At 66.7% G+C, this 57,671-nt stretch carries 39 protein-coding genes and 1 pseudogene (1 of these 40 running past the window's edge); 11 read left to right on the top strand and 29 right to left on the bottom strand.

The window, feature by feature from the left end:
* The 5 genes from C5O79_RS15290 to C5O79_RS15270 all read right to left on the bottom strand — a co-directional run.
* Positions 1–1,267 carry the 5' portion of a methyl-accepting chemotaxis protein gene (locus C5O79_RS15290; protein ID WP_131931447.1) on the bottom strand. It extends 596 nt beyond the left edge of the window, so only the first 1,267 of its 1,863 coding nucleotides appear in the window; its start codon is at positions 1,265–1,267; its stop codon lies off the left edge, out of view.
* A gap of 169 nt (positions 1,268–1,436) precedes the next feature.
* Positions 1,437–2,117 (bottom strand): OmpA family protein, encoded by a 681-nt coding sequence (locus tag C5O79_RS15285; RefSeq protein ID WP_122475116.1) that lies wholly within the window; start codon positions 2,115–2,117, stop codon positions 1,437–1,439.
* Positions 2,118–2,156: 39 nt separating this feature from the next.
* A complete protein-coding gene (locus C5O79_RS15280) occupies positions 2,157–2,921 on the bottom strand; it encodes a flagellar motor protein (RefSeq protein ID WP_046549576.1) in 765 nt (254 codons plus the stop codon).
* Positions 2,922–2,934: 13 nt separating this feature from the next.
* Entirely contained in the window at positions 2,935–4,176 is a 1,242-nt protein-coding gene (locus C5O79_RS15275) for a cyclic nucleotide-binding domain-containing protein (protein ID WP_047851688.1), read from the bottom strand.
* Between the two features lie 236 nt (positions 4,177–4,412).
* Entirely contained in the window at positions 4,413–5,078 is a 666-nt protein-coding gene (locus C5O79_RS15270; RefSeq protein WP_122477344.1) for a glutathione S-transferase family protein, read from the bottom strand.
* A 287-nt stretch (positions 5,079–5,365) separates the two neighbouring features.
* On the opposite strand from C5O79_RS15270, the gene phaZ reads away from it, so the two are divergent.
* The gene (phaZ, locus tag C5O79_RS15265) at positions 5,366–6,721 is read left to right on the top strand and encodes a polyhydroxyalkanoate depolymerase (RefSeq protein ID WP_122475113.1); all 1,356 of its coding nucleotides are present in this window, start codon (positions 5,366–5,368) and stop codon (positions 6,719–6,721) included.
* Between the two features lie 105 nt (positions 6,722–6,826).
* Here phaZ and C5O79_RS15260 read toward each other — a convergent pair whose 3' ends face one another.
* The 12 genes from C5O79_RS15260 to kdpA all read right to left on the bottom strand — a co-directional run bounded on the left by C5O79_RS15260 (position 6,827) and on the right by kdpA (position 18,822).
* A complete protein-coding gene (locus C5O79_RS15260; protein WP_039344907.1) occupies positions 6,827–7,297 on the bottom strand; it encodes a DUF3761 domain-containing protein in 471 nt (156 codons plus the stop codon).
* Positions 7,298–7,358: 61 nt separating this feature from the next.
* A complete protein-coding gene (locus C5O79_RS38565; RefSeq protein ID WP_167347852.1) occupies positions 7,359–7,496 on the bottom strand; it encodes an HHHH-motif protein in 138 nt (45 codons plus the stop codon).
* Positions 7,497–7,809: 313 nt separating this feature from the next.
* Entirely contained in the window at positions 7,810–8,244 is a 435-nt protein-coding gene (locus tag C5O79_RS15255; protein WP_105817172.1) for a cupin domain-containing protein, read from the bottom strand.
* A 93-nt stretch (positions 8,245–8,337) separates the two neighbouring features.
* Positions 8,338–9,105 (bottom strand): ATP-binding cassette domain-containing protein, encoded by a 768-nt coding sequence (locus C5O79_RS15250; RefSeq protein WP_041493635.1) that lies wholly within the window; start codon positions 9,103–9,105, stop codon positions 8,338–8,340.
* 33 nt (positions 9,106–9,138) lie between these two features.
* Positions 9,139–9,852: an ABC transporter permease gene (locus tag C5O79_RS15245; RefSeq protein ID WP_046549412.1), complete on the bottom strand. Its 714-nt coding sequence runs from the start codon at positions 9,850–9,852 to the stop codon at positions 9,139–9,141.
* On the bottom strand, positions 9,849–10,538 hold the full coding sequence (locus C5O79_RS15240) for an ABC transporter permease (RefSeq protein ID WP_041493367.1): 690 nt from the start codon (positions 10,536–10,538) through the stop codon (positions 9,849–9,851). The genes C5O79_RS15245 and C5O79_RS15240 overlap by 4 nt, the downstream gene beginning before the upstream one ends.
* Before the next feature lie 174 nt (positions 10,539–10,712).
* Entirely contained in the window at positions 10,713–11,486 is a 774-nt protein-coding gene (locus tag C5O79_RS15235; RefSeq protein WP_046549411.1) for an ABC transporter substrate-binding protein, read from the bottom strand.
* A gap of 273 nt (positions 11,487–11,759) precedes the next feature.
* On the bottom strand, positions 11,760–12,512 hold the full coding sequence (locus C5O79_RS15230; protein WP_047851694.1) for a response regulator: 753 nt from the start codon (positions 12,510–12,512) through the stop codon (positions 11,760–11,762).
* Positions 12,509–14,221, bottom strand: coding sequence for a DUF4118 domain-containing protein (locus tag C5O79_RS15225; protein WP_122477341.1), 1,713 nt, complete (start codon positions 14,219–14,221; stop codon positions 12,509–12,511). Before C5O79_RS15225 ends, C5O79_RS15230 begins: the two co-directional genes overlap by 4 nt.
* 80 nt (positions 14,222–14,301) lie before the next feature.
* On the bottom strand, positions 14,302–16,326 hold the full coding sequence (kdpB, locus tag C5O79_RS15220) for a potassium-transporting ATPase subunit KdpB (protein ID WP_205746232.1): 2,025 nt from the start codon (positions 16,324–16,326) through the stop codon (positions 14,302–14,304).
* Between the two features lie 80 nt (positions 16,327–16,406).
* Positions 16,407–17,108 (bottom strand): potassium-transporting ATPase subunit KdpC, encoded by a 702-nt coding sequence (kdpC, locus tag C5O79_RS15215; RefSeq protein WP_205746231.1) that lies wholly within the window; start codon positions 17,106–17,108, stop codon positions 16,407–16,409.
* 10 nt (positions 17,109–17,118) lie between these two features.
* Positions 17,119–18,822 (bottom strand): potassium-transporting ATPase subunit KdpA, encoded by a 1,704-nt coding sequence (gene kdpA, locus C5O79_RS15210; RefSeq protein ID WP_122475108.1) that lies wholly within the window; start codon positions 18,820–18,822, stop codon positions 17,119–17,121.
* Between kdpA and C5O79_RS38560 the strand changes: the two genes are divergently transcribed.
* From C5O79_RS38560 to hutC, 4 genes are all read left to right on the top strand, one after another.
* Positions 18,802–19,224, top strand: a complete 423-nt coding sequence (locus C5O79_RS38560; protein WP_236862374.1) for a hypothetical protein — start codon at positions 18,802–18,804, stop codon at positions 19,222–19,224. The two genes, kdpA and C5O79_RS38560, sit on opposite strands and share 21 nt — an antisense overlap.
* Before the next feature lie 154 nt (positions 19,225–19,378).
* The gene (locus tag C5O79_RS15200; RefSeq protein WP_081421184.1) at positions 19,379–19,693 is read left to right on the top strand and encodes a hypothetical protein; all 315 of its coding nucleotides are present in this window, start codon (positions 19,379–19,381) and stop codon (positions 19,691–19,693) included.
* 179 nt (positions 19,694–19,872) lie between these two features.
* Positions 19,873–21,000, top strand: a complete 1,128-nt coding sequence (locus C5O79_RS15195) for a porin (protein ID WP_122475106.1) — start codon at positions 19,873–19,875, stop codon at positions 20,998–21,000.
* A gap of 182 nt (positions 21,001–21,182) precedes the next feature.
* Positions 21,183–21,878: a histidine utilization repressor gene (gene hutC, locus C5O79_RS15190; RefSeq protein ID WP_047851697.1), complete on the top strand. Its 696-nt coding sequence runs from the start codon at positions 21,183–21,185 to the stop codon at positions 21,876–21,878.
* Between the two features lie 15 nt (positions 21,879–21,893).
* Here the strand turns inward: hutC and C5O79_RS15185 are convergent, their stop codons facing one another.
* Positions 21,894–23,135, bottom strand: a complete 1,242-nt coding sequence (locus C5O79_RS15185; RefSeq protein WP_122475103.1) for a glycosyltransferase — start codon at positions 23,133–23,135, stop codon at positions 21,894–21,896.
* A 94-nt stretch (positions 23,136–23,229) separates the two neighbouring features.
* On the opposite strand from C5O79_RS15185, the gene C5O79_RS15180 reads away from it, so the two are divergent.
* Both C5O79_RS15180 and C5O79_RS15175 read left to right on the top strand, forming a co-directional pair.
* Positions 23,230–23,850: a TetR/AcrR family transcriptional regulator gene (locus C5O79_RS15180; RefSeq protein WP_122475101.1), complete on the top strand. Its 621-nt coding sequence runs from the start codon at positions 23,230–23,232 to the stop codon at positions 23,848–23,850.
* 308 nt (positions 23,851–24,158) lie between these two features.
* The gene (locus C5O79_RS15175; RefSeq protein ID WP_039349247.1) at positions 24,159–24,512 is read left to right on the top strand and encodes a hypothetical protein; all 354 of its coding nucleotides are present in this window, start codon (positions 24,159–24,161) and stop codon (positions 24,510–24,512) included.
* Positions 24,513–24,552: 40 nt separating this feature from the next.
* On the opposite strand, the gene C5O79_RS15170 is transcribed toward C5O79_RS15175, so the two are convergent.
* The 4 genes from C5O79_RS15170 to C5O79_RS15155 form a co-directional block, all read right to left on the bottom strand.
* Positions 24,553–25,398 carry an alpha/beta hydrolase gene (locus C5O79_RS15170; RefSeq protein WP_131931445.1) on the bottom strand — a complete coding sequence of 282 codons (846 nt, stop codon included), beginning with the start codon at positions 25,396–25,398 and terminating at the stop codon, positions 24,553–24,555.
* A gap of 109 nt (positions 25,399–25,507) precedes the next feature.
* Complete coding sequence (locus C5O79_RS15165) at positions 25,508–26,425, bottom strand: LysR family transcriptional regulator (protein WP_011355987.1); 918 nt, start codon at positions 26,423–26,425, stop codon at positions 25,508–25,510.
* Between the two features lie 257 nt (positions 26,426–26,682).
* On the bottom strand, positions 26,683–26,928 hold the full coding sequence (locus tag C5O79_RS15160; RefSeq protein ID WP_131931443.1) for a DUF3717 domain-containing protein: 246 nt from the start codon (positions 26,926–26,928) through the stop codon (positions 26,683–26,685).
* Positions 26,929–27,192: 264 nt separating this feature from the next.
* Positions 27,193–28,728: an amino acid permease gene (locus tag C5O79_RS15155; RefSeq protein ID WP_131931441.1), complete on the bottom strand. Its 1,536-nt coding sequence runs from the start codon at positions 28,726–28,728 to the stop codon at positions 27,193–27,195.
* Between the two features lie 591 nt (positions 28,729–29,319).
* On the opposite strand from C5O79_RS15155, the gene C5O79_RS15150 reads away from it, so the two are divergent.
* The 3 genes from C5O79_RS15150 (at position 29,320) to argG (ending at position 33,755) form a co-directional block, all read left to right on the top strand.
* A complete protein-coding gene (locus tag C5O79_RS15150; RefSeq protein ID WP_131931439.1) occupies positions 29,320–30,852 on the top strand; it encodes a sensor domain-containing diguanylate cyclase in 1,533 nt (510 codons plus the stop codon).
* Positions 30,853–31,016: 164 nt separating this feature from the next.
* Entirely contained in the window at positions 31,017–32,087 is a 1,071-nt protein-coding gene (locus C5O79_RS15145) for an FUSC family protein (protein WP_131931437.1), read from the top strand.
* Positions 32,088–32,417: 330 nt separating this feature from the next.
* Positions 32,418–33,755: an argininosuccinate synthase gene (gene argG / locus C5O79_RS15140; protein ID WP_050018060.1), complete on the top strand. Its 1,338-nt coding sequence runs from the start codon at positions 32,418–32,420 to the stop codon at positions 33,753–33,755.
* A gap of 134 nt (positions 33,756–33,889) precedes the next feature.
* On the opposite strand, the gene C5O79_RS15135 is transcribed toward argG, so the two are convergent.
* Both C5O79_RS15135 and C5O79_RS15130 read right to left on the bottom strand, forming a co-directional pair.
* Positions 33,890–34,696, bottom strand: a complete 807-nt coding sequence (locus C5O79_RS15135) for a hypothetical protein (protein ID WP_131931435.1) — start codon at positions 34,694–34,696, stop codon at positions 33,890–33,892.
* 94 nt (positions 34,697–34,790) lie between these two features.
* Positions 34,791–35,723: a hypothetical protein gene (locus C5O79_RS15130; RefSeq protein ID WP_240687912.1), complete on the bottom strand. Its 933-nt coding sequence runs from the start codon at positions 35,721–35,723 to the stop codon at positions 34,791–34,793.
* A gap of 628 nt (positions 35,724–36,351) precedes the next feature.
* On the opposite strand from C5O79_RS15130, the pseudogene C5O79_RS15125 reads away from it, so the two are divergent.
* Positions 36,352–36,510, top strand: a pseudogene (locus C5O79_RS15125) (integrase core domain-containing protein); the annotation flags it as partial.
* An 86-nt stretch (positions 36,511–36,596) separates the two neighbouring features.
* Here C5O79_RS15125 and C5O79_RS15120 read toward each other — a convergent pair.
* The 5 genes from C5O79_RS15120 to C5O79_RS15100 all read right to left on the bottom strand — a co-directional run bounded on the left by C5O79_RS15120 (position 36,597) and on the right by C5O79_RS15100 (position 57,345).
* Complete coding sequence (locus C5O79_RS15120; protein WP_163009014.1) at positions 36,597–36,980, bottom strand: hypothetical protein; 384 nt, start codon at positions 36,978–36,980, stop codon at positions 36,597–36,599.
* The gene (locus C5O79_RS15115) at positions 36,977–52,279 is read right to left on the bottom strand and encodes a filamentous hemagglutinin N-terminal domain-containing protein (RefSeq protein ID WP_236862372.1); all 15,303 of its coding nucleotides are present in this window, start codon (positions 52,277–52,279) and stop codon (positions 36,977–36,979) included. The genes C5O79_RS15120 and C5O79_RS15115 overlap by 4 nt, the downstream gene beginning before the upstream one ends.
* A 147-nt stretch (positions 52,280–52,426) precedes the next feature.
* The gene (locus C5O79_RS15110) at positions 52,427–53,347 is read right to left on the bottom strand and encodes a peptidyl-prolyl cis-trans isomerase (protein WP_122477333.1); all 921 of its coding nucleotides are present in this window, start codon (positions 53,345–53,347) and stop codon (positions 52,427–52,429) included.
* Positions 53,348–53,362: 15 nt separating this feature from the next.
* The gene (locus tag C5O79_RS15105; RefSeq protein ID WP_122477330.1) at positions 53,363–55,180 is read right to left on the bottom strand and encodes a ShlB/FhaC/HecB family hemolysin secretion/activation protein; all 1,818 of its coding nucleotides are present in this window, start codon (positions 55,178–55,180) and stop codon (positions 53,363–53,365) included.
* Positions 55,181–55,188: 8 nt separating this feature from the next.
* A complete protein-coding gene (locus C5O79_RS15100) occupies positions 55,189–57,345 on the bottom strand; it encodes a filamentous hemagglutinin N-terminal domain-containing protein (protein ID WP_131931431.1) in 2,157 nt (718 codons plus the stop codon).
* Between the last annotated feature and the right edge of the window lie 326 nt (positions 57,346–57,671).

Here is a 57,671-nt window from a genome sequence, read left to right as displayed (position 1 = left end):
TTTCGGTGTTGTTCCGCACCACGGCCGTGATCTCTTCCATCGACGAAGCCGTGCGCTCCAGGTTGCTCGACTGCCCTTCGGTGCGTTCACTGAGGTCCGCATTCCCGGTAGCAATCTGCGCCGATCCGGTCGCAATCGACGACGAAGCCGCGCGAATGCTGTGCACCAGCGTCGACAGCGACGACACGAACCGGTTGAACGCATCCGACAACTGCCCGATCTCGTCCTGGCTCTCGACCGTCATCCGGCGCGTCAGGTCGCCCTGACCGCTGGCGATCTCCGACAGCAGCGTCGCCGCGCGACGAATCGGCGCGGCGATCGCACGCCCCACGAGCCAGATCACGAGCAGCGCAACACCAAGGCCCACCACCGCCGCAACCAGCGCCGCGCTGCGAATCGCACGCGTCACCGGCCCGAGCAGTTCAGCCTGCGGCACCTCAACGACAACATACGCATTCAACTCCGGAATGAACGACGTCGCGATGAACCGCGCGCCGCCATCACCGTTGTAGCTCAGGTACGCATACGGCTGACCAGCCAGCAGCGTCGACGACGCATCCCCCGGCAACCCCTGTTGATCCTTCATGAAATGCTTGCCGTCGATCAGCGCCGTATCGCGATGCATCATGATCGCGCCGTCGGGACGCACGAGATACGCGAACCCGCTCTCGCCGATCCGGTAAGCGGCAATGCCCTTCGCGAGCGCATCGACGGACAGGCTCATGCACGCAGCACCAATCGGCACGCCATCGAGCTCGACACGGCTGTTGATGAACATCATGTAGCCGCCGACCGTCACCTCGCGGTCCATGTTCACGTCGAACGCCTTGCCGGACGACAGGAAGCCGATCAGCCACTGATCCTTGTCGGTCACCTTCCGCTGCAGGCCGGATTCGTTGTAGTAGTTGCCGCTCTTCACGGACACCCACTGCACCGACGCCGCCTTCTGCTCGTCCTTCACGTTCTTCGCGAGCTGGATCCAGTTGCGCGTGCCGGCGTCGGGTTCGCCTTCGGCTTCCCATTGCAGCAGGAACGCATCGCGCGCGAGAATCCGCGACGCGGCGATCGGCCCGGCCATCTGCCGCTGCACGTCGGCGCGGATGCCGTTCACGGCCGTCGGCAGCTCTTCGCGCACGACACGATCGCGCACCGCGTTGCCGATCAGGCGGATGCTGAGCCCGCTCGAGATCGCGACGAACACGAGCAGGCAACTCGTCATGCTGAGAATCAGCTTGTTCTGTATGGAAAGCTTGCGCCAGAAATGCATGGGGAACCCTCGATAACCGCTCGGTCTGAGCCAGTTTGGGTTATCGGCATGCACGCGCAGAACCGCATCGCTGATCTCACATGGTCATCATGCGAGATTCGTTATGTCGTTGTCAGGCGGACATATGCGGCCGCTTATAGATGCGCGAACAACGAAAATTCAGCGCCAATCAATATGCAACGAAGATCGTCACCCGCCGGTTGCGCGCCCGCGCAGCGGCATCGTCACCCGCCACGAGAGGCTGCGTATCGGCCCGCCCGATCGCCGCGAGCCTGTGCGGGGCGACGCCGCGCTCGGTCAGGTAGCGAACGACGCTCCCCGCGCGCGCTGACGACAGCTCCCAGTTCGATTCGTATTTCGCGTTCGCGATCGGCACGCTGTCGGTGTGGCCTTCGACGAGAATCTCGCCGGTCGCGTGATCGCTCAGTGCCTGCGCGATCTGGTTCAGCACGGGCGATGAATCGGGCAGCAGGCGCGCATCGCCTACGTTGAACAGGATCTTCGCGTCGATGCCGATCTCGACGCCATGCGGCGCTTTCACGAGCGAGATCCGGCCGTTCGACTTCAACGAATCGAGCAAGGCGAGCCACGGCGGTGCGTGCTCAGGCGTCACGGCAGCGGTAGCAGCAGTGGATGCGCTCGCCGCGCTTTCCGCATGCCGCGCAAGCGTCTGGTACCGCGCGTCGAGCGCGTTGTATTTCGCGAGCTGGAGCACGTACAACGCGAGAAACAGCACCATCAGCGTCGTGATGAGATCCGCGTACGAAATCAGCCAGCGGCCGGATTGCGCGCCTTCGAGTTCGTCGTCGTCGCGATCGGCGGCGGATGCGCCGTCAGTTCGAGCAGTCATGCGATTGGCATTCCGGGTTCGTCGTATGACACACGCGCCTCACGCGAGCGATTCGACCGCGCGCCCACGCACGTCGCCGGTCAGGCGCGTTTCGATCGTATGCGGCGATTCTTTGCGCGAGATCGCGAGCAAGCCGTCGAGATACAGCTTGCGAAACCGCAGCTCGCTGTCGATCTGCGCGCGCAGCTTGCCGTAAAGCGGCAGGAACACGAGGTTGGCGAACGCCAGCCCGTACAGCGTCGCGATGAACGCAACCGCGATGCCCGGCCCGAGTTGCGCCGGTTCGAGAATATGGCTCGTCACCTGCACGAGCCCGAGCACCGACCCGAGAATGCCGAACGTCGGCGCATAGCCGCCGGCTTGCTGCCACACACGCGCAGCGGCGAGGCGGCTGCGTTCATAGGCATCGAGTTCGCGCTGCAGCGCGTCTTCGAGCACGGCAGTCGATACGCCGTTCGCCAGCAGTTCGAGCCCGCGGCGCGCGAACGGATGGATGCCGCTCACGTCCATCGATTCGAATGCGAGCAGCCCGTCGAGCTTCGCGCGGTCGCCCCATTCGAGCACGTCGGACAGGTTCTTGCGATCGACCTCGCGCGCACGGACGAACGCGAGCCGCAGTTGCTTCACCGCGTCGAAGAAGCGCGCCCACGTGTTCTGGATCATCACCGCGCCGAGCGTGCCGCCGAGCACGATGACGAGCGCCTCGAACTGGAACAGCATCGAGAAATGCCCGCCTTCCAGCGCGAAACCGAACACGATCGCCGCACCGCCCAACAGCACACCGGCCAGGGTCAACAGGTCCATGCGCGTCTCCTCGTCATGCGTCCGATGCCGATGCGACAGGCACGGTGCCCACCGCCGGCGCCTTTGCCGCTCGAACGGCGTCCAGCACGCGCTGCTCGATATCCTCGATCTCGACCGGATCGAGCTTGAGCTCGCGACGCATCACCCACGACACCTCGTTGCGCCGAGCCTCGGTCATCACGGAGAACAGCTTGTCGGCCACCGCGCGATCGTCGAGATTCGCGATCAGCTTCGCGAGATCGTAGGTGTCGAACGTGCTGACGACGTCGAACAGCGTGCGCTGGTCGATCGACACGAGATCCTCCAGCGAGCGCACCTCTCCACGACGCGCGTTGCGCCGCGAGAAGTACGTCACGCCCTTCTGTTCGACGTAACTGAGGACCTTCGATTTGCGGAACGCGAACAACTCGTCGGCAATCTCGCCGTTCGACAGCTTGTTGAGCAGCATCGTCTTCTCGACGCCGATCAGCGCTTCGAGATCGGCCAGCTCGATGAGTTCGAGTTCGCTGTTGATCGACAGGTCGAGATCGTGATCGGCCACCTGCTGCGCGCGATCGATCACGCGCGCGGCGTCGAACGTGACGACCTGGCGCGCATCGGACGACGACGCATAGTCGACCGCCCCGCCCGCATGGTCCGCCTGCGCCGCTTCGATCGTGACGAGATTGAGCTTCTCCATGCGTCGCAGCATCGCGAGCACGTGCGGCCGCGAGTGGCCGGCGATCGCGCGGCATTTGCGGATCACTTCGGCGAGCGGCACCGAGGTTTCGGCCGCATGGGCCTGCATCGGCCGGCGCGCCCAAGTGTCGCCGCCATCGCGCGCTTCGGCGCCCGCCATCAGCGACAGCACATGCGCATACGACAGCACGCCCGGCATGAAGTCGGCATGCGTGTAGGTGGCGAGCTGGTCGTCCTTGCGCTTCACGCGGCGGATCATCGTTCGCACGATGTGGCGCAGCAGCGCCGACACGCGCTCGATTTCTTCGTCGAGCGTGCCGGCCGGCACGACCGTGAGCTGACAGAATGAAAGGGCCTTCGCGGTATGAGCGCGCGGCTCGGCCGCGAGCAACGCCGATTCACCGAAGAACTCGCCGCGGCCGAGTGTCGCGACGACGACGCGCTTGTCGTCGCATCGCGTGGACAGCTCGACCTTGCCGTCGGTGATCAAGAAGATGACGGGCTCACCCGCAAAGCCCTCGGAGTAAATGATTTCCCCGGGCGCCGCTGTACGCGTCCACGATTGCTGACGATTCACGTCGATTCCCCTGCTGCGCTGATTTTTTCGGACTGCGCGTCGCACGTCGAAAGCATGCGATCACGAGTCGTCCCCGTGACTCGTTTACGTCATCGGGCTCAACATCCTTTAGGGGATTCGTCCTCGTTTCTAACCGAAATCAAGGTAAAACGTTTGCGAGCCGCGCAGCCACAGCAGAAAGTTCATTTCGATGCCTGTGCGCGTAGTTCAATTGAAAGCGCGGGCAAACCCGCGCGTCAGAACTCCATGTCGAGTTCGTCGATGTCTTCGTGCTCCGCCTTCGCCGCATCGATCCATTCCGTCACGAACGGATGCGCGAGTACCTGCATGCAGTACTCGGCGATATCGGGCTCCAGCTTCACGTCGTAGGTCAGGAAGCGCGTGACGACCGGCGCATACATCGCATCGGCGATGCCGATCTCCGCGCCGAACAGCCAGGGGCCGCCGTATGCGGCCAGGCACTCGCGCCAGATCGTCACGATCCGCTCGATGTCGTGCTGCGCGCGCGACCAGATGCGGAAGCCGGGGAAATGCGCGCGCAGGTTCATCGGCAACGCGGAGCGCAATGCGCTGAAGCCGGAATGCATCTCGCCGCAGATCGACCGGCAATGCGCGCGGGCTCTCCGGTCTTCCGGCAGCAATCGCGCCTGCGGCCGGATTTCGTTCAGGTATTCGGCGATCGCGAGCGTGTCCCACACCGTGTTGCCGTCATGTGTGAGGCACGGCACGAGAATAGACGGCGACAGCAACAGCAGCTCCGCGCGCGACGCGGCATCGATCGGCACGCTGACCGTCTCGAACGTGAGCCCGCTCAGCTTCGCGAGCAGCCAGCCGCGCATCGACCACGACGAGTAATTGCGGCTGCTGATGGTCAGCGTCGTCTGTCTTCCGGTGACTTCCATGTCGCTCCCCTGTTCAAAACCGTTCGTGCCCCTGCACCGAAACAGACGCCAGCGGCGCCACCCGCACCATGCCGGTGCCGCGCATTCGCCGAACTGGCGCAGCACCGCACGCTGTCGCTGCACATGCCGCACGTCCGACCGGCTCGGCGACGCATCGCGCGCGGTTGCCGGGTGTCGCGTGCCGCCTGCGTCGCCGCGTTCCTGAACCGCGTGCAACGCGCGTGCCAGCCGCAAGCTGGCACATCGCTTGCCTCGCTCCTTGCAACGCGGCACAACGAGCGACAGCCATGAATCTGCTTGCCTATCCGTTTTATCAATGGTCTGCAGAATGCACGCGTCCGGCGCGCGCATGGGCCGCCGCTACCCGCGCGACGATGTCGCTGTGGCCGCCCGCCACCGCGACGCCGGCCGGCCGCATGCTCGACGCGCTGTGCGAACTGCTCGAATGCTGCGCGTTCTCGCATCGGCGTCCGCCGTTCGGCATCACGTCGATCGTCGTCGACGGCGAAACGGTGCCGATCGTCGAGGAAGCCGCTGCGGCCACACCGTTCGGCACGCTGCTGCATTTCCGCAAGGCGCGGCCGGTGGCTCGCCAGCCGCGCGTGCTGATCGTCGCGCCAATGTCCGGGCATTTCGCGACGCTGTTGCGCGGCACCGTGCATACGATGCTCGCCGACCACGACGTGTACATCACCGATTGGCACAACCCGCGCGACATCCCGCTGACGGCCGGACGGTTCGGCTTCGACGAATACGTCGCGCACGTGATCGACTTCATCCACCAGATCGGCCCGGATGCGCACGTGCTCGCGATCTGCCAGCCGACCGTTGCCGCGCTCGCGGCAGTCGCGCTGATGGCCGCCGGCGGCGATCCTGCGCAGCCCGCGAGCCTGACGCTGATGGCGGGCCCGATCGATTGCCGCGTGAATCCGACGAAGGTCAACGCGCTCGCGACGAGCCAGCCGATCGAATGGTTCGCGCGCAACCTGATCAGCGTCGTGCCGGCGGGCTTCGTCGGTGCGCAACGATGCGTGTATCCGGGTTTCGTGCAGGTCGGCGCGTTCATGTCGATGAATCCCGATCGCCATGCGGCATCGTTCGCCGACCTGTATTACCAGCGCGCGAAAGGCGACCCGGCAAAAGCCGACACGCTGCGGCACTTCTACGACGAATACTTCGCCACCGCCGATCTCACCGCGGAGTTCTATCTGGAAACGGTCGAAAAGGTGTTCCAGCAATACGCGCTCGCGCGCGGCGAGCTGACGGTAGGCGACCGGCTCGTCGAACCGGCGGCGATTCATCGCACCGCGCTGTTGACGATCGAAGGCGAGAAGGACGATATCTGCGCAGTGGGGCAGACGGTGGCCGCGCAGGAACTGTGTTCGGGGTTGCCGCCGTACCTGAAGACGCATCACGTACAGACGGGCGCAGGCCACTACGGCGTGTTCAACGGCAGCCGCTGGGAAACGCAGATCTATCCGATCGTGCGGGCGACGATTCATGACAACGAGCCGTACGATCGCACCGCGGGTGCAGACGGCAACGCGGACGGCACGCATTACGTGACGCTGCGCGCGCTGCTCGATGCGCGCGCAACCATGAACGAGGTGGCGACCGACACGCCGTCGCATCAAGCTCACTGAGGCCGGACGACGCTGAAAAAGAAACGCCCCGCCGTTGATGGCGGGGCGTGCGTTGCCGCAGCGTGCGGACGACGCGCGAGGGAGCGGCTCGCGCGTCAGCCTGCGTTACGAACAGGCCTTGCCGTGCGACGCGTGGTAGCCCTTCGCCTTCGCGTCGGCTTCCGACATGTAGCTGCCGTGCTTCGTCTTGCCGTAGTACTTGTCGGTCGAGCAGTGGTAGACCTTCGTGCTGTCGTTCGCCCACACCTTGCCCGCGCCGCCGCCCGGCGCTGCCGCGGCGGTCGTTGCTGCCGCGCTCTTCGCCGGCGCGGTGCCGGATGCAGGGGCTGCTGCGGAAGCTGCCGTCGCCGGCGCTGCGGCCGGTGCGCTCGCAGCGGCCGCCGACGATGCGCCGTACCAGGTCTTCACACCCTTGTGGCCCGCGCACGCGCCCTTCTTCGATGCGCCCGAGTAGAACGAGCCGTCCTTGCACAGACCGGTCGTGCCGGCCGGCGCGCTGGCCGGAACCTGCGCGAATGCACCGATCGACATACCCATGCCGGCGACCAGCGCGGCGATCAACATCGTCTTTTTCATAGTCCTCTCCTGATTTGCCTGAATGAAGCCTGCATTCCGGGTGTCCCCGGGAAAGTCGCGGTTACCGCACCCAGCGGCACACGCGATGGTGGTGGTGATCGAAATGACACACACGGTGCGAATGCGCTTCGGCCAGTGCCGGAGCGAGAACGGCACATGCCACTGCGGTGGCCGTCAGGATCTTCGCGATACGCTTCATGAAACTCTCCCGGGTAACTCAACCGGTGATCCGGCTGTACCTCCTTAACGCCGGTCGACGACAGGCCGTGCACCGCATCCCCCCGCAATTGACGATCTTTGACAACGTGGCGCCGTCGACGCATCGAAGCTGACGAATGTCTTTCTTTTCTTTCCGGATCTTCAGCATCGCGACCGTCAGGATCCGAAAGAATGTGACGAAGGGGAAAGCGGATCGCGGGTGCGCGCGGAGCCAGCGGAAGCGCCCGGTGCGCCATAACGAAAAAACCGCCCCGAAGGCGGTTCGTCGCAAGCGTGCACATCATGCGCGGCAGCTACGCCCCCGCCTCTCCCCACGGCGTCGGCGGCGGTACCGCGCATGGCCCCTCGACATCGATCGACGTGAAATCGGCGGGCCCGACGATCTCCAGGTACTCCATGTCCGGCGAGTAGTCGAACAGGTAGTGAACGATTCCCGGCGCCTGATGCACACAGTCGCCGGCGCTCACCAGCGTCTCCCGTTCGCCGTACATGAAGCGCGCCCAGCCCTTCAGCATGATCACGATATGGAACTCGGCTTCGTGACGGTGCCAGCCGGTGCCCGCCTCCGGTGCATGATTCGCCCGGACGAGTTGCGCGACGACCTTGCCGTTCGTCGCGGCCGCGATGCCAAGATCGCGATACAGGAAGAAGTCGCGCAGGCCTTCCCCGCGATACGCGGTGTCCTGCGGCTTCACATGGGAAAAGGCGGTGGTGGTCGGTGTGCTCATCGCGGTGCTCCTTCATCGAAAGGATCCCGCGTGACAAGCATTTAGCGTTCCAGTATGCGACGCCCCGGCCAGCCCGCGACGCCGCCTGCCGGCTTACTTCAACCGCCCCGACAGAAACTGCCCGAGCCGTTCGCTCTTCGGATTCACGAGAATCTCCTGCGGATTCCCTTCTTCCTCGATCTTCCCCTGGTGCAGGAAGATCACGTGGTTCGACACGTTGCGCGCGAAACCCATCTCGTGCGTGACGACGACCATCGTGCGGCCTTCCTCCGCGAGCTTCTGCATCACCTTCAGCACTTCGCCGACGAGCTCCGGATCGAGCGCCGACGTCGGCTCGTCGAACAGCATCACTTCCGGCTCCATCGCCAGCGCGCGCGCAATGGCGACGCGCTGCTGCTGGCCGCCCGACAGGTGCGACGGATACATGCCCTCGACGCGCGGCGCGAGGCCGACCTTCTCCAGGTACTTGCGCGCCCGCGCGATCGCTTCGTCCTTGCTGACGCCGAGCACGGCCATCGGCGCTTCGATGATGTTCTCGAGCACCGTCATGTGGGCCCACAGGTTGAAGTGCTGGAACACCATCGACAGCTTCGTGCGCATCCGCTGAAGCTGCTTCTGGTCGGCCACGCGCAGCGAGCCGTTGCGGTCGCGCGTGGTCTGGATCGGCTCGCTGCCGATCGTGATCTGCCCCGAGCACGGCTGCTCGAGGAAGTTGATGCAGCGCAGGAACGTGCTCTTGCCGGAGCCGCTCGAGCCGATGATGCTGATCACGTCGCCGGCCTTCGCCTTCATCGACACGCCCTTCAACACCTCGTTGTCGCCGAACTTCTTGTGCAGGTTGTCAACGGTAAGCTTGTACATGCTGGGTCCTTCCTTGCGAATCTTGCGAAAGCGTTAGTGGCCGCGCGGCGAGAGGTACGCGAGCCAGCGCGTCTCGAGCTTGCGGAACGCCCAGATGAGCGTGAACACGACGGCGGCGTACAGCACGGCCGCGATGCCATAGGCCTGGAACGACATGTAGGTCGCCGAATTGACGTCGCGCGTGACCTTCAGGATGTCGGGCACGGTCGCGGTGAACGCGAGCGTCGTCGCGTGCAGCATCAGGATCACTTCGTTGCTGTAGCTCGGCAGCGAGCGGCGCAGCGCGGAAGGCAGGATGATCCGCGTATAGAGCTTGAAGCGCGACATCCCGTAGGCCATGCCGGCCTCGATCTCGCCGGCCGACGTCGCCTTGATCGCCCCCGCGAAGATCTCGGTGGCATACGCGCATTCGTTCAGCACGAACGCGAGCAGCGTGCAGTTCATTGCGTTGCGGAAGAACGTGTCGAGCAGCACGTGGTTGTGCACGACCTGCAGGCTGTAGATGCCCGTGTAGCACATCAGCAGCTGCACGTAGAGCGGCGTGCCGCGGAACACGTACGTATAGAGCCACACCGGGCCGGAGATCCAGCGGTTCGACGATGCGCGCGCGATCGCGAGCGGCACGGCGAGCGCGAAGCCGAACGCGATCGACACCACCAGCAGCCACAGCGTGATCGCGAGGCCGCTGAAGCGGTAGCCGTCGGTGTAGAGATAGCTTTGCCAGTACTGGCTGACGAGTTCGATCACAGTGCGAGCCTCCGGACGCCGACGGAATAACGCTTCTCGAGGTGATGCAGCACGACGTTGGACACCGTCGTGATCGCGAGGTAGATCGCGCCTGCAGCCAGCGTGAAGAAGAAGAAATCGAGCGTGCTCTTGCCCGCGTCCTGCGACGCTTTCACCACGTCGGCGAGGCCGATGATCGACACGAGCGCGGTGGCCTTCACGAGCACCTGCCAGTTGTTGCCGATGCCGGGCAGCGCGAAGCGCATCATCTGCGGGAACAGGATGCGGCGGAACACGCGCCAGCCGCTCATCCCGTACGCGAAGCCCGCTTCGAGCTGGCCGCGCGGCACCGCGAGGAACGCGCCGCGGAACGTCTCGGTGAAGTACGCGCCGTAGATGAAGCCGAGCGTGATGACGCCGGCCACGAACGGATCGATGTCGATCTGGTCCCAGCCGAGCATGTCGGTGACGTTGTTCAGCAGGATCTGGATCCCGTAAAACAGCAGCAGCATCAGCACGAGGTCCGGCACCGCGCGGATCAGCGTCGTGTAGAAGGTGCCGATCGACTTGAGCATGCGGTTCGTCGACAGTTTCGCGCTTGCGCCGATGAGGCCCAGCACGAGCGACGCCGCGAGCGACAGCACCGCGAGCTTCACGGTTTCCACCGTGCCGGCCCACAACAGCGGGCCAAATCCTTGGAAGATCATATGAGGGATCCAGAACGATGTGGCTGGATTGTCAATAGCCATTACCCGCGCATCAAACGATATCTGCGCACTACCTGATGCAGCCTGCTCATCAAGTCGGACGCATCACGCGAAGCGGGTTGCACCCACGACAAACGCGGCGCGCACCGCAACCGATGCGCGCCGCGGGGAGAATCAACCGCCGTAGACGTCGAACGCGAAGTACTTCTTCTCGAGCTTCTTGTACGTGCCGTCCTTGATGATGTCGGCGATCGCGTGGTCGATCTTCGCCTTCAGGTCGGCGTCGTCCTTGCGCAGCCCGATGCCGGCGCCGTTGCCGAGCGTCTTCGGATCGTCGATGTCCTTGCCGGCGAATTCGAAGTTCGCGCCGCGCGGCGCCTTCAGGAAGCCGATATCGGCCTGCACCGCGTCCTGCAGCGCCGCGTCGAGGCGGCCCGACATCAGGTCCTGGTACACGCCGTCCTGGTTCTGGTAAGGCACGACCTGCACGCCCTTCGGCGCCCAGTAGGCCTTCGCGTAGGTTTCCTGGATGGTGCCCTGCTCGACGCCCACCGACTTGCCCTTCAGCGATTCGGCCGTCGGCTGCAGGTTCGTGCCCTTCTTCGCGACGAGGCGCGTCGGCGTGTTGAACAGCTTGTCGGAGAACGCGATCTGCTCGGCACGCGCCGGCGTCATCGACATCGACGACAGCACGCCGTCGAACTTCTTCGCCTTCAGCGCGGGAATCATCCCGTCGAAGTCGTTCTCGATCCACACGCATTTCGCCTTCAGGCGGGCGCAGATCTCGTTGCCGAGATCGACGTCGAAGCCGACGACCTTGCCGCTTGCGTCCTTCGATTCGAACGGCGGATAGCTGGCGTCGACGCCGAACCGGATCGTCGACCAATCCTTGGCGTGGGCACCGACCGCGATGCAGGCAAGGGCAATACTGAGCGCGAGTTTCTTCATGGCGTTCCTGTCAGAGGCGAACTGGGCTGGGTCCCGTCGGGCGGCGCCGCCGTGAACCCTTCCAACCCGGAGCCCGCCCCTTCCGGCGACACCCCAAGTTGTACATACAACTTTGCCTTTTCAGAAGGTGCGCCAGCAATCCGTGTTTATCTCTAATTGTCGGTTGAATAGGATCGTGAGTCGCAAATTTCCTTATATTTCAATTAATTGCGAATTACATCGAGCTAAACAACAGCTTTCTCCGCGCGCCGGCGCACGGCCGGACGCGCGATTTCAGTTGTCTAGACCTGCCGATGCCGCACCGCGCGGCCCGTCCGCCATGCCGACCGTTTCCAGGCCGACCAGCCGGTAGCCGAACTGCAGCTCCGTCAGCAGGTGCCGCGGGCGCGCCGGCACCGGTTCGAGCTTCTGCCGCAGGTTCGTCATGTACACGCGCACGTAGTGCGCGCGGTCCGCGTCGTGGATGCCCCAGACTTCCGCCAGCAATTGCCGCGCGGCAATCACGCCGCCGCGCGCGCGGATCAGCGCGGCGAGCAGCCGGAATTCGAGGCGCGTCAGGTGAACGGGCTCGCCGCCGCGCGCAACTTCGTGGCGGCCGAGATCGACGGTCACGTCGCCGAACCGCACGATCGACGACGATTGCCCGTCGGCCGACACGAAAGCCGCGCGCCGCAACTGCGCGCGTGCGCGTGCGAGCAGTTCGGGCACGCCGAACGGCTTCGGCAGGTAGTCGTCCGCGCCCGCATCGAGCGCCGCGACCTTCTCCACTTCCTGCTGCCGCGCCGACAGCACGATCACCGGCACCGTCGACCACTCGCGCAACTCGCGGATGAAGGTCTTGCCATCGTCGTCCGGCAGCCCGAGATCGACGATCACGAGATCGGGCTTGCTGCTCGACGCGTACATCCGCGCCTCGCGGGCCGTCGACGCCTCGCAGGTGTCGAGCCCCTCCTGTTCCAGCGCCATCCGCACGAAACGGCGGATGTCCGCTTCGTCCTCGACGATAAGTACGCGCGATCTGATCATGTCCGGCTCTCGTGTTCGATATCGGGCGGCGCGCCCAGCGGCAGGCGAATCTCGAACCGCGCGCCGTGCGGATCGAGCGGCACCGCGCGGATCGAGCCGCCGTGCGCGTTGACGATGCTGCGGCACAGCGCGAGCCCGAGCCCGACGCCGCTGATCGACGATTCCTTGCGTTCACGCTCGAACGGCTCGAACAGCGGCTCGGTGTTGCGCGCGACGAAGCCGGGCCCGTCGTCCTCGACGAACACGTACAGCGTTTCGCCGAACACACGCGCACGCACCGCCACGGCCGCGTCCGTGCCCGCGTACTTCGACGCGTTGTCGAGCAGGTTCATCAGCACGCGCTCGATCAGCAGCGCGTCGACGTCGATCAGCGGCAGGTCGGCCGGCAAGTCGGCGCTCACGTCGCGGCCGGCCAGCACGCCGGCCGAATGCGCGAGCGCGCTGCCGACGATCTCGTCGAGCATGTGCCATTCGCGATTCAGCCGCACGCCCTCGCTCTGCATGCGCGCGAGATCGAGCAGGTTCACGACGAGCCCGTGCAGCGCCTCCGCCTGGTTGCGGATGCCGTGCGCGAGCGCAGCCGGCTGCCCGTCGGCCAGCCGCCCGGGCCGCTCCAGTGTCTCGGCGAGCCCGCGGATCGCGGTCAGCGGCGTCTTCAGGTCGTGCGATACCGCGGCAAGCAGCGCGTTGCGCAACCGCTCGCCTTCGATCCGGACCAGCGTGTGCTGCGCGACGCCGACGTAGTGCACGCGTTCGAGCGCCATCGCGATCGACGAGCACAGCGCGTCGATCAGGCGACGATCGTCGGGGTCCGTGGGGACCGGCTGTGCGTCGCCGAACAGCACGAGCACGCCGCGCACGCGCATCGGCGCCTTCAGCGGCAGGTACTGCGCGGCCGCGCGCTCGAACGGCGGCATTCCGCATCCGGCGCCGCGCGCATGCTCGTAGACCCAGCGGGCGATCGGCACTTCGACGAACCGGGCGTGCTGCGCCGGCATCAGGCGATCGTCCGCATCCGGCAGCACGAGCGCGACGCGCACGCCGAGCAGCGGCGCGATCGTGCCGGTGCAGATCGATGCGATCTGCTCGGTCTCGATCGCGGCCGACAGGTCATGCGCGACCCGGGCCAGCGCCGCCGAGCGCTTCTCGTTCGCGCGTGCGGCCCGCGCCTCCGCACGCAGGCGCGCCGCGAGCTGGCCGATCGCGAGCGCGACAGCCAGCATCAGCGCGAACGTGAACACGTACTGCGTATCGGACACCGCGAACGACAGCCTCGGCTCGACGAAGAAGAAGTCGAAGCAGCCGACGCACACGAACGCGGCCCACGCGCCGGCGAGCCGGCCGAGCCGCAGCGCGATCAGCACGACGGTCATCAGGAACAGCATCACGACGTTCGACAGGTCGAACACGCGCAGCAGCGCGCTCGCCGCGAGTGTCGCCAGCGCGCACACGAGCGTGGCGAGCAGCAGCGGCGCCGCGTACTGCGACACCCATACGTGCGTGCGCGGATGCGCTTCGCGCACGGCCAGCGCCGGCTGCGTGTCGGGCCCGGCGCCCGCGATGCGGTCGGCCAGTGCCGCACACGCGCGCAGCACGCCGCGCCAGCGGTCGCGGCGCGCACCGTCACCGCTGAGGCGGGCGGCGGTGTCACGCTGCCCCGTTGCCCGTCGATTCGCTTCGCTCACGTTCACATTCACATTCACATCCATGATCGCTTCCGGCAATTGAAACGCCGAACGGCCCCGCGCACGCCATGAAGGCATGAGCGGGGCCGCGACGGCGCGTTCGGTCAGATAAACGGCGTCAACAGCATGTCGATCAGCTTGATGCCGATGAACGGCGCGATGATGCCGCCCACGCCGTAGATCAGCAGGTTGCGCCCCAGCAGCTTCTCGGCCGGCTCCGCGCGATACTTCACGCCCTTCAGCGCGAGCGGGATCAAGGCAACGATGATCAGCGCATTGAAGATCACCGCCGACAGGATCGCCGACGTCGGGCTGTGCAGCCCCATCACGTTCAGCGCGCCGAGCGCCGGATAGGTCGCGACGAACGCGGCCGGGATGATCGCGAAATACTTCGCGAGATCGTTGGCGACGCTGAACGTGGTCAGCGCGCCGCGCGTCATGATCATCTGCTTGCCGACCTCGACCACCTGCATCAGCTTGGTCGGGTTGCTGTCGAGGTCGACCATGTTGGCCGCCTCCTTCGCCGCCTGCGTGCCGCTGTGCATCGCGACGGCCACGTCGGCCTGCGCGAGCGCGGGCGCGTCGTTGGTGCCGTCGCCGGTCATCGCGACGAGATGGCCCTTCGCCTGGTGCTCGCGAATCAGCCGCAGCTTGTCTTCGGGCGTCGCTTCGGCGAGGTAATCATCCACGCCGGCTTCCGCCGCGATCGCGGCCGCGGTGAGCCGGTTGTCGCCGGTGATCATCACGGTCTTCACGCCGACCTTGCGCAGCTCGGCGAAACGCGCGGCGATCCCGTGCTTGACGATGTCCTTCAGCTCGATCGCACCGAGCACGCGCGAACCGTCGGCCACGACGAGCGGCGTGCCGCCGCGTCGCGCGATGTCGTTGACGGCCGTCTCGACCGCTTGAGGAAACACACCGCCGAGCGCATCGACGTGCGCGCGGATCGCGGAGGCCGCGCCCTTGCGCACCTGCCGCTCGCCGATATCGAGGCCGCTCATCCGCGTGCGTGCGCTGAACGGCACGGTGATGCTGCCGGCGGTCGCGGCCACGTCCAGCGAGAACCGCTGCTTCGCGAGCGCGACGATCGAGCGCCCTTCCGGCGTCTCGTCGGCGAGCGACGACAGTTGCGCGGCCTCGGCCAGCGCGCGCTCGTCCACGCCCGGCGCCGGGCGGAACTGCACGGCTTCTCGGTTGCCGAGCGTGATCGTGCCGGTCTTGTCGAGCAGCAGCACGTCGACGTCACCGGCCGCCTCGATCGCGCGGCCCGACGTCGCGAGCACGTTCGCGCGCATCATGCGGCTCATCCCCGCGATGCCGATCGCCGACAGCAGCGCACCGATCGTCGTCGGGATCAGGCAGACGAGCAACGCGATCAGCACGGTCAGGCTCACCGCCGTGCCCGATGCGTTCAGCAGCACGCTGAACTGCGAGAACGGCAGCAACGTCACGCACACGAGCAGGAAGATGATCGTCAGCGCGACGAGCAGGATCGTCAGTGCGACTTCGTTCGGCGTCTTGCCGCGCTTCGCGCCTTCGACCATCGCGATCATCCGGTCGAGGAACGCCTCGCCCGGTTGCGCGGTGATCTTCACGATGATCCAGTCGGACAGCACGCGCGTGCCGCCCGTCACCGACGAGAAATCGCCGCCCGACTCGCGGATCACCGGCGCGGATTCGCCGGTGATCGCCGATTCGTCGACCGACGCGACGCCGTCGATCACTTCACCGTCGGCCGGAATCGTGTCGCCGGCTTCGACGAGCACGATGCTGCCGGCCGCGAGCTCGTCGCTCGGCACGCGATGGCTGGTGCTGCCGAATTGCTTCGGCTCGTCGAGCACCTTCGCATACACGCGCTTGCGCGCCGCACGCAGCGCGTCGGCCTGTGCCTTGCCGCGCCCTTCGGCGAGCGCCTCGGCCGCATTCGCGAACAGCACGGTGAACCACAGCCAGCACGCGACCGCGAAGATGAAGCCGGCCGGCGCGTCGCCCGTGCCGGTCAGCGCCTGCAGCCACAGCACGGTCGTGACGATGCTGCCGAGATACACGACGAACATCACGGGGTTCTTCAACTGCACGCGCGGCGCGAGCTTGCGGAACGCCTCGCGCAGCACGGCCGTCCAGCGCATCGGCGGCACGTCGCCGACCGGCATCGCCACTGGATTGATCGGGGTTTCGATATGGGACATGAGTGACTCCGTGGTTCCTGCTATTGCTTCGCGCCGGCCGCATGGCCGAATGCGCGATCCAGCGCGAGGTTCAGGTCGAGCACGCGCACGCGCGGTTCGCCGAGCACGCCGAGCTGGCGCGGCTGGGCGATCCGGTCGACGAGCGCCGTGACCTGCGCGGCATCGACGCCGCGCGCCTGCGCAACCCGCGCCGCCTGCAGCCGCGCGTTCGCGACCGAGATCTCGGGATCGAGCCCGGACGCCGATGCGGTCACCGCATCCGCCGGCACCGGCGTGCCGGCGGCGAGCGAGTTCTCCTGCCGGTAGGCACGCACACGCTGTGCAATATCCGCGAGCAGCTTCTTGCTCGTAGCGCCCTGGTTGCTCGCGCCGCTGCCGGCCGCGTTATACGGCTGGTCGACCGTCTTCGACGGATCGGCCGGATCGGTGCCGACCGTCGCGCTCGGCCGCCCGTGGAAGTAGCCGGCACGCGTGAAGTTCTGCCCGATCACGGCCGAGCCGACCGTCGTGCCGTTGCGCTGCACGAGACTGCCGCGCGCCTGCGACGGGAACAGCACGTTCGCGACGCCCGTGGTGAGCAGCGGATACGCGACACCGGTGACGAGCATGAACAGCACCGACGACGCGATCACGGGCCGCACGAGGCCGCGCGTCGCCGCGCCGAACGAAGAACCGGGTGCCGGCGCGGCGGCGGCCGCTGCCTGGCGATTGCCTTGCATCATGTTGTTTTCCTCAGAACAGTTGGTCGCCCGACATCATCAGGTGCTCGACGACCGGGCCGAGCGCGAGCGCCGGCAGGAACGTGAGGCCACCGACGACCAGGATCACGAAGACCAGCAGGCCGGCGAACAGGCCCGTCGACGTCGACAGCGTGCCCGCGCTTTCCGGCACGCGCTTCTTCGCGGCGAGGCTGCCCGCGACCGCGAGCATCGGCAGCAGCGTCAGGTAACGGCCGATCAGCATCGCGAAGCCGATCGTCGTGTTGAAGAACGGCGTGTTCGCGTTCAGGCCCGCGAACGCGGAGCCGTTGTTGGCCGTGCCCGACGTATATGCGTACAGCACTTCGCTGAAGCCGTGCGGGCCGAGGTTCGCGAGGCTGTCCATCGTCGAATGCAGCATCGCCGCCACCGCGGTGAAGCCGAGGATGCTGAACGGATGCGCGAGCACCGCAAGCATCACGAGCTTCATCTCGCGCGCCTCGATCTTCTTGCCGAGGAATTCCGGCGTGCGCCCGATCATCATCCCGACCAGGAACACCGTGAGGATCGCGAACGTGAACAGGTTGATCAGCCCGACGCCGTCGCCGCCGAACACGTTGTTCAGCATCATCTGCGCGATCGGCACGAGCCCGCCGAGCGGCGTCAGCGAGTCATGCATCGCATCGACCGACCCGGTGGTCGCGGCCGTCGTGACGGTGGCGAACAGGCTCGTCTGCGCGATGCCGAAGCGCATCTCCTTGCCTTCCATGTTGCCGCCCGGCTGCGTGGCGCTCGGTTGCTGGTCGACGCCGAGCCCGGTCACGAGCGGATTGCCGTGCTGCTCGGCCGAATAGATCACGGCCAGGAAGCCGACGAACATCACGACGAACGCACCGAGGATCACCCAGCCCTGGCGGCGCCGGCCGATCATCGTGCCGAGCGCATAGGTCAGCGCGGACGGAATCAGCAGCATCGACAGCATGTGCAGCGTGTTGGTGAGCGGCGTCGGGTTCTCGAACGGATGCGCGGCGTTCATGCTGAAGAAGCCGCCACCGTTCGTGCCGATGTGCTTGATCGATTCGAGGCTGGCCACGGGCCCCATCACGATCTGCTGGCGCGCGCCTTCGAGCGTGGTCGCCCATGCGTCGGACGCGAGCGTCTGCGGCATGCCCTGCCACACGTACACGAGCGCCATCGCGAAGCTGAGCGGCAGCAGCACGCGATAGGTCACGCGCGTGAAGTCGACCCAGTAGTTGCCGATGTCCGCCGCGCTCTTGCGGCTCAGCCCGCGGATGAAGCCGCCCGCAGCCGCGACGCCGGTCGCCGCGCTGGCCACCATCAGGAACGTGATGACGGCCATCTGCGAGAAGTTCGACAGGCTGCTCTCGCCCGCATACGCCTGCCAGTTCGTGTTCGTGACGAACGACGCAGCGGTGTTGAACGCGAGGTCGGGGCTTTGCGACGCGCGCTGCAGCGCATCGAACGGCAGCGTGTCCTGGATGCGCAGCAGCAGGTAGCCGAGCAGCATCATCCCGGCATTGCTGAGCAGCAGCACCATTCCGTAGCGCTGCCACGACATCGCTTCGTCGGGGTTCACGCCGAGCAGTGCATAGGTACGGCGTTCGACCCACGCGTGGCGCGGGCTCGTAAAGGCGTGCGCGAGCCATTTCCCGACGACGGGCACCAGCGCCAGCATGATCGCGAGAACGATCGCGAATTGAATGAGATTGTTGAACATGTCGACGCTCGCTCAGATCCGGTCAAGGCCGGTGATGAAACCCGCCGTCAAGGCAAAGAACGCGAGCGTGAACAGAATGAAAAGCAGATCGCTCATGACATCCACCGATATTTTCGAATTCCTGTTGAATCGCGCCGATCAATACCGCTCGGGTTTGATCAACGCATGAAACAGATAGATAAAGAGCGCGAGCGACAACGCGCCGGTGATCCACAACATGGCTTTCCCCTTTTCTCTGTATGCGCGGCAACGCCGCGCGATCGTCGGCGCATCGGGCCTTGCCGTGTCGGCGCGGGCCCGTGTGACGCCCCCATGCTCAATTGGCGAATGGGATGCGACAGTGTAGAAATCCGCGTATCAAAGCGGTGTTCAATTTCTCTACGCGGAGTAAAAAATCTGTAAAGACGAAAGCCGGCGGCGATGGCGTTTTTATGCGTTCTTTTCAGGGCCAATACGAGTCTATACACCGTATCTTCACCGCCATTCCTAGAATGGGCGACATGTCCAAGACGAGATCTCCGCGGTGCGGAGCACGATGCGACCCGGGGATGCCAGCATGAAACCGACCAGAACCGAATCCGCCGCTTCACGCGATCTCCCGCCCGTTCGTGCACGGCGCCGGCACCCTGCCGACGAGCTCGTGCTGCTGTCGATCCGCGTCGAATCGGACAACCTCGCCGTCGTGCGGCGCCTGCTGCACCAGGCGGTCGGCGCCGCGCTCAATTTCTACACGGCCGCGATCGACAACCGCACCGGGCGCGCATGTATCGAGCTCGAAGTCGCACGGTCACAGGCATCGCCGGCGATCCTGTCGATCCTCCGCCTGCTGCCGGCCGCCGAATTCGGCACGATCCGCCTGCTGCAGCACTAGCCGGCATCCGATGCGGCCGCGCGTGACACGTGTCACGCGCCCGCTCCCCTTTCATCGATTCGAACGCGCGTCTCCGGTGCGAACGCGTGCGGTTCGTCATGAGCCGCGCCCGTTCGCCACCGGTGCGCGCGTCGGATCGTCGTTCCCGTCGCCACGGGCCTTTCCAGGAAGCACTCACGATGAAAAAAGCAGTCGCCGGTACCCTCTCCCTCGCATTCCTCAGCGCCGCCGCGCATGCGCAAAGCAGCGTCACGCTCTACGGGATGCTCGATGCGGGTATCGCCTATACGAACAACCAGTCGGGTAAAAGCGCATGGCAGCAAGGCAGCGGCCTGCTGTCGAATACGGTCTTCGGCCTGAGCGGCAACGAGGATCTCGGCGGCGGCCTGCATGCGCTGTTCCGTCTCGAGAACGGCTTCAACCTGAACAACGGCACGCAGTCCTACAAGAACACGATGTTCGGCCGCCGTGCGTACGTCGGCCTGCAGAGCGACGCGTACGGCGCGCTGACGCTCGGCCGCCAGTACGATGCCGTGGTCGATTATCTCGGCCCGCTCGCGATGGCGAACAACGGCGACGGCAACAACCTCGCGTCGCATCCGTTCGACAACGACAACATCGACGATTCGTTCTACATCGACAACGCGGTGAAATACACGAGCCCGACGCTTGCCGGCTGGCAGTTCGGCGGCCTGTACGGGTTCAGCAACGCGGCCGGCGGCTTCGCGAACAACCGCGCGTACAGCGCGGGCGTGTCGTATGCGAACGGGCCGGTCAGCCTCGGCGCCGCGTACCTGCAGCTCAACCGCGGCGGGCTGACGGCCGGCGGTGCGCTGTCGACCAACGACGGCCCGAACTTCCCGGCCGTGCGCCAGCGGGTGATGGGCGCGGGCGGCAGCTACGCGTTCGACCGGCTGACGGTCGGCGCGCTGTGGACGCATTCGATGTTCGACGAAACGGCCGCGTCGTCGCTGCCCGGCGCGCTGAATGCGCTGCGCTTCGACAACTTCGAGCTCAATGCGCGCTATGCGCTGACGCCTGCCGTCTCGTTCGCGGGCGCCTATACGTTCACCAACGGCCGCTACGACGACGCAACCGGCAGCCAGCGGCCAAAATGGCATCAGGTGACGCTGATGGCCGACTACGCGCTGAGCAAGCGCACCGACGTGTACGCGGAAACCGTCTACCAGCACCAGTTCGGCGTGCCGGCGGGTGCGACGCTCGGCTTTGCGAACGTCACGGGGCTCGCGGCCTCGTCGACCAACACGCAGGTGGTCGCAACGGTCGGCATCCGGCATCGGTTCTGACCGCGCGCCAGCCGCAAAAGGCCGGCCGCTCTGTGCAATCCCGCATGGACGCGCGCCGGCCGAACAGGGATCATTCGGGGAATCCGGGCCCGCGCGCCTGCGAAACCGGTACACTCGGCGCCGGGCGCGCGCCGGATCGGCATTCGGCGGCGGGCCGCTGCCGACTCTGGAATCGTGATCCCATGACCACACCGATCTATCAGGAAATCAAGGACTTCATCCTCGCGCGCATTCATGCCGGCGAATGGGCGGAAGGCGACCAGGTGCCGTCGGAGAACGAGCTCGCGCGCGAATTCAACGTCGCGCGGATGACCGTCAACCGCGCGCTGCGCGAGCTGACCGCCGAGCAGGTGCTCACGCGCACGCGCGGCTCCGGCACGTACGTCGCATCGCCGAAGTACGAATCGACGCTCGTCGCGATCCGCAGCATCTCGGACGAAGTCGCCGCGCGCGGCCACGACTATCGTGCGCAGGTGCTGCAGGTGGGCGCGGCCGTCGCCGATGCGAAACTCGCCGACGAGTTGCAGATCGACACGGGCAGCCCGATCTTCCATTCACGCGTGCTGCACTTCGAGAACGACACGCCCGTGCAGCTCGAGGAACGCTGGGTCAATCCGGCCTGCGCGCCCGAGTATGCGTTGCAGGACTTCACGACGACGACGCCGAACCAGTACCTGACGCGCGTCGCGCCGCTGCAGCGCGTCGAATACCGGATCGAGGCCGCGATGCCCGACACCGAAACGCGCCGCCATCTGACGATGGAAGACCGCGAGCCGTGCCTGTTGCTGCATCGGCGCACGTGGTCGCAGGGGATGGTCGCGTCGGTCGCCAATCTGTGGCACCCGGGCAGCCGTTACCGGTTCACCGGGCATTTCTGACGTGGATGCGCGGGCTTACCGCGCGCCCCGTCGCCCCCATCGCTCGATCGCGCTGATGGCCCGCTTCAACCCTTCCTCTTGTGCGAGACGCGCACCGAGTTCGATCGCGCGCGCCTGCGTTTCGCCCCGTTCGGCAAAGGCGATGGCCCGTGCAAGTGCAGCGGCGGCCACGCGTCGCCCCGCCACCGGCGCATCCGCGACGCCAAGCCGTTGCAGCCGGTCCGCCCAGAAGAACTGATCGCCCGCAAACGGCACGACGACCGACGGAATGCCGGCCCGCGCAGCCGAATGCGTGGTGCCCGATCCGCCGTGATGGATCGCCATCGATACGCGCGGGAACAGCCAGTCATGCGGCGTATCGCCGATCACGTGAACGTTCTTCGGCAACATCGACGCATCGATACCGCTCCAGCCCGGATAGAACAACGCGCGCCGGCCGGCGAGCGCGTGAGTGAGCGCGGCGACCATCGCGGCACGGTCGAAGCCGGCCATGCTGCCGAAGCCGATGTAGACGGGCCGCTCGCCCGCTTCGAGAAACGCCTGGAGTTCGGACGGTGGCGCCCAGGCGCTCGCATCGATCCGCCACTGGCCGCATGCCTGGACATTCGACGGCCAGTCGCCCGGGTCGGACAGCAGCGCCGGCGACACGCCGTACAGCATCGGATGATCGGTCCACACATGCTTGCGCGGCGGCAACCCGCACACGCTCGAGCGCGCCGCATTCGTCGCTTTCTTGAACGCCTGCCACAACAGCGCGTTCACGAACCGGTGGCTCGTACGGTTCAGCCAGCGCGGCACCTTCCCCGGCGGCAGGAACGGCGACGCGAATGCCGCAGTGGGCGTGATCGGGATCATGCCGGCGCCGATCGCCGGCACGCCGCGATACTCGGCGGCCGACAAGCCGACGAACGACGCGAGCCCCGACACGAGGATCGCGTCGCTGCCTTCCGACGCATCCGCGATTTCGCGCATCCATGCTGCCGTGTTCGCATTGGCAATCGCCGCGAGCGCCTTCGACGTGTCGTTGAAGCCGCCGCGCCCGCGCACCGCATCGGCCAATGCGCCATCCGGCGCAATTGCCCGGCGGATATCGCCGGACAACGACGCCGACGGTACGCCAAGCATCGCGGCCGACCCGAGCGTCGCCGCATCGGCCAGCAGCCGGACATCGTGGCCGGCATCGATCAGCGCACGGCCAAGCGCAGCGAGCGGGCGCGTGTCGCCTTCGGTGCCGTAGGTGGCAATGACGAGTTTCATGCGTGACTCCTCGTGCCCGACGGCAATGGGTGGATTCAAAAAAATGCACGTCGTATACTAATGTAACTCGTACACTTTCAGTCAATCCCCCGCCATGACGACGCCGACCGACGATCCGGGCCGCCGCGCACGCAAACGTATCCAGATGCTCTCGCATCTCGCCGCCACCGGTGCACGCCTGTTCGACGCGCACGGCTATGAAGCCGTCACGATGGAACAGATCGCCGCGCAGGCCGATGTCGCGAAACGCACGCTGTACAACCACTTTGCAACGAAGGAAGCTGTGCTCGCGCACTGGCTGGAGGGTGAACTCGCACGCGATCTCGCGCATCTGCAGCATGACGTCGCGCGGCGCAAGACCTTCGCATCACGCATCGGTTGCGTGCTCGATGCGTCGGCTGCGTGGTGCGAGCAACATCCCGCTTACCTGCTCGCGTATTTGCGCCATCGCTTCCTGAGCATCGGCGCGGTCGAACCGACTAGCGGTGGAGAGAACGGCAGCGATATCGCGCTCGTGTGGCAGCAACTGATCGCGGCCGGGCAGCAATCCGGCGAACTGAACGGCACGCTGCGGGCCGACCAGCTCGCCACGTGGTTCCATCACCTGTATCTCGCGGCGATGCTGCGCTGGCTGACCGTGCCGGGGTTATCGCTGAAACGGGAGTTCCAGGCGGTGGCGAAGCTGTTCGTAGAAGGCGCTCAAGCGAGAAGCTGAGCGGCGCCGGCAAGCGATGGCCGGTGGCCGGCCGGGCGCTCGCCGGGTACAAGCGCCCGGGCGCGACCGCAAGGAGCGAGCGCCACTGAGGCGGCCGGCGCCGCGCATCCGGCGAATACGGTGCGATAGAGGCATCGCGCGGCGCAGATGCATTTTTACGACGAACGCACGCACCGCATGCCAAATTTCCCGCGCAGCAGTATGCTGATGTCGTACGGCTGCGCACGACGCTTCGGGTTATCCCTTCGTTTGCACGTTGTCGCGCCGCCGTCGCGACCGCAATCATGCGTTGCAAGGAGGGATTCGTGATGGCCACCACGCATCAGCATTTCCACCTCGAACTACGGCACGCCACCGCGCCGACCTATTTCATCAGCTATCTGTTTCCCGCGTTGCTGTTCGTATACGAACTGCTGCGCGTCGGCCAATGGATCCGCGATCACGGGATGCAATTCGCCGCGTTCAAGCAGATGGGTTACGAGTATTTGCTGATGCTGCTGTTCGTCGGACTGCAGATCGTCGTCGAGGCGATCTTCCTGCTCGGCGCCGCGATGCGTCGCGACAATCGCGACTTCGAGCACCGGCTGCCGAACGTGATTCTCGGCATCGGTCTCTCGATCGCGCTGCTGGCGATCGATCTCGCGATCCAGCTTTCGTTCTGACGGCCGGCGGGCGTCCGCCCGCTGGCGATGGCGAGCGCGCTCAGGCGCGCGCGTCGCGCAGCAACGTCGCGACGGCGGCCAGCACGTCGCCGGTTCGCTCGCGGTGCGGCATGTGCCCGCACTGGCCGAGCAACAGATACGACGACGGCCCCGCGACGCGCGCGGCGATCCGTTTCGGATGCACGTCGGACCCATATTCGTCGTCTTCGCCGTGAATCGCGAGCGTCGCGCATTGCACGCGCGGCAAGTCGTCGTCGAGATTCCAGTCGCGAAAGGCCGGCGACAGCCACGTGTCGACCCACGCGCGCAGCACCCATTCGGCCTTGTCGCCGTGATAGCGCGCGAGCCGGTCGAGCTGGCCCGGTTCGTCGAACTGCTGCCCCGCGTCGCGGATGCCGGCCAGCGTGCGATCCTCGACGAACGCCTGCGCGGCGATCGTCACGAGCGCGCGGCAACGCGCCGGATGCGCGGCTGCACACCCGACCGCCATCCCGCCGCCGACGCTGTGCCCGAGCGCGACGAACGCGTCGACATCGAGTTGTTCGAGCAGTGCCGCGAACGCATGATCGGCCTCGTCGCGCACGAACGTCGTGCCGAGTGCCCCCGGATGGCGATCGGAACGGCCGAAGCCGAGGCGATCGTAGGCGATCACGTCGCGCTGCGTGGCGCGCGCGAGTTGCGCGGGGAAGTCGCGCCACAGATCGACGCAGCCGAGCGAATCGTGCAGCAGCACGATCGGTGCGACCGGCTCAGGTGCGGCCGGCTCAGGTGCATTCGCCTTCGACGCCCCCGCCGCGTGTTGCGCCGAGCCGCCACGCCAGCGTTTCGCGAAGAGGCGCCCTTGCGGCGTCTCGACGGTGGTCTCCTCGATCGGGATATCGGTCATGTGTGTGTCGTCTGCATGAAAGCGGCCGCCCCTCGGCGGCCGTACCGGATCCTGCGATGGTGGCCCGCGCCCGCACACAGCGTCAAGCAAGCCCCCACCGCCCGCGCGTTCATTCGGGCTGCGGCGGCAGATACTCCATCTGCGCCTCGTCGTACAGCCGGTAGATCAGCGCCTGCATCGCGCGAAGATCCTCCGATTCGTCGAGCATCCGCATGCTCATGATGATCGGCGACACGAGGTTCGGATCGTCGAGCGGCTTGTAGCTGATGTCGTCGCGCTTCAGCCCGTACACGCTGTGCGGCACGACCGACACGCCCTCGCCCATCGCGACGAGGCCGAGCGCGATCTGCAGTTCGCGCGTCTCGTAGATCTTGCGCGGCTGCAACGCGCGATCGTGAAAGGCCGCGAGCACCTGGTCCGCATAGCTCGGGCGCGGCGCCTTCGGAAAGATGATCAGCGTGTCGTTCACGAGATCGTGCAGCGACAGCACGGGCTTCGCGCTGTCGAGCGGATGGCCGACCGGCAGCGCGACGATCATCCGCTCCTCGCGCAGCACGACGCGCCGCACGCTCGGATCCTCGTGGCGGATGCGCCCGAACCCGACGTCGATGCGCCCTTCCTTCAGCGCCTTGATCTGGTCCATCGTCGACATCTCGTGCAGGCTCAGTTCGACCGCCGGATACTCGCTGCGAAAGCGCCGGATGATCTTCGGCAGCATCCCGTACAGCGTCGAGCCGACGAAGCCGACCGACATGCTGCGCTCGATCTTGCCGACCCGCTTCGTCATCGATTCGAGCTCGGTCGTCTGCGCGAGCAGCTGCACCGCGTGCGAATAGAAGAAGCGGCCGGCATCGGTCAGCTTCAATGGCCGGGCATTGCGCTCGAACAGCGGCACGCCGAGCGCTTCCTCGAGCTGCTGGATCTGCCGGCTCAGCGGCGGCTGCGCGATATGCAGCCGCTCGGCCGCCCGCGTGAAATTCCGCTCCTCGGCAACCGCGACGAAGTAGCGGAGGTGTCTCAACTCCATGTTCGAATCCTCCCGGGCAGGCGACGGATGTTCATTCGGCACCGCGCACCGCGCACCGCGCGGGCGCCGGTCGTCCACACCGGCCCTGTCGGCCACCTGCTTCCCGATCCCGTCACGATACCTCAGCCGGCATCGATCCCGGCGCGAACCGCATTGCGCTCGCAGCGGCGGCCGGCGCCGCGCAAAGCAAAACGGGAAGCGGCAACGCTTCCCGTTCGTTCACCGATACCGCGCCGCGGCACCGTGTGGGCCGAGCATCACCCCTCGGTCGCGTAGAGCGCGTCGCGCTGCGCGTCGCTCAGCGAGTCGAGCGGCACGTCCGGCAATTGGTAGCAGATCATCGTGCCGTACAGCTCGGCGAGGCAATTGCTGCCGGCGTCGAGCACGTAGCCGTCCTCGCCGTCCGGCGCCGGCGGGTACACTTCGCGCCACGCGTTGATCGCGGCTTCGAGTCGCACGATGGAAACGGGTCCGGCCTTCCGCTCGGCGGGTGATGCGCTCATGGATTCCTCTCGGTTGCGCGCTCCGCGGGCCGTGTCGGCCCGGATGGAACGATGAAAACGTCGGGCATCGCGCCGGCCGCCGCATGTCGCGCGCGCCGGATGCCGATCCGCGCTGCGCGCCTCGCGCCGGCCGGGCCATGGCCCGGTAGGGTCGGGCAATATAACCGGCTTTGACCCCGTGCAGGCGAAAGCCGGGCAAAAAAAACGGGAAGCGCGAGGCTTCCCGTTGCGTCGTACGTCACGCGGCCACGCGCCGCGCCCGCGTCAGCCCGCGGTTTCTCGGTTCGACACCGGCTGGCGCTGCGCGCCGCGGCTCGCGGCGATCCACGGCGCGATCTCCATGTCTTCGTAGCGCACGAAGCGGCTCTTCTTCAGGAACCGGAAGCCGAGCCACACGACGAGGAACAGCGGAATGCCGACATAGGTCGCGGCCACGCCCGCCCAGTCGATCCGGTTCGCGAGGAATGCCTGATAGTCCTGGCCGAGCGCGATCACGAGGCACAGCACGAACGCGAACAGCGGGCCGAACGGGAACCACTTCGACTGGTACGGCAACTGGTCGAGCGCGTAGCCCTGCTTCACGTAGCCCTTGCGGAACCGGTAGTGGCTGACCGCGATGCCGAGCCACGCGATGAAGCCCGTCATCCCGGACGTGTTCAGCAGCCACAGATACACGGTCTTGTCGCCGTACAGCGACGTGAAGAAGCACAAGGCGCCGACGGCCGTCGTCGCGTACAGCGCGTTGCGCGGCACGCCGCCGCGCGACAGCTTCGCGAAGATCTTCGGCGCACGGCCTTCGGTCGCGAGGTTGTAGAGCATCCGCGTGGACGCGTACATGCCCGAGTTGCCGGCCGACAGCACGGCCGTCAGGATCACCGCGTTCATCACGCCGGCCGCGAACGCGAGGCCCGCGTGGCGGAACACGAGCGTGAACGGGCTCACGCCGATGTCGGTCACGTCCGTTTTCAGCAGGTTCGGGTCGGTATAGGGAATCAGCACGCCGATCACGAAGATCGCGAACACGTAGAACAGCAGGATCCGCCAGAACACCTGGCGCACCGCGCGCGGGATCGTCGTGCGCGGGTTTTCCGATTCGCCGGCCGCGACGCCGATCAACTCGGTGCCCTGGAACGAGAAGCCGGCGATCATCGCGACGCCCATCAACGCCGGCACGCCGCCCGCGAACGGCGCGTCGCCGATCGTCAGGTTGCCCCAGCCGTTGCTCGGCGCGCCCTTCAGAATGCCGAAGATCATCAGCAGGCCCACGCCGATGAATGCAACCACGGTGACGACCTTGATCAGCGCGAACCAGTATTCGGCTTCACCGAAGCCGCGCACGGTCAGCGCGTTGAGCAGGAACATCACGCCGAGGAACGCCGCGCTCCACCACACGCCCGGCACGTTCGGGAACCAGTAATGCATCACGAGTTGCGCGGCGACCAGCTCCACCGCGATCGTCACGGCCCAGTTGTACCAGTAGTTCCAGCCGAGCGCGAAGCCGAAGCCTTCGTCCACGTATTTCGCGCCATAGGTCGCGAACGAGCCGGACACCGGCATGAACGCGGCCATTTCGCCGAGGCTCGTCATCAGGAAGTAGACCATCAGGCCGATCGCCATGTATGCGACCATCGCGCCGCCGGGGCCGGCCTGCGAGATCGACGCGCCGGACGCGACGAACAGGCCCGTGCCGATCGAGCCGCCGATGGCGATCATCGTCAGGTGGCGCGCCTTCAGCGCGCGATGAAGCTTGGGTGGGTTCGCTGGCGAACCGGATGGGTCGGATTTCGGAAGTGCGGACATAAACGAGACAAACGTTGAGCGGGCCGGCATCCGTAGCCGGCGCATGCGGAATCGGAGCGCGGTGCGCGTCCTGCGATGCATTCGATGCGGCCCCGATACGCGTTGCGCGGTGGGCGCCTGCGGCGAAGCGCGGATTCTACCTGATTCGTCACGGGGGCCGCTCAGGTGGCACGGCCCGCCGCCGCCGCGGAGATTTCGCAGAATCAAGGGGTTGGCCGCGTCGAACCGGACCGTCGTCACAGGCCGACTTAAAAACCCCGCAACACGAATGGTTATCCGGTTCTCTGATCCGCCCGCTATTTCGCGCCTGCCCCGCCGCGATCCACCCGGCACCGCGCCGGCATTCATAATCGCCGGGTAATCACCGGATTATTCAGACAATACAATCGATATCGCGGATTGATTCAAATCAAATCATCCGCACGTAAAGCGGTAACGATGCGTAATAATTTAGAATCTCGGTATCCGCATGCATGTTTTGCATGCACACGCGAATGTCCGGAATTCGCGAGATAATGCGGCCCGATTCAGAATAAACAGCGGAAGGAATCGCCGACGACGCGAAAATTCGCCGCCCGCCACCTATCGAGGATGAAGTCATTCACGCTGCCCGCCGCGCTTCGCCGCCATACCGCGTCGATCGTGGCACGCATTCTGTCGCCCCGCGGCGTACTCGTGGCGGGGATCGTGCTGTTGATGTTCAGCTGGGGGCTTTCCACGTCGCTTTTGATCGAGGCGCGGCGCGATGGATATGACCATGCGGTAGAAAATGCACGCAACCTGATGCTGCTGATCGAACGCGACATCGCGCGCAATATCGAACTCTACGATTTGTCGCTGCAAAACGTCGTCGACGGCATGGCCGACCCGGAACTGACGACCTTGCCACCGCGCCAGCGCCATCGGCTGCTGTTCGACCGCGCGGCAACCGGCGAGTATCTCGGTTCGATCTTCGTGATGGATGCGCACGGCAATATCGTGATCGATTCGAGCGCGTCGCCCGCCCGGGAGGGCAACTTCGCCGACCGCGACTACTTCGCCGTGCATCGCGACGGGCTCGCGCAGGGCCTCTACATTAGCCGGCCGTATGCGTCCCGGCTGCGGGGCGGCGCCCTGACGATCGCGCTCAGCCGCCGGATCAACCGGCCCGACGGCACGTTCGCCGGCATCGTCGTCGGCACGCTCAGCATCGACTACTTCCGCGCGCTGCTCGACGGCCTCGCGGTCGGCAAGCACGGCAGCGCGGCGATCGTCGAGGACAATGGCACACTCGTGTCGCGCCTGCCGTACGATGCGCGCGTGGTCGGCCTCGACCTGCACAACTCGCCGCTGTTCATCGAATCGCAGCGCGCCCTCGACGGCGCGCTGACCGGCGCCGGCGCGATCGACGGTGTCCGGCGCATCTATGTTTACAAGCATCTCGCCGGCCTGCCGCTGGTCGTCGACGTCGCGCCCGCCGAGATCGACATCTACGCGTCGTGGCACCACCGCGCGATCTGGACCGTCGTGCTGATGTGCCTGTTCACCGGGTTCATCGCGTGGGGGTCGCTGGCGCTGTCGCGCGAGCTGAAGCGCCGGCAGGTCGCCGAATCGAAGCTGTACCGGCTCGCGCACACCGATGCGCTGACGGGCCTCGACAACCGCGGCACGTTCGACACGGTGCTCGCGAAGGAGACGCAGCGTGCGTCGCGCAGCGGCCGCCCGCTGTCGGTGCTGTTCGTCGACGTGGATCACTTCAAGGCGTTCAACGATTACTACGGCCACCCGGCCGGCGACGACGTGCTCCGGCGCGTCGCGCAAACCGCATCGCAATGCCTGCGGCGCGACAGCGATCACGTCGCGCGCTACGGCGGCGAGGAATTCGTCGTCACGCTGCCCGACACCGATGCGCAAGGCGCGTTGACCGTCGCCGAGAGCATCCGGCGCGCGATCGCGGCGCTCGACATCGAGCACGTGCAAAGCCCGTACGGGCGTGTCACGGCGAGCATCGGCGCGGCGACCGCCACCGACGGCCGCGTGAACGCCGCGACACTGCTGCGGCGGGCCGACGAGGCGCTGTACCGCGCGAAGTCCGGCGGCCGCAACCGCGTGCTGGAAGCGCACCCGAGCGCCGCCGGCGCATGACATCGCCGTTGACGTGACGTGCAGCTGCGTGGCGGCCGGCCGGGCCGGATGACCGCGCCGTGGACAGCCCTCCCGTGTTCGGCTAGCGTTACACCTGCTGCGCACGCGGCGCGGCGCCGGCCCGCGCAGGCCGCCGTGCGCGTTCCGGCCACTCCAGCTCCACCATGACCACCCCACTCCCTACCCGGCTTCCGCCACTCCTGCGCAACGCGCTCCGCCCGCTACTCGACCCGTATCGTCGCTACCGGCACGCGAAGCTGATCCATGCGGCGCGCGTCTCGCTCGCGATTCTCGTGTCGATCGCGCTGTCCACCGGCCTGAACGTGCCGCACGGCGAGTGGTCGACGATCACCGTGCTGATCGTCGTCGGCGGGTTGCAGCACCACGGCAACATCCGCAAGAAGGCGGCCGAGCGCGCGCTCGGCACGTCGATCGGCGCGCTCGCCGGGCTCGGGCTGATCCTCCTCTACTCGTTCCTGCACGCGCCGTTCGCGATCTACCTGCTGATGGCCATTGGGTGCGGTATCTGCGCGTATCACGCGATCGGCAAGGCCGGCTACATCGCGCTGTTGTCGGCGATCACGATGGTGATCGTCGCCGGGCACGGCGACAACGAGATCGTCGACGGCCTGTGGCGCGCGGTGAACGTGCTGGTCGGCATCGCGATCGCGCTGGCGTTCTCGTTCGCGTTGCCGCTCTACGCGACCTATTCGTGGCGCTACAAGCTCGCCGACGCGCTGCGCGCGTGCGCGGCCGTGCACGCCCGGCTCGCGGGCGATCGCCAGGTCAGTGACGACGCGCACCTGAAGGAAATGGCCGCGCTGAGCGCGCTGCTCGTGCAGCTGCGCTCGCTGATGCCGTCGGTGTCGAAGGAATGCGATATCCCGGTCACGCAGCTCGAGGCGATCCAGCGCGGCCTGCGCCTGTGCATCGGTTATCTGGAGATCCTGTCGAGCGCGGTGCCGGCCCGCGACGACCTGGCCGCCCGCGAATACATGCGGATCGACATGAAGGCGGTGAACCGGCGCATCCGCGACACGCTGGTCGGCGCGAGCCGCGCGCTCAAGTTCGGCACGCCGAGCCGGCTCTCGCCGCGCCGCCAGCCGGTCGACCCGCCACATGACGCGCCGCCGCCGCAGTTGTCTGGCTACGTGTCGATCACGGCCAAGCTGGCCGGGGAAGTGGATCAGTTGCGCGAGAAACTGCTCGACACCGCGCAGTCGTGGAACATCTGACGGTCGCGGGAATCCGGGTTTCGCGCACAAAACTTTCATATAGCTTTCATCGCAGCACATCGACATTCTGACGGCGGGCCGCCCCGCCCCTCAGTCGATCCGGCCCCGGAAACATGGCTCGCGGCCGCGCACGTCGGCGCCCTCTTTTACTGCGATTTCGCGCCGGCCGGCGGGGTGTTCTCCACCCGGTTAACCGCCCGCCAGGCCCGCCGCAACAGGCCCGACGACGGTTCCGCGCAAAATTCACCCCTTGCCCCAACCTCCCGGACAGCCGATACTCGCATATTCCGCGAAATACGATCCCACCGGCTTCAATCCACGGTAATTCCTATGAGCACGATTCTCGAAAGCCTCCCGACCGGCCAGAAGGTCGGTATCGCCTTCTCCGGCGGCCTGGACACCAGCGCTGCACTGCACTGGATGAAACTCAAGGGCGCCGTCCCGTACGCATATACGGCGAACCTCGGCCAGCCCGACGAAGACGATTACGACGCGATCCCGAAACGCGCGATCGAATACGGCGCAGCCGGCGCCCGCCTGATCGACTGCCGCGCGCAGCTCGTCGCCGAAGGCATCGCTGCGCTGCAAAGCGGCGCGTTCCACATCACGACGGCCGGCGTCACGTACTTCAACACCACGCCGATCGGCCGTGCCGTGACGGGCACGATGCTCGTCGCCGCGATGAAGGAAGACGGCGTCAACATCTGGGGCGACGGCAGCACGTACAAGGGCAACGACATCGAGCGCTTCTACCGCTACGGCCTGCTCGTGAACCCGGATCTGAAGATCTACAAGCCGTGGCTCGACCAGACGTTCATCGACGAGCTCGGCGGCCGTGCCGAAATGTCCGAATTCATGAACCAGGCCGGTTTCGCGTACAAGATGTCGGCCGAGAAGGCCTATTCGACCGATTCGAACCTGCTCGGCGCGACGCACGAAGCGAAGGATCTGGAAAGCCTCGAAAGCGGCATCAAGATCGTGAACCCGATCATGGGCGTCGCGTTCTGGCGCGACGACGTGAAGATCGCCGCCGAAGAAGTGACGGTGCGCTTCGAAGCCGGCCAGCCGGTCGCGCTGAACGGCGTCGAGTTCAAGGATCAGGTCGAGCTGCTGCTGGAAGCGAACCGCATCGGCGGCCGTCACGGCCTCGGCATGAGCGACCAGATCGAAAACCGCATCATCGAAGCGAAGAGCCGCGGCATCTACGAAGCCCCGGGCCTCGCGCTGCTGTACATCGCGTACGAGCGTCTCGTCACCGGCATCCACAACGAAGACACGATCGAGCAGTACCGCGAGAACGGCCGCCGCCTCGGCCGCCTGCTGTACCAGGGCCGCTGGTTCGACCCGCAGGCGATCATGCTGCGCGAAACCGCGCAACGCTGGGTCGCACGCGCGATCACCGGCGAAGTGAAGATCGAACTGCGCCGCGGCAACGACTACTCGATCCTGAGCACGAAGTCGCCGAACCTCACGTACCAGCCGGAACGCCTGTCGATGGAGAAGGTGGCATCGACGTTCTCGCCGCGCGACCGGATCGGCCAGCTGACGATGCGCAACCTCGACATCACCGATACGCGCGACAAGCTGCGCGTGTATTCGCAAGTCGGGCTGCTGACGCCGGGTGAAGCGTCGGCGCTGCCGCAAATCAAGGGCGATAGCGACAAGTAAGTCAGTCGCTTTCGCGAGCGGCCGGGCGGCGTGACAACCGCCCGGCCGCATGCAGTACTTCCCTTCCCGCTTTTTCTCTCAAGCACTGCCGGATTCGGAACGCGTATCGCGACGATCCTGCAGGCGCGTCAAGGTTATTTCGATGCCGTGGCCGTCGCGGTCGCGGTGGCCGCAGTCGTCGTCAATGCCGTCGAAGCAGCAGCATTGGTCGGCGCCGGCGTACGTGCCAGATCCTGACCGATCATGTCCGCGACCGACTTCTCGCACGACTTGATCCCCTCCACCGACTTGTCGAAATTCTTCTCGAGATTGCTGAAGCTGCCGTACGTGTAAGCGAAATCGCTGTCGATGTGCACGCTGTTCGCCTTGATGTCGTAGCCGCACGCGAACGTCTTGTAATAGATGTCCTGCTTCGTCTTCGCGTCGACAATGCGCGCGCGGATGACGACCCACGGGATGTAGTCGGGCTGGTTGGGCGGCGAGATATAGCCGAACGACGTGAACCACACGTTCATGATCGCATCCGCGTCGGTCTGGATCGCGGAGTAGTCGTCCGACTTGCCGTCATCGGCAAGCTTCACCTTCTGGCCGTCCAGCTTCACGACCTGATAGCCGTTGCCGGTGAGGCGGCCCGTGACGCCGTCCGCGATGTCCGGTGCGAACACGATCTTGCTGGCCGCCACGTGATCCGTGTACGTGCTCGTATGGCTCGCGTTGACGGCCGCTTGCGCGAGCGCGCCGATCAGGCCGAACCCGCCCGCCGCGCCGCCGAGATTGAGGACCGCGACACGCTTCGGCTCGGTGACGTCGAGCATCGCGATCGAATGCAGCTTCTGACGCGCCTCGGGTTTCATGTCGGTATTCGGCAACGTGGTGCAGCCGGACAGCAGCGTCACGAGCAGGCCGCAACCGACCAGGATGGCTTTGGAGGAGTTCTTCATTGGATCAGGGCTTTCGTTGTTGACGGAACGTGTTCATCGGGCCGCCGCCCGCGGCGCGGCGCGTCGCCGCGCCGCGGGCAGTGCGGCCGTGCGTTTATTGTTTGATCACCTGACCGTACGCGATGAAGCTGTAATCAGCCGCGCGCAGCACGTAGAGGATCGAGCGCTTGAAGCCGTTGGTTCCCGTGATCGGCACGAACATGATCGCGGCGCTGCCCGACAGCGGAACGCCGGCCGGCAGCTTGCAGCCCGTCGATGCGGAGGCCGTCACCGTCATGTCGTACATGTTCTGGTTCGAGCCGGGCGTGGAAAGCAGCAGCGAGCCGCTCAGGTTGCAACCGCTCAGCGTGCCGGTCAGCGTACCGCCCGATGCAATCGCGAACGATGCGTTGGTCGTCGCCCAGGTGCCCACCACGCTGTCCTGCGTGACGGCAAGTGCGTTCGCGGCGTTGTAGGTCCACGTGAAATTCGACGCCGTACCGTTGCGGCTGATCGTGCCGGACAACGTCTGCTGCGGGCTGTATGCGCCCGAACCCGAATCGATCTTCGTAACGATGCCGCTCGTTCCTGCGAAGTTGATACCCGGCGCGAGCGACCACGTCGAACCGTTGACGGTCAGGGTCGTGAAATCGTCGGACATCACGAATGATCCGAGCAGATTGAGCGTGCTCAGGTTGTTGCGCGGGTCGACCAAGGCGATCGTCGAGTAGCCGAGGCTGCCGGATGCCGACCAGATCCCGACCGGGCCGGTTGCCGTTGCGGCCGTCGAACCGGGTTGCGGGGTCGTCAGGCTGGGCAGTGCCTCGCCGACCGTCACCGGCTGCGACGATGCGACGGGTGCGCTTGCGGGGGCAGCCGCGAGCGGCGTGGACGCGACGGTCGGTGCGCTGGCTGCGTTATTGGCGCCGCCGGTGTTGGCGGGCGTGCCGCTGCTTGCGTTCGACGAGCCGTCGCCGCCGCCGCAACCCGCGACGACGAATACCGAGATCGCGGCTGCCGCGAGCAGATAAAGGGAATGCTTGTTCAATTCAATCCTCGATTTTTTTGGTGCGTTTTTTTAGTGGTCCAGATTCGAATCGCGTTACTTTTCCGGTGTGTTGCGGGGGCCTCCTCGAGCGATGTTGGATGCGTGGTGTGATGTGTCGGGGACGAGCGATGTAGGTGCCGCCGGTTGCCGGTTATTCGGCGCGGCGGGTACGAGCGTAGAGGTGGGGTCGTGCGGGGACGCGCACGCAGCGGTGAAAACCGCATGCAGCAGCAGGCATGCCGCGGCAAGGCAAAAAGCGCAGCGCGCGCCAGCCCCCGGTGCCTGCGCGCCCAATCGAATCGGTGCATCCCATCTTCTGATACTGCGCACGGCTTCGCCGGCCGGGCGCCCCCTCGGTTATCTGGTCGTGTGGTTTGGTTCTACGGCTCTGGTAATACTTTTTTGAGCTACCGAGGAAGGGTAACGGCGGCGGTGGGGATTTCTTTAGGGAGTTTTGTCGAGGGAATTTTCCAGGGGCTTTGTTCGGGGAGCCCCCTTCCCGCCCGGACGCAGGGCCAAGCGATGTGGTTAATCCGCGTGAACCCGCACGAACCGAGCACTCTCACGAATGCATCGTGAAGGGCCCCTCAAAGTCGGCTCGGCCCCGCTGATATTGAAGCGCGCGAAGCACTGGTTCGAATCGTTGGCGGAAGCCAAGCGTGAGATCGAGGCTTGGCGCCGCGACTATAGTGATATGCGACCTCACATGGCGCTCAAGGAGTTAACGCCTGGTAAATTCGCCCGGCGCTGCCCAAGAAATCCAAGCGGTTCAAATTCTCCAACCTAAGCGTGACATCGCGTCGGGTCATGTAGGGACAAGTCCAAGCCTATCGAAAACTCACAGACTCAAGCCCCCAAACAATCAACACTTTGCTACTTGGCAGCACGCGGAACCGCTCCCGCATGAAAGGCGGCGAGCACTTCGACCACTTGCGAGAATACCTTCTCCGCATCGGGGTTGGCATCGTGATATCGATCCCAGAAATCTCCTGAAAATGCGCATGGCTCAAGGGTATAGGAGCCCCCACCAAAATCAGAGAAGCACCAGTCGGTCGGAATAGCTGAATCGACAACGTCGAAATTGCGAAGCTCCACCATGACCGGAGTTCCATCCGAGTCACGCTGGACAATAATCATCGCTGGCCGTGCTTCCGGCTGAAAGCGGACACCGAGAACCAAATACGTATTTCCCAATGTAAAACTCGGGTCAGGTTCTCGCCCGTCATGCGCCTGCGCCTTGCAATATCTAACCTTCATGGTTTGACAATACCCTTAACTTTGAAATCAGAGGTGACATAATCAACCTTACCCGTCACCGCGTTCATGTAGTAGTGAATTTGCATTGACTGCCCGTTAGGCATTTTCGCAGATTGCGTCGTGTACTTCCCCCAGTCGGTGATGGCCGAGCCGTCGCGCGTAAGTTCCTGCACGACAACCGGGTTCTTGATTTTCCCTTCCGCGAGCGCAATCGGATCCGAATTTCGAATCGCCGATTGCGTCAGCAAACCATTCGCGTCAAGAATACCTGCCTCCTGAAACGCCAACTGCGTGCGAAGCTGCACAGAGGTCGTCATGTTCGCCGCGCTTCCAGCAGTAGCCGCGTTGCTTGTGGTACCGGCAACATTGGAAGCAACCGGATGCGACATTCCTCCATCCCAAGTTTTCCCCGGGCCCGCATATGGTTCGTCGCCCACAGTGAGCGGCTCCGAAGCTTTGCCAACGGTAATCGACGACGAAGCTCCAAAGCCGCGCACTGCTCCAATAATCCTGCCGAGAATACTCCCTGCAAGCAGCCCGACACCGGCGGACACGACGTTGTGAATCGCGTTGGACGCGATCGTGTTGTTGTCCGTCATCGTCGCGACGGACTGCGCGAGCGCCTTCTGATTGACGTACAACTGCGCCATGTCAGCCTGTGCCGTCTTGCACGACGCGCTGCTGCCACCAGCACCGCATGATGCCTCAACGTCCTTCTTGGATTGTTCGTAGGCGTCCTGCGTCGATTTCAGCGCCTCGACATAGCATGACTTCGGTTGTCCGCCGCAGGCATCCAATTGAGCCTTGAGCGGCGCATACTTCCGACTCAGTGCATTGTTCAGCACCTCGTTCTCAGCTGCAAAGGTTGCACCTGAAGTGTTCTGCCCCGCTGCGCTGGCCAGCGCGCCTCCAGCCATCGTAGAGATCCCCGCGGTCAGCGCATTGAGACCCGGATCGTCAAAACTAGTTACTTTCTCAACGGTACCGTCCGCACGCTCCACATAGTTGGAGTTCTCCTTGCCGTTGTACAACGCATCGCGCACAACCGGCGCAACCAAGGCACTGGCCGCTCCACCAATCGCCCCGCTTGCACATCCCGTCCCTTTCGCCGCCGACAATGCACATCCCAATCCGGCATGGGCCAATACGTATCCAGGACTCCCTTCTGCGAGCATTGACGTGTTGTCTGTGGAAGCGACACCGATCGCACCTGCGCCGACCATACCGAGATCGCTGATCATGCTGTTCGCAAGCGCACTGCCGAAGCTACCGCCTGATACGGCCGTATTGATGGTGGCCATTACAACGCCACGCTCAACAATGGTGTCCAACGCCTGGCCGAGCTGCGCAAGCGAAACCGAGGTCCCGTTTCCGATTGCTTGCCCCAATTCCTGCAGCTGCTGAAGGTTGCCAAGACCTGTCCCCGCCATGACACCGGCAGTCAATGCGCCAAGCGCGCCCGCCTGCAGGATCTGCCCGAAATTCAGCCCGTTCCCTGAGAATGCTTGGCTGGTGATGCTTCCAACCATGCCACCAAGAGCACCGATCATGACCGAGCCAACCGACAACTGCGTCATCACAACGCCAGCTGCCGCGGCAGCCGTCCCCGCCGTCACGATCGACGCCGCAATCGCGATTGCCGCTATGGCAAACGTCGGCAGCCCACCGCCCTCCTGCACGAAGTCCGAATGCAGGTGATCACTGACCGACGTCTGCGTAAAATTCACGCCGAGTTGCTGCTGCAGGTTTGCGAGCACCTGCTGCGTACCTGCCTGATCAACCGTGCCGTCTGCATTCAACTTCTGCAGCGCCCCACCGATCTGGTTCAGCGCCTGCACGTTCAGGTCCATGTTCGCCGCGCTCATGAACCCGCCCGGCTGAACCACCGTCCCGGTCGTCTTCAGATAGCCGCCATCGACCTTCTGCCAGATCTCGCCGACATCAACCTGATTCGCCTGGTTCGTCAGCGTGTGCGTGTCGACGCTCAGCGTCCCCGACGCCGTGATGCTCCCCGTGTTGAGGATGCTGCCGTTGCCGTCCTGGTTGAATTTCAGTGTGACGTCGCGGCCGGAGATGTTGCCGCCGGCCGACATAGCCGTTGTGTCTTGCGGCAGATACACCTGCGGCATCAGCGCAGTAATCGTCGGGCACGTCGCAGCTCCCATCGCATGACACGTCGGGTCCGGCACCGTCTGCTCGACGTACCACAGCATCGGCCTGTCGAGCGTATTGATCTGCTCCTGCGTCAATGCCGCGCCGAGCTGCAGGCCGCGCGATTTCGAATATTCGACGGCGTTCTGGTACAGGTACTCCTTCTGCTGCTCCGACACCGACACGTTGTTCTTGCTGTCGTACGTCAGCCCGTCGACGAAGCTCGCCTTGCCGGTCTGCTTCAGCGCGGCCTGCTGCAGCAGCAAGTCTTCTTCCTGCGGGTTGAAATAGAACAGCGTCGACGACGGCTGCAAGTTCTTCGGCAGGTTGTTCAGCAGATCCTGTGGCCCGATCGAGCCAAGCGCGGATCCGCCGAGCGACTCGTTGACATACGACGCCTTGCCGGCGACCGGCGTCGGCAGCGTACCCATCCCGACCGCGCGCGGAATCGACAGGTTCAACCCCGGCAACGTCACCGGGCTCAGCGTGATCACGCGCTGCGGCGCGCCGACCTGCGGCGTGTACGTATTCGGCGTCGTGATGCCGTTGATCAGCTTCTGCCCGCTCAACGACACCGACGTGCCGAGCACGTTGCCGACGTTCTGGATCTGCCCGCCCGACGAGATCGACAGGTTCGGCGCCTGGATCGTCGCCGCGATGTTGCCGACCGGCATCGGCGGATCGATCGTGCCGCCGGTGCCCGTATAAGCGCTCCCGTACAGCGTCTTGCACTGCTCCGGCGTGCCGCATGCCCAGATGTCGTGGCGCTTGTCGCTGCTGAACATCCCGGTTTCCTGCACCCAGTGCGAGTGCCAGTATGCGTTCAGCACCTGCGCCTCGTTGACGACCGGCCCCACGACGGAAATCGTGGCGTTGTTGCCGGCCGCGATCAGGCTGCCGATGTTCGTCAGGCTGCCCGCGCTCACCTGCAGGTTGTTGCCCGCGCTGATCACCGACGAACTGCCCGACTGCTGGTCGACGTAACCTTCGCAGTAGCTCTCCTTGTAACCACCGGCGGTCATGCAGCCGGAATACTTCTCCTGTTTGCCGTAGTTCTCGTGGACCGGAACCGGCGGCGGGAGGTTGTTGGTGATCGCGCCCGAGACGTTCAGCTTGATGTCGTTGCCCGCGACGATGTTGCCCGACGTGTTGTTCAGGCTCTGCGCAGGCGTGGTCGAGCCCGCGGTCGAGCCGACGCCGCCGATGACGATGTCGTGGCCCGCCAGCAGGTTGCCGTACGTGTTGTTGATCTGGCCGGCAGCGATGACGAGGTCATGACCGGCGTAGATCGTCGCGTTGTTCTGCGCATAGCTGAACGTCGTCGTGGTCGGATTGTTGCCGCGCGGCTGGCCTGCGTTGCCGCATGCGGAGTTCGGCACGCCCGACGCGCAACCGACCTGGCTCGCGTAGTTCTGCTGATTGCCGCCCTGATTGGACAGGTTCTGCGCGTTGACAAACACGTTCTGGCCGGCATAGAGCAGGCCGCTGTTGACGAGATTCCCGCCCGCGACCACGAGATCGCGCCCGGCGGCAATCATGCCGGTCGGGGTCGAGGTGCTGACCGCCCCCGTCGACGACGGTGCCGCGCTGTTGACGTTGATCGTGAATGTCGTCACCGGCAGAAGATCGGCCGGGCTGCCGGATCCCTTCACGAAGATCCCGCCGAGATTGCCGCCCAGTACACCAAGCCATGGAGACTGGCCCGGCGCCTTCCCGAGTTCGTTGAGCTGCGTGAGGAAGGCCGTGTACTGCGCCTGATCGACCTGCCGCAACGCCTGACTGACGAGTGTCGGCGCAACCGCCCCATTGCTCAGCGATTGCACGTTCAGCGAGACATTGCCCTGCGCCGCAATCTGCCCGCCTCGGTTGGACAGCGACCCCGCCGACAGCGAGATGGAATCCCCAGCGGAGATCACGCCTGATGTCCCCGGCTGCTGGGTCGTGATCGTCTCGTGAATGGTGGGCAACACGAACGTCTGCTTGACGGCCGACGACGGGCCCGTTCCCGTTTCGATCGCCCATTTCGGGCTCGTTACGTTATTACCGCTGTTGCTATTGCCCACGTAGGCGTTGTACTGGCCGAACGTGACCGATCCCGACCCTGCGACGGGTTGCGTTCCGACGATACTGCACCGGAACGCACCGGCGCACTTCTCCCTGGCCGTAGCAGGCGAAATTCCGTTGGGCGCCAGCAGGTCCCCAAGCGTTGCATTGCTTACGCGCGAAGTGGGGGCATAGTTCCCCCCGCTGTCACCCGGGCCCGGGATGCGATACAGATACCACTCCCTCTGCGTTCCCACCGCGCCCGACCACAACAGGTCCGGATCGACGACATCGCGCGTCGTCGTCACCGCCGCGCCCGGCGCGGTCTGATCATTGACCACCGCCCCCGCCGAAATATCGACGTTCCGCCCGGCGAAGATCGACCCACCCGTGTTCTGCAGCGTTCCACCAAGGCGGAACACCACATCCCCCCTCGACTGCGTCGTCGCTCCCTGGTTGTCGTAGTCCCAGCCACTGACGTTGAGCACGCTCCCCGCCTCGACCGTCCCGCGGTTCGTCGTATTGCCGTTCAGCGTCAACGCATTGTCCGCGTGCATCACCGCGCCGGCCGCGTTGTTCAGCGTGCCGTTGAAGGTCACATCACGACCGCTGACCTGCCCGTGGTTCTCGAACGTCCCGCCGCCGGACGACAGCGTCAGCGCCGCGGTGCCGGTCATCGTGCCGTAGTTCGCGATGCCATTCAGGCCGGTCAGCGCCACGCTCTGCCCGCCGTAGTTCCAGGTGCCGCCGATGTTCACGTAGCCGGCGGTGATCGACAGGTTCCCGCCCTGGCTGATCGTCCCCTGCAGGGGATCGAACGTCATGTTGGCGACGTTGATGCCCATGTTCCGTTGCGCGAGCAACTGTCCGCCCGCGTTGTAGAACGCACCGTTGCCGCCATTGACCGTCAGCGACACATCGCCGGTCGCCCCCGTTCCGACGCTCGGATTCCCCGCAAAGATGATCCCGTTCTGGTTGTTCAGTGAACCCGAGTTGATGCCGAGCGCATCCACCGCCATCAGCGACCCGCCGACGTTCGTCAGCCCGCCGCCCACGGTCACGTTGGTCGTCGTGCCGTTCACCAGCCCCGCGTTCGTGAAGTTCGACGCGTTGATCGTCGTCGCGCCGATCGACGCAAGCGACGCACCCGCCGCGTTCGCCAGGTTCGGCGCGGACACGTTGAGCGACCCGGCCAGCACATGCGCTGCGTTATACAGCCCGTTCTGCGACGTCAGCGCCGCATTGCCGACCACGTTCACCGCGTGCCCGCCGGCCAGCGTGAGCTGGTTCGATGCCTGTGCGGTCAGCGCGCCGCCCACCGTCGCATTGCCGAGCGTGACGTTCGCGCCGTTTACCTGCAGGTTCTGCGACGCGACGATCGTCGCGTTGCCTGCGTCCACCGTCCCCTGCGCGGAAACGGTCACGTTCTTCGAACCGGTCACCGTCCCGTTGAGCGTCACGTTGCCGCCCGACACCCCCAGTTGACCGGCCACGACGCTCGAGCCGCCGAGCGTGAGGTTCTGCCCGGCATGCAGCGTCGTGTCGCCGTTCGACGACACGCCCGCGAGCGTCACGTTGCCGTTGACGCCGTTGACGTTCACCGTACCCATCGACGACACCGCGCCCGTCACCTGCGCGTTGTTCGCCGCCTGGATCTGCACGTTCCCGCCGGACTGCAGCGCGCCGTTGACGGCGACGCTGCCCGCCTGCGACGTCGCGGACACACCGCCGACCGCGGTCGTCGCACCGAGCGACAGGTCGCCGGTCGACGTCGCCGTGAACTTCCCTGCCCCCTGGATCGCGCCCAGCGTGACGCTCGCGCCGGACGTGACGCCGATATCCTTGCCGAACGTCAGTGCGCTGCCGCCCGTGATCGCGCCGCCCGCGTCAAGATTCGCGCCGCCCAGGCCGAACAGTGCGCCGCCGAGCGTCATCGCGCCGCCGGACGTCAACGTGGTGTCGCCGTTGGCGAGCCCGCCCGTCAGCAGCGCCAGCGTGCCGCCGGCACGCGCACCGAAATTGCCGACGGAAACGAAGTCGCCGCCCACGACGAGATTGCCGTTCGTCGCGCTCAGCGACGTATCGGCGTTCGACCGAATTGCGCCGGCGATGCCGAGGCTCCGTCCCGCGCCGGCCGTCAGGCTTGCGCCGCTGCCGACGCTGCCGGCGATCACCACGTCGCGCACGGCGGCGATCGTCGTCGCGTTGCCGGACGTCATGCCGCCGTTCACGACCACGTCGCCGGCACCGTTGTGCCCCTGCGCGCGCAAGTCGATCGCCCCGCCCGCCTGCGCACTGCCGATCGCGAGGTCGTTGCCCGCCGTCATCGCCAGGTCGCCGTCGGTCGCGACGCCACCCTTCACGGCGATGCCGTTCGCCGCGCTGACCGTGGCCTGCTTGCCGAACGCGATCGACGCCGCGTCGATCGAGCCGCCCGCCGTCAGCGTGCCGGCCTGCTGCGCGGCGATGCTGCCGACCAGCGTCATGTCGCCGCCGGACGCCAGCGTCGCATTGCCGCCCGACACGGTTTGACCCGACAGCGTGATCGCCTGCCCGGCCGTCACGTTCAGGTTGCCGCGCGCGGTCACGTTCGCCGCGCCGGCGCTACCGTTCGACGCTGTGACGCTCAGGTCGCCGGCCGTGTTCACGTCGGCGAGGGCGACGTTGCGTGCGGCCTTGATGTCCGTCGCCGCGCCCGCATTGATCGCGTGATTCACGTTGACGTCGCGCGCCGCCTGCAGCGAGAACGCGCCCAGCGCGGTCGCCGCGCCGCCGAGCGTCACGTCGCCGCCGCCCGCATTGCCGTTCGCGGCGACCGACAGGTCGCCCGACACTGCCTGCACGCCGGCGAGGCCGACATTGTTGCCGCCCGTCACCGACACGCTCGCGCCCTGCAGCGCCCCCGACAGCGCGATGTCGTGCGACGCGGCGAGCGTCGCGGCCTGCCCGAACGCCACCGATCCCGCGCCGGTGATGTCCCGTGCCGCCGTCAGCGCACCGCCCGCCTGGCCGGCCAGACTGCCGCCGATGCCGATATCGCGGCCGGCCTGGACCGTCGTCGTGCCGGCCGCGGCGATCGTGCCGTTCAATTGCGCATCGACGCCGGCGCGCACATCGAGTGCGCCGCCTGACGTCGTCATGCCGTTCAGTTGCACGTTGCCGCCCGATGCGGCCACCTTCATGTCGCCGGCAGACTGCGACGTGCCGCTCACGACGACATCGTTGCCCGCACTCAAGGTTTGCGCCGCACCGTTCGCCAGCGCGCCCGTCACCCGCACGTCGTGCGCGGCGGTCACGCTCGCGGCGCCGGCCGCCTGCGCGGTGCCGCGCACCACGGCATCGCCGCCGCCAGCGTTGCCGAGCGCCTTCAGGTCGAGGGTGGTCGCCGATACGACATCGTTGACCGATGCGTCGTTGCCGCCCTGCACACGCACGCCCTTCGCCTGGACGAGACCGTCCACCGTCGCATTGCGCTGCGCGGCGGCGTCGAACGCGCCTTGCAGGAACGACTGCTTGCCAGCGCCGACGATATCGCGCGCCGCGCGCAGTGTGCCATTCGCGTCGCCGATCAGCAGCCCGCTGCCGGTGTTCAGATCGCGCCCGGCGGTGAGCGCCATGTCGCCAACCGCGCTCGTCGTCGCGCCGAGCAACAGATCGCGTCCGGTCGTCACGTCGAGCGTCGCGCCGCTGTTTATCCCGCCGGTTGCGGCCAGATCGCCGGCATGTGCGGCAATCGTCATCGCGCCGCCCGACTGGACCGCACCGCCGATCACGGCGTTGCGCCCCGCGTCGATGCCGACCGAGGTTGCTCCTTGCAGCTTGCCAGGCACCGATACATCCTGCGCCGCGACCGCGTCGATGCGGCCGCCTGCGGCGGCCGTGCCGTTGATCGTCAGGTTGCCGGGCCCGGTATCCGTGCGCGTGCCGTTCGCGCGCAACGACAACGTGTCGTCCGCCTGCACGTTCGTCACGCTGGCGTTGCCTGCCGCCGTGACTGCAATCGTGTGCCCCTGCACCAGCCCGCCCTGCACGACATCGCGGCCCGCATCGAGCGTCGCGGCCTGCGCGAACGCAATCGTGCCCGCACCGGTCAGGTCCCGGCCGGCGCCGAGCGTGCCGGCCCCGTGGCCCTCGAGCTTGCCGGTCACGTCGATATCGTTGGCCGCGCCGACATGCGTGTCACCGATCGCCAGCACCGTGCCGGCGATGCCCGCATTCCCGCCGGCCGTCGCATCGAACGCGCCGCCGCTCGTCAGCGAGCCGCCGAGCGCGATGTCGCGGCCGGCGGTCAGGGCGGTGTCCAGCGCCGAGGCCGTCTTGCCGCCGAGCGCGATATCCGTGCCCGCCTTTACCGCGAGCACGCCGTTCGTCGCGATCGAGCCCGTCGACGCGACATGCCCGCCGCGCGCGTCGAACGTCGCGTTGCCGATGGCCTGCAACACCCCGCCGTGATCGATGTCGCCGCCCGCGCGCAGCAGCACGTCCGCGTTGCCGGTCACCGCGCCGGTCGTGCGCAGGTTGCCGGCTGATGCGAGCGTCATCGATGCGCCCGCCGTCACGTCGTGCAGCGTCGCGTGGCCGCCCGCGTTCACGTCGACCTTGTCGCCGCGCAGCGAACCGGTGAGCAGCGTGTCGCCACCCGACTGCAGGGTCGCCGCGCCGCCGAACGCCAGCGCCCCCGCCCCGCCGATCGCGCCGCCGGCCGTCAGCGTACCGCGGCCCTGTGCGATCACCGTGCCGTCCGCGCGCAGATCCCGGCCCGCGTTCGCGGTCAGATCGCCAAGTGCCGTCGTGCGCCCCTGGCCGAGATCGATCGTGCCGGCCGCGTCGGCCGACAGGTTGCCGCCCGATTGCAGGGTGCCGGTGCTCGTCAGCGCGCCCGCGGCATTGCGCAGCGTCATGTCGCCCGACGACACGAGCGCGCCGGCGACCGTCGTGTTGCCGCCGCCGATCACGTCGAGCGGCCCCGCCGCCTGCAGCGTGCCGTTGACCGTGATGTCGCCGTCCGAGCGCAGCGCGCCCGCCCCTGCCGCGTTGACCACACCGCGCAGCGTCGCCGGGCCGCCGCTCGTCATGTCGAGCTTGCGGCCGGCGTTGACGGTGCCGTCGACCACGAGGCCGCGCGCCGCGCTCAACGCCGCATCGGTGGCCGCGTCGAGCTTGCCGCCGACCGACAGCGCGCCATTGCTCGATGCCGCCAGCGGGCCGCCCGCGTGGAGCGTGCCGTTCACGTTCAGGTCCGCGCCCGAATGCAAGGTCGCATCGGCAAGCGCATTGACGGCCCCGTTGATCGCGAGGGTGCCGCCGCTCGCCGCATTCAGCGATCCGGCCGCCTGCAATGCGCCGTTGACCGTCAGGTCGCCTGCTGCGTTCAGCGTGCCGCCTGCGAGCGAGTTGACGGTGCCGTCGACCGTCAGTGCGCCGCCCTTCGCGTTGACGGTCAGCGCCGCATTCGATTGCACGTCCTTCAGCGCGACGGAGCGCGCGGCGCTCAGCGACACCGCCAGCCCCTGCAGCGCGCCGGTGACCGCGAGGTCGTTGTCGGCCTTGGCCGTGACGTCGTTCGCGAAGACGGTGCTACCGCCGATCGCCACATCGTGGCCCGCGTTCAGCGTCGCGCCGCCCTTGCCCACGACCGATCCGCCAAGCGTCAGGTCATGCCCGGCCGTCAACGCCGCATCGCCGCCGATGCTGGTCTTGCCGGTCAGCGACACGTCCTTCGCCGCCGTCAGCACGACATTGCGTTCGGCCGCGAGCGTGCCCTGCGACGTCACGCTGCCTGCGCCGGCCGCGAGCGTCATGTCGCCGGCCGCCTGGACCTGACCGGCGTTGCCGATCGTCACGTCGCGCGCGGCGTTGACGCCGAGCGTCGCGCCGCCCGCGAGCATGCCCGTTACCTGGACGTCGCGCCCGGCCTGCACGGATGTCGGCGCATGCGTCGCGCTCGTGCCGTCGCCGCCACCGGCGAGCGTGCCGCGCACGACCACGTCGCGCCCTGCGGTCACGGTGGTTTCGCCGAGCGCCGCAGCCGTACCGTTGAACGCCGCGTCGCCGTTCCGGGCGGTGACGGACAACGCCCCGCCCGCCTGCACATCGGCCACGCCGGCGTTGTTGCCGGCCGTGATCCGCAGGTCGTTCGCCAGCACGTTCAAGGCCTGCGTCGTCGAAACGTCACGAGCCGCATTCAGCGACATGCCGCGCGCCGCACCGACCGTTCCGTTCAGCAGGATGTCGGTACCCGCCTGCATGTCGATCGCGCCGTTGCCGGCGATCGGTCCGCTGGTCGACACGCTTCCGCTCGTCGCGGTCAGCGCGATATCGCCGACCGCCTGCATCACGCCGCCGATGCCCAGGTTCCCGCCGGCCTGCAGCGCCGCCGTCGAGCCGGCCACCACGGTGCCCGTCGTCGCGAGATCCTGCGCGGTCGTGAGCGACATCGTCGCTGCGGCCGTCACGTCGTGCAGCGACGCCGCCCCGCCTGCCTGCATCTGCACCGTGTCGCCGCGCAGCGAACCCGTCAGGCGCGTATCGCCGCCCGATTGAAGCGTCGCCGCCTGCCCGAATGCGATCGCTGCCGCGCCGCCCATCGCGCCGCCGGCGTTCAGCACGCCGTTGCGCTGGCCGATCACCGTGCCGTTCGCAATGAGGTCACCGCCCGCGCGTACCGTCAGGTCGCGTTGCGCCGTGGTTTGCTGCGTGCCGAGATCGACCGTGTGCGCGGCGTCGATCAGCAGATCGCGGCCCGCCTGGATCGTGCCGGTGCTCGTCAGCGAGCCCGCCGCGTTCTTGAGGGTGACGTCACCCGTCGACAGCACCGCGCCGCCGATCGACGTGTTCGCGCCGCTCGTCAGCGTCAACGGTCCCGCGCTCTGCAACAATCCGTTCACGCTCGCCGCGCCGCTCGACGTGACGGCCGCGTCGGACAACGCGCTGACGGTGCCGCCGATCCCGAGATTGCCGCCGCTCGTCAGATCGAGATGGCCCGCGCTTTGCAGCGTGCCGCTCACGGTCGTATCGCTGCCCGATTTGAGCTGCGCGGTCGACAACGACGTGACCGTGCCGTCGACGGTCAGCGTCCCGTTTTGGGCATTGGCCTGCAACGCACTCGACGACTGCACGTCATGCAGCGTCATCGACTGGCCGCTGCCCAGCGTCACGTTCGTGCCGGCGAGCGAACCCGTCATCGACAGGTTGCGCCCCGCCTGCGCCTGCACATCCTTCAGGAATCCTGCACTACCACCCAGTGCGATGTCGCGCCCCGCGTCGACGCGTGCACCGCCACGACCTGCCAGCGTTCCTCCGACCGTCACGTCACGACCCGCCGTCACGTTGGTGTCGCCGGTGAACACGGTCGTGCCGGTCAGCGCGACGTCCTGTGCCGCATTCGCGGTCAGCGCGCCTGCGCCGTTCAATGTGCCGGCCGACGCGATGCTGCCGGTCGTCGCGGTGAGCGCAAGATCGCCGATCGCGCGGACGGCGCCACTGCCGTTGACGCCGATGTCTCGCTGCGCCGACAGCGCCACTTGCGTGGCGCCGGTGAGCGAACCGTTCACGACGATGTCGCGCGCCGCCTGCACGTTCGTCACGCCTGCGACGATCGCATTGCCGTTGAGCGTCACGTCGCCGCCGCCCGCCGTGCCTTGCGACTTCACGTCAAGCGCGGTGCCGGCCTGCATGTCGCCGATCGCTGCGTTGTTGCCCGCATGAACGTGCAGATCCTGGTCGGTCCGCAGTGCGCCCGTGGTTGCGACATCGCGACCGGCTGCCAGCGTCAGCGTCTGCGACGACTGAACCGCGCCGCTGACGCTGAGATCGCGCCCGGCCTGCAATGTCGTCGTTGCGTTGCCGATCAGGCTGCCCGTCGTCGCGAGATCCTGCGTCGCGGCAAGCGACATCGACGACACGGCCTGCACGTCGTGCAGCAACGCCGAGCCTCCCGCCTGCGTCTGAACCGTGTCGCCGCGCAACGAGCCCGTCAGGCGCGTGTCGCCGCCCGACTGCAGCATCGCCGCCTGACCAAACGCGATCGATGCCGCGCCGCCCATCGCGCCGCCGGCGTTCAGCATGCCGTTGCGTTGGCTGACCACCGCGCCGTTCGCGGTCAGGTCACCGCCCGCGCGCACCGTCAGGTCGCGTTGCGCGATCGTCTGCTGTTTGCCGAGATCGACTGCATGTGCGGCGTCGATCAACAGATCGCGGCCCGCCTGGATCGTGCCGGTGCTCGTCAGCGAGCCCGCGGCATTCGTGAGGGTCACGTCATCCGTGGACAGCACCGTCCCGCCGATCGACGTGTTCGCGCCGCTCGTCAGCGTCAACTGGCCCGCGCTCTGCAGCAAGCCGTTGATCGTCGCGCCGCCGCTCGACGCGAGCACGGCATCCGACAGCGCGTTCACCGTGCCGGCGATCGAGGCGTCCCCGCCGTTTGCGATATCGAGCGATCCGGTGGTCTGCAGCGTGCCGTCGACGCTGAACCGGTTTCCTGCGCGGAAGGTTCCGGTCGACAACGTATTGACCTGCCCCGCGATCGCGACGTTGCCGCCACTCGCGACATCGAGGCGGCTCTTGCTTTGCAGCGTGCCGGTCACCGCCGTGTCGCCGCCCGATCCGAGTTGGGTGGTCGACAACGACGTCACGGTGCCGTCGATCGTCAGCGCGCCGTTTTGCGCGTTCGCCTGCAACGCCGCGGACGACTGCACGTCGTGCAGCGTCATCGACTGGCCGCTGCCCAACGTCACGTTCGTCGCGGCAAGTGAACCCGTCATCGACAGGTTGCGGCCCGCCTGCGCCTGCACGTCCTTCACGAAACCCGTGCTGCCGCCGAGGACGATGTCGCGCCCTGCGTCGATCCGCGCGCCGCCGCGCCCGGACAACGTGCCGCCCACCGTCACGTCGCGGCCGGCGCTTACCGCCGCGTCGCCCGCGGCGCCGGTCGTGCCGAGCAGCGCGACGTCCTGCGCGCCCTGCACCGACAGGTTCGATGCGCCCGTCAACGTGCCGTTCGATGTCACGCTGCCGGTGCGCGCCGTCAGCGCGAGGTCGCCCGCCGACTGCACGGTGCCTTGCGCACCGACCGTCACGTCGCGACGTGCGTCGAGCGCCAGCGTCGAACCGCCCGTCAACGTGCCGTTCACCGTGATGTCGCGCGCCGATGCGATGCGCGTGGCGCCGGTCGCCTGCGTATTGCCGTTGAACGCCAGGTCGCCGCCCCCGGCCGCGCCTTGCGCGCTCAGCTCGATCGCGCCGCCCGCATGGATATCACCCACACTCGCGCTGTTTCCGGCCCGCACGCTCACGTCGCCATTCGCCAGCAGCGCACCGCTCGCCGCGACATCGTGCCCTGCGCTGGCGGACAGATTCCCGCCGCTGGCGACGCGCGCGGTCGTGGCGAGGTCGCCGTCCCGCGCCGTGAGCGTCAGGTCGCCGGATGCATTGACGGGCCCGGCCAATGCGATGCTGCGTTGCGCGCTTGCATCGATCGTGCTGCTATCCAGCCGGCCGTTGACGCGGATGTCGCGCGACGCGCGCAGCGACGTGCCGGCCACGGCCAGCGCCGTGCCGTTCAGCGTGACGTCGCCGCCCGTGCCGCCCTGCGCCGCAACCGCCAGCGCACCGCCCGTCTGCACATCGCCCAGCGTCACGTTCGGGCCGCCGGCAATCGACACGTCGCCGTTGGCTTGCGCGTTCGCGACGTTCACGTTGCCGCCGGCGGCGATCGCAAGCTTCCCGCCCGACTGGATCGCCCCGGTCGACGTCACATCTCCGCTCGCGCTGATCGCATACCCGCCGACACCCAGATGCGCGCCCGTCATCGATACGTTGCCCGAACTTTGCACGGTGGCCTGCCGCTGCGCGGCCGAGCCAGCGACCGACACGTCGCCGTTCGACGACATCGTCAGGTCGCCTGCGTTCGCGGCCAGTTGCGCGTCGGCCCGCACGCCCATCCCCGCCGCGGTGCTGATCACCTGGATCTGGCCGGCGGTCATCGCACCGAATGCGGTCGCGTCGATCGCGAGCGAGCGATTCGCGCCGCCGTTCGCTGCGTTGATCGCCGCGGCGGAATTCGCCGCGCCATTCGACGCGGTGCCGTACGTGGTGCCGTACGCATCCGCGGCCGTCGGCGCAACGAACTGCCGCCCGGCAATCGCGTTGATGCGCGTGCCCGCATACAGCGGCGCGTTGATGCCGATCGTCTCGCCGATCAGGTCGATCGTGCCGACCGTCCCCTCGATCCCCGCGCCCGGCCCGTTGACACCGGCATTGCCCTCGATCTGAAGATGGCCGCCGGTCACGTTGTAGCCGATCGCCTTCGCGTTCGCGAAGTCGGTCGCCGTGCCGCCCACGCTGCCCAGGAACTGCGGCGCGCCGGTCGACAGCGTGACGCCGATGGTATTGGTGAATCCCGTGCCGCGCGTCGTGATGCCGTTCGGGTTCGCGATGACGACCGTCGCCGGCGCGCCGAACACTTCGAGCGGGCCGTTCAGCATGCTCGCGTAGGCATTGCCCGTCGACGTCACCTGGTTGACGATCACGCTCGCCGTGCGACCGTTCAGGTTCGCATTCGCCTGCACGTTGCCGCCCGTCAGCGACGTCCCCGACATCAGGCTGTTGTTGAGGATCAGGCCGACCGGGTCGATATTGAACTGTTGATACTGGTTCAGCGAAATGCCGGCCGCGTTGGGCGCGGTGATATTGACGACCGGCACGCCGCCGCCGGCGCCCGTCGATTGCGTGATCGCGGGCTGGAATGAGATGGGCGCAGTCGGGTCGACGATCGGCGCGGCAGCGGCAATCCGCATCGACAGCCGCACGCGCAGCGATGCCAGGTCGAGCACGCGCTGCCACGTTTCGTCATCCATACGGCGGTTGCCGGCACCCAGCACGCCGGCCGCGCCGCGCCCCTGCTCGACCGTCACCGTGATCGGTCCGATGAACATCGCCAGCGCGACGATCGCGCAGGTCGCCCGCTGCCACCAGCGATACGGGTGAACGACCGGAGCGACCGCCAGGAAACGCGGCGCATCTGCCGCGGACCGCGCACGCGCGCCGATTCGCGCCGCACCGGCGGCGGCGAGCTGCTGCAGGACCTTACGCTTGGACGTATTCATCTATTTTTTGCTTCGTTCTTTTTGGGCTTGCGCCGTGCGTCTCGCGCCATCGGCCGGCCGACCGTGGCATCGCGCGATACCGGGATTTCCCCGCCCGGTATCGCGTGTGTAATCGCCGGGTGTCGGCCCGGCACAACTGCTTGCCGCCTACTGCTGAATGCGCGCGTTGCGGATCAGGTCCACGACGACCTGCGCCGTGGCCTTCTCCATCGCAACCTGCTCGAGCTGCTGCCGCAGCATGTCCTTCGCCTGGTCGAACGACGGCACCTGCGTCGCGCGCTTGTCGTCGACACGCAGAATCCAGTACGCATCGCCGACCTGGACGGGCTCGCGCGTCAGGCCGCCCTGCGGCAGCTTCACGAGCGCCTCGGCGAGCGGCTGCGGCCAGTTCTGCGTATTGCCCGCCTCGATCGGCGTCTTGAACGAGATCCAGTTCAGTGCACCGCCTTGCGCGGCGGCCGGCCCCTTGCTGAACTGCTGCGCCAGCGTGCCGAAGTCCTCGCCTTTCCTGAGGCGCGCGATGATCTGCTTCGCGGTGTCCGCGTCGTTGACCGCAATCGCGCTCGGCTTGTATTCGTTCTCGCCGAGCCCCGCGACGATCGCGTCGTAGCGTGCCCGGATGTCCGTCTCCGGGACCGGTGCCGGCTTGACCTGGTCGTGCAGGTACGCCTGCGTCATCGCAAGCGTCTTCGCCTGCTCGACCGCGGCAACGACTTGCGGGCGGGTGTCGTAGTGCTGCTTCAGCGCCGCCTGCCGGAACAGTTCGCGTGCGATCAATTGATTCTTCATCGCCGCCCGCAGCGCCGGCGTATCGGCCGCCTTCGACGCGCGCACCGCTTCGTCGACTTGCGTTTGCGTGACGGGCACGCCGTTCACGCTCGCGACGGCATCGGCGGGCATCGTGGCGACCGTATCCGTCGGCTTCTTCGCCGCCTTGTTCAGTGCATGCGCTTGCGGCGCGACCGTACCGCAAAGCATGGCGGCGGCGAGCGCAACGCCGGTCCGGCGCAGGCGCGCCCGCAGATTCCATTGCGTCGCGATCGCGCGACCGTTCGACAGACGATTCATGAGGTTCTCCTTCATTCAGTCCGACCAGTTGAGTGTTGCCAGCAGCACGGTGGCTTTCCTGCCGAGCGCCGCCGGCTGCGCGAGCGCCTGCCCGACCAGCACTTCGGCCGAGACCGTTCCGCTGCGCAGGCGCCATTGCGCGCGCGTGCCCACGCCGGCGCCGACGAGCGTCGGCCAGCCGCCCTGCGCATTCAGGTGGGCCTTGCCGCCATCGAGAAACACATACGGTTCGATTCGCGCATCGCGCCAGGCAGGCACGTTCTGCCACGCGGCCTCGTTGCGCACGAAGAGGCCGCTGTCGCCCGCGATCCCGCCTTCGGTGAACCCGCGGACCGAACTCATGCCGCCCAGGAAGATCTGCTCGTTGCCGAACAGCGCCACGCGGCTGTATTGCGCCCGCAGCGTGCCGCGATAGGCCCACGCGCTCCCGGCGAGACTGCCGAGCGCAAACTGCAGCGTGCCGGTCGCGTCAAGCTTGGTGAACTGGCTGTGCGCGTCGTCGATACCGATGTCCGATGCATCATGGTTGGCCGCGAGCCACGGCAGCCCCTGCGACACGCCGACGTCCCAGGTCGCCGCGGCGCCCTGGCCGCGCGCCGCGAAGCGCACGAGCCCATTCAGCGCGACACGCAGCACCGTGAGGTTCTGCGGCGACAGCGGCAGGCCGTTCACATCGCGCTCGGTGCGCAGCTTGTTGAGCGTCACGTCGACGCTCAGGCGTCCGCTCGACGAGCGCACGAGCACATCGTTCCAGCCGAGCATCTGGCTGAACGTGCGGCCTTCGAGCAGCGCGACGTCGCCGATCGCCTGCTGGTACTCGGACATCGACACCGTGTAGCTGAAGGTCTGATACCCGTACGGCACCGCCGCGGAAAACACGAGCGCGTTCGTTTCGGTCGTTCCCACGTAGTTGAACGACAGCGATTCCTGCAGCCCGATCACGTTGTCGGCCTCGACGCCCGCGCGATAGCGCGTCTTGCCGGTCTGCGAGCTGCCGTAGTTGTCGACGCCGAAGTCGTAATGAAGACGGTCGCCAGAGCGGTTCGAAATCGCGACGACCGAATCCCCCGGCGCTTCGCCCGGCAGGATGCGGATCTCGGCCTGGTTGCGCCGCAACCGGTTGATCTGGTCGACGCCCTGCTCGAGATCGGGCAGGCGCAACGGATCGCCCGGCGCGCTCGCGAACGCCCACGCAGTGCCGGCTTCGGTCAGCAGGCCGCCGCCGCGCACCTCGTACCATTTCTCGTCCGGGTCGCGCGGACGCAACGGCTTGCCGTTCAGCGTCAGCGCGGCCACGCGGCCGGGTACGAGATTGATCCTCAGCGTGCCGGACGCGAGGTTCTGCGGGCCCAGGTAGGCGCGCGTCGTGATGTAGCCGCGCGAGATGAAGGCTTCGGTCAGCCGGCGCAGCAACAGGTTGATCCGGTTGCGCCCGAGCTGCTTGCCGACAAACGGCGCCGCGATACGGTCGAGCGCGGGTTGCCCCAGAATCGTGTCGCCCGTGAATTCGACGCGCTCGATCAGGAACATCGGCGCCACGTCCGGCAGCGTTTCGACATCGGCGCCCGGCGGCAGGTCGGGCATGGCCGGCTGTTCGGGCAACGCGATCTGCGCCGGCGGCTGCGCGATTTCATCGCGGCGCTGCCGGTCGCGCTGTTCCTGGAGCAGGCGCTGCGCAGGGTCCTGCTCGGCGCGCGGCACCGCGAGCCCCGGCGGTATCGCGCCGAGACCCGGCGGTGCGCCAGGCGGCAATCCGCCGGCGAGCTGCGCGCGCACGCACAACGGCGTCGCGCCGATCGCCAGCGCGAGCACCCGGACCATTGCCGACGACATGCCGCCCGTCACAGACCGAACCACGACACGAGGCCCAGATGATTGCGGTTGCCGATCGTCACGAGATCCCGGTGCGGCGGCCGAATCGTCACCACGCCGCCGGCCGCCAGCACGCCTTCGGGCGCACCGTACGCGCCGCCGTCGATATCCGCCTCGCCCGTCAGGCGCACCTTGCCGGTTCCGCCGCTGAACAGGCCGCCGGTATCGCTCCGATAGATGGCCGCCCAGCGATTGCCGAACCATGCCTTCAAATCGTGATCGCGGTTGATCACCGTATAGCCCGTCACGCCCTGTGCGAGGGTCCTGGGCGCATCGAGCGTCAACCCGCCGAGCGCGCGCACGATACCGCCCGTATTGGTAATCTGCGTGCCGGCCTTCAACAGGATGTCCGTGTTGGCCTCGATGGCGCCGCCGAAAGCCTGCACGCTCGACGATGCACTCGAGCGGCAGAAGACGAAGCACGAACGCCGCAACGAAGCCTGGCCGGTGAAGATCGCCTGTGTCAGCACGCTGTCGCGCGCGGCGATATCGATCGCGCCGCCGTTCGAGAGAATCGATCCGCCGATGTTCCTGACGTTCGCGGCACGCACGGACACATTTCCCGCGTCGGCGGTGATGTACGCAAGCTTGGAAGCGTCCGCGAGCGCGCCGTAGTCGACCGTGAAGCCGTCGCTGCGATGCCGGAAGAACAGGAATCGGCCGCCTTGCTCGGCAAACCCGATCACCGCGCCGTCCTGCACGCCCGTACTGTGATCGACGACGTTCTCCAGATCGCCGCCAGCCGCGATCGACACGCTCCGGTTCGACAGGATCCGCGCGTTCTGGTTGACGATGTCCGTGCCCGCGGTCAGCGATACGTCGCCCTGCACGCCGAACAGGATGCCGATCCGCGTCTGCGGCTGCGACTGGTTCAGGATGCGGCCGGCTGCGTTCAGCGTCACCGCGCCTGCCGAGTCGGCATCCGCGTCGATCGAGGCCTGCCCCTGCACGAGCGAGCCGACGTTCACGATGTCCGCGCCGCTCTTCAGCACCACGCCGCTCTGGGACGACGCCACCGTCGAGCCGGCCATCGCATCGTCGGGCTGCAGTGCGATACCCGTGCCATTCAGCTTGATGCCGCCCGACGCCAGCAGGCTGCTGCCGGTGAGCGTGATCGCGTCCGCGGCCGACACGCCGGCGAGGCCGCCGTTGACCTTCACCTCCGTGTCCGTCAACGTCACGCTGCCCTGCGCCGTCACCGCGAAATCCCTCGCGACGCTAAGCTTCGTGTGCGAAAACTCGACGTTCCCATTGGACGTCAGCGTGAAATCGCCCAGCGACGCATTCATCGGGCCGGCGCTGCGCACGCCGGGCCCGCGGTCGGTCACGATCAGTTGCACGCGCCCGCTGGTCACGCTGCCGGCAGCGGTGATATCGATCGCGTAGGACGACGCCGTATCGGGATTCGTCGTCGCGCCGCGCGCCAGCCAGTCGTTGGCGTTGTCGGTCGGCGACAGTCCCGTGTTCAGTTCGACCCGGCTGCGGCCGGCCAGCAGGCGCACGCCGGCGGTCGCCGACGAGAACGTGTTGTCGATCGGTCCGTCGACGCGAATCGTCTTCGCAATCATGTCCAGGCCGATCAGTGCGCCGGCCAGACCGCCCGGGCCGACGACGATCGTGCCGGTCGACGTATCGAGCACGATGTTGCGCTGGATCACGCCCGGTGCGATCTGCAGGTCGTTGAAACTCACGTTGCCGGTGGCAAGCGCGACATGCCCCGTATTGACGAACGATCCGCCGTTGATCGTGATGCCGTTCGGGTTCGCCAGCACCACGTTCGCGCGCGGCCCGGCCACGGCGATCTCGCCTTCGATCAGGCTGCGGTTCGTGCTCGTCACCTGGTTGACGATCGTGCGCGCGTTGATGCCGACGTTGTTCAGCGTCGCACCGGCTGTCGTCACGTTGAACGACGAGTAGGTGTTGCTGGAGACGCCGGCGACAGCCGGCGCAAGATTCACGAGCTGCCGGCCGTTCGGCCCCGCCGACACGCTCGTCGGCGTACCGCCGTCCGGCACGATCCCGGCGGCGACGGCGCAATGCGGCAGCCCCCCTGCCGTCGCCAGGCAAAGGAAGATCACGCGCAGGCCCCCGATGCCTGCGCACCGATGCAAATCGATGCGTTCCATCTTCGAATCACACGCACGGCTTCGCCGGCCGCGCGCCCCTCGGTTAATCTGGTCGTGTAGTTGTACGGATGTAGTGCTTCCGTAATGCTTTTGTGAGTTACCGAGGCGAACTAACGGCACACACGCGACCTTTCTTTAGGGTATCTCCCTAATAATTTTTCATTTCCAATTCGCCAGCGAAATATTACAAATGCATTTCAATTGGTCGCACCGGATCGGCGCCGCCTCCCGCCCACTCCACGACAATCACGAGCACCCGTGCCCCGCCGCCGCCGCCCCCCCCCCGCAGCCGGCGGGCCCGGGGCAGGCGCCAGCCACCCAGGGCT

It is taken from the genome of Burkholderia sp. SRS-25, from assembly GCF_004343765.1.
In the GTDB taxonomy this organism is placed as follows: Bacteria; Pseudomonadota; Gammaproteobacteria; order Burkholderiales; family Burkholderiaceae; genus Burkholderia; species Burkholderia contaminans.
Note: the sequence above shows the minus strand (reverse complement) of the source record. Positions and strands in the feature narration are given on the sequence as shown.

Bases quoted from the DNA above. Each gene is read 5' to 3' on its own strand.
- C5O79_RS15285 (WP_122475116.1), bottom strand. From the start codon at position 2,117: ATGACTGCTCGAACTGACGGCGCATCCGCCGCCGATCGCGACGACGAC.
- C5O79_RS15280 (WP_046549576.1), bottom strand. From the start codon at position 2,921: ATGGACCTGTTGACCCTGGCCGGTGTGCTGTTGGGCGGTGCGGCGATC.
- C5O79_RS15270 (WP_122477344.1), bottom strand. From the start codon at position 5,078: ATGGAAGTCACCGGAAGACAGACGACGCTGACCATCAGCAGCCGCAAT.
- phaZ (WP_122475113.1), top strand. From the start codon at position 5,366: ATGAATCTGCTTGCCTATCCGTTTTATCAATGGTCTGCAGAATGCACG.
- C5O79_RS15260 (WP_039344907.1), bottom strand. From the start codon at position 7,297: ATGAAAAAGACGATGTTGATCGCCGCGCTGGTCGCCGGCATGGGTATG.
- C5O79_RS38565 (WP_167347852.1), bottom strand. From the start codon at position 7,496: ATGAAGCGTATCGCGAAGATCCTGACGGCCACCGCAGTGGCATGTGCC.
- C5O79_RS15255 (WP_105817172.1), bottom strand. From the start codon at position 8,244: ATGAGCACACCGACCACCACCGCCTTTTCCCATGTGAAGCCGCAGGAC.
- C5O79_RS15250 (WP_041493635.1), bottom strand. From the start codon at position 9,105: ATGTACAAGCTTACCGTTGACAACCTGCACAAGAAGTTCGGCGACAAC.
- C5O79_RS15240 (WP_041493367.1), bottom strand. From the start codon at position 10,538: ATGATCTTCCAAGGATTTGGCCCGCTGTTGTGGGCCGGCACGGTGGAA.
- C5O79_RS15235 (WP_046549411.1), bottom strand. From the start codon at position 11,486: ATGAAGAAACTCGCGCTCAGTATTGCCCTTGCCTGCATCGCGGTCGGT.
- C5O79_RS15230 (WP_047851694.1), bottom strand. From the start codon at position 12,512: ATGATCAGATCGCGCGTACTTATCGTCGAGGACGAAGCGGACATCCGC.
- C5O79_RS15225 (WP_122477341.1), bottom strand. From the start codon at position 14,221: ATGGATGTGAATGTGAATGTGAACGTGAGCGAAGCGAATCGACGGGCA.
- kdpB (WP_205746232.1), bottom strand. From the start codon at position 16,326: ATGCGCTGGACGGCCGTGCTGCGCGAGGCGTTCCGCAAGCTCGCGCCG.
- kdpC (WP_205746231.1), bottom strand. From the start codon at position 17,108: ATGATGCAAGGCAATCGCCAGGCAGCGGCCGCCGCCGCGCCGGCACCC.
- kdpA (WP_122475108.1), bottom strand. From the start codon at position 18,822: ATGTTCAACAATCTCATTCAATTCGCGATCGTTCTCGCGATCATGCTG.
- C5O79_RS15200 (WP_081421184.1), top strand. From the start codon at position 19,379: ATGAAACCGACCAGAACCGAATCCGCCGCTTCACGCGATCTCCCGCCC.
- C5O79_RS15195 (WP_122475106.1), top strand. From the start codon at position 19,873: ATGAAAAAAGCAGTCGCCGGTACCCTCTCCCTCGCATTCCTCAGCGCC.
- hutC (WP_047851697.1), top strand. From the start codon at position 21,183: ATGACCACACCGATCTATCAGGAAATCAAGGACTTCATCCTCGCGCGC.
- C5O79_RS15185 (WP_122475103.1), bottom strand. From the start codon at position 23,135: ATGAAACTCGTCATTGCCACCTACGGCACCGAAGGCGACACGCGCCCG.
- C5O79_RS15180 (WP_122475101.1), top strand. From the start codon at position 23,230: ATGACGACGCCGACCGACGATCCGGGCCGCCGCGCACGCAAACGTATC.
- C5O79_RS15175 (WP_039349247.1), top strand. From the start codon at position 24,159: ATGGCCACCACGCATCAGCATTTCCACCTCGAACTACGGCACGCCACC.
- C5O79_RS15170 (WP_131931445.1), bottom strand. From the start codon at position 25,398: ATGACCGATATCCCGATCGAGGAGACCACCGTCGAGACGCCGCAAGGG.
- C5O79_RS15165 (WP_011355987.1), bottom strand. From the start codon at position 26,425: ATGGAGTTGAGACACCTCCGCTACTTCGTCGCGGTTGCCGAGGAGCGG.
- C5O79_RS15160 (WP_131931443.1), bottom strand. From the start codon at position 26,928: ATGAGCGCATCACCCGCCGAGCGGAAGGCCGGACCCGTTTCCATCGTG.
- C5O79_RS15155 (WP_131931441.1), bottom strand. From the start codon at position 28,728: ATGTCCGCACTTCCGAAATCCGACCCATCCGGTTCGCCAGCGAACCCA.
- C5O79_RS15150 (WP_131931439.1), top strand. From the start codon at position 29,320: ATGAAGTCATTCACGCTGCCCGCCGCGCTTCGCCGCCATACCGCGTCG.
- C5O79_RS15145 (WP_131931437.1), top strand. From the start codon at position 31,017: ATGACCACCCCACTCCCTACCCGGCTTCCGCCACTCCTGCGCAACGCG.
- argG (WP_050018060.1), top strand. From the start codon at position 32,418: ATGAGCACGATTCTCGAAAGCCTCCCGACCGGCCAGAAGGTCGGTATC.
- C5O79_RS15135 (WP_131931435.1), bottom strand. From the start codon at position 34,696: ATGAAGAACTCCTCCAAAGCCATCCTGGTCGGTTGCGGCCTGCTCGTG.
- C5O79_RS15120 (WP_163009014.1), bottom strand. From the start codon at position 36,980: ATGAAGGTTAGATATTGCAAGGCGCAGGCGCATGACGGGCGAGAACCT.
- C5O79_RS15115 (WP_236862372.1), bottom strand. From the start codon at position 52,279: ATGAATACGTCCAAGCGTAAGGTCCTGCAGCAGCTCGCCGCCGCCGGT.
- C5O79_RS15110 (WP_122477333.1), bottom strand. From the start codon at position 53,347: ATGAATCGTCTGTCGAACGGTCGCGCGATCGCGACGCAATGGAATCTG.
- C5O79_RS15105 (WP_122477330.1), bottom strand. From the start codon at position 55,180: ATGTCGTCGGCAATGGTCCGGGTGCTCGCGCTGGCGATCGGCGCGACG.
- C5O79_RS15100 (WP_131931431.1), bottom strand. From the start codon at position 57,345: ATGGAACGCATCGATTTGCATCGGTGCGCAGGCATCGGGGGCCTGCGC.